The organism is Demequina sp., assembly GCF_016278775.1.
Classification (GTDB): Bacteria; Actinomycetota; Actinomycetes; order Actinomycetales; family Demequinaceae; genus Demequina.
Window position 1 is genome coordinate 55685 of the sequence record NZ_JADQBF010000004.1, and the last position, 56496, is coordinate 112180.

Consider the following 56496-nt stretch of genomic DNA (forward strand, 5'->3'; position numbering starts at 1 on the left):
GAACTGCGTGGCCATGTAGGTGTTCTGCGACAGGAACTGCTGGATCTTGCGGGCCCTCGCCACGATGACCTTGTCCTCTTCCGACAACTCATCGACACCAAGGATCGCGATGATGTCCTGCAGCTCCTTGTTGCGCTGAAGGATCGACTTCACCGAGTTCGCCACGTCGTAGTGTTCCTGTCCTACGTAGCGCGGGTCCAGGATGCGCGACGTCGACGCCAACGGATCCACGGCAGGGTACAGCCCTCGCGAGGCGATCTCGCGGCTGAGTTCCGTGGTCGCGTCGAGGTGCGCAAACGTGGTGGCGGGAGCAGGGTCCGTGTAGTCGTCGGCCGGCACATAGATGGCCTGCAGCGAGGTAATCGAGTGGCCGCGCGTCGAGGTGATGCGCTCCTGCAATTGACCCATCTCGTCGGCCAGGTTGGGCTGATAGCCCACTGCGGAAGGCATGCGGCCCAGCAGGGTCGAGACCTCGGAACCCGCCTGCGTGAAGCGGAAGATGTTGTCGATGAACAGCAGCACGTCCTGCTTCTGGACGTCGCGGAAGTACTCCGCCATCGTCAGCGCGGAGAGGGCGACGCGCAGGCGGGTGCCCGGCGGCTCGTCCATTTGCCCGAACACGAGCGCCGTCTGCTTGATGACGCCAGACTCCGTCATCTCCTCGATGAGGTCGTTGCCCTCTCGGGTACGCTCCCCCACGCCTGCGAACACGGACACGCCGTTGTGGTTGTTGGCAACGCGGTAGATCATCTCTTGGATCAGCACCGTCTTGCCAACTCCGGCGCCGCCGAACAGGCCGATCTTTCCACCCATGACGTACGGAGTGAGCAGGTCGATGACCTTGATTCCAGTCTCGAACATCTGAGTCTTGGACTCGAGCTGGTCGAAGGCCGGGGGGTTGCGGTGGATGGGCCAGCGCTCGGTGATCTCGACCTTCTCGCCCTCCTTGCCGTTCAGCAACTCGCCCGTGACGTTCCACACGTGGCCGGTGGTGACATCGCCCACCGGTACGGAGATCGGTTCGCCGGTGTCGACTACCTTGGCGCCACGGACGAGGCCGTCGGTGGGCTTGAGCGCGATGGCGCGCACCATGTTGTCGCCGAGGTACTGGGCCACCTCCAGTGTCATGTGCAGGATGCCATCACCCTCGCTCTGACCCTGCGCGGACAAGTCGATCTCGGTGGTGAGCGCGTTGTACATGCCCGGCAAGGCGTCGGCCGGGAACTCGATGTCCACAACAGGGCCGATGACGCGCGCGACTCGGCCGATCACGCCACCCTCGGCTGCAGGCGTGTTCTTGGCCGGGGTCTTCTTGGCGGTCGTCTTCTTCGCCGGGGCCTTCGACGCGGTCTTGGCGGTGGGAGTCATGGTTACTCTCTTCCGGTCACGAGGCGGCGAGCGCGTCAGCGCCCGACACAATCTCGCTGATTTCCTGGGTGATCTCGGACTGGCGCGCCGAGTTGGCGAGCCTCGTGTATTGACGAACGATGTCTTCCGCATTCGACACGGCCGTGTTCATAGCGGACTGACGGTTGGCAAGTTCGGACGCCGCCGCCTGGAGCAGGCAGTTGTAGATGCGGGACTCGATGTAGCGCGGGAGCAAGGAATCGAGTACCTCCTCTGCGTTGGGCTCGAACTCGTACAGTGGCTCTGTCTCATCCCCAGCCTCTGCCACTCCCTCGACGATCTCGAGGGGAAGCATCCGCACCACGTGCGGCTCTTGGCTCACCATGGAGGTGAAGTGGGTGTACACCACGTGCAGCTCGGAGACCCCGCCCTCGTCAGCCGGCGCAAGGAAGGCCCTCAACAATTCCTGAGCAATCTCATTGGCCACGGCGTGCGTCGGCCCGTCGGAGTCTCCTGTCCAGCTCCCGGCTAGCTCACGGTGACGGAAGGTGTAGTACGAGACACCGCGCCGCCCGGCCGCGTACTGGACGACCTCTTTGCCTGCGGCCTCAAGGCGTTCGCGAGAGCGCTCCGCGGCTCTCAGGGCGTTTGCTGAGTATGCGCCAGCCATCCCCCTGTCGGACGTGATGACCAGCAAGGCGACGCGCTCGGTGTCGTCTCGCTCGCTCGTAAGCGGATGCTCGACGTCTGAATGGTTTGCGACGGCGGAGATGGCACGCGTGATGGCGCGCGAATAGGGCGCAGCGGCTGTCACCCGGTCGCGTGCCTTTCCAATGCGCGACGCAGCAATCAACTCCATAGCGCGGAAGATCTTCTTCAGCGACTGAGTCGACTTGATGCGCGCCTTGTAAACGCGTTGCTGGCCTGCCACGGGCTACTTCTTCTTCCTTGTGACGATCTGCTCCTGCTCGACCTCTGTCTCGCTACCGCCCTCGATGCTCGCGTCTGTGGTGAGCTCCGCGTTGGCGGACTCCAAGAACGTCTCGACAAAACTGTCGACGGCCGTGTGCAACTCGGCCTCGTCCTCCTCAGACAGCTTGCCCGTGCCAGCGATGTGGTCCATGACCTTGCTGGATTGGCGCAAGTGGTCGATCAGTTCGCGCTCGAAGCGCATCACGTCGCTCAACGCGACCTTGTCGAGCTTGCCCTTGGTGCCTGCCCAAATGGACACCACCTGCTCCTCGATGGGGTACGGCGAGTATTGGGGCTGCTTGAGCAACTCCATGAGGCGCGCGCCACGGGTCAACTGCTGACGCGAGGCCGCATCAAGGTCGGAGGCAAACATGGCGAACGCCTCGAGCGAGCGGTACTGCGCGAGGTCGATCTTGAGCGTTCCAGACACGCCCTTCATGGCCTTGATCTGCGCCGCGCCGCCGACGCGAGACACCGAGATACCCACGTCGATGGCCGGGCGCTGGTTGGCGTTGAAGAGGTCCGACTGCAAGAAGATCTGGCCGTCAGTGATCGAGATGACGTTGGTGGGGATGTAGGCCGAGACGTCGTTCGCCTTGGTCTCGATAATGGGAAGTCCCGTCATCGAGCCCGCGCCCATGTCATCCGACAACTTCGCGCAACGCTCCAGCAGGCGGGAGTGCAGGTAGAAGACGTCGCCAGGGTAGGCCTCGCGGCCCGGCGGGCGGCGCAGCAGGAGCGACACGGCGCGGTACGCCTCCGCCTGCTTCGACAGGTCATCGAAGATGATCAGCACGTGCTTGCCGCCGTACATCCAGTGCTGGCCGATCGCAGACCCGGTGTAGGGGGCCAGGTACTTGAAGCCCGCAGGGTCGGATGCGGGAGACGCGATGATCGTCGTGTACTGCATGGCGCCAGCGTCCTCAAGCGCGCCGCGCACCGCGGCAATCGTCGAGCCCTTCTGCCCGATGGCGACGTAGATGCACCGCACCTGCTTGGCAGGGTCGCCCGAGTCCCAGTTGGCCTTCTGGTTGATGATCGTGTCGATGGCGATCGCGGTCTTGCCCGTCTGCCGGTCGCCGATGATGAGCTGGCGCTGACCGCGACCGATAGGAATCATGGCGTCAATGGCCTTGAGGCCGGTCTGCAACGGCTCGTGGACGGACTTGCGGGCCATCACGCCTGGGGCCTGGAGTTCGAGCGCGCGGCGGCCCTCCGTCTTGAGTTCGCCCAGGCCGTCGATGGCGTTGCCAAGCGGGTCCACCACGCGGCCGAGGTAGCCGTCGCCGACCTCAACGGACAGCACCTCGCCGGTGCGCTGCACGCTTTGACCCTCTTCGATCCCCGTGAACTCCCCCAGCACCACCACGCCGATCGAGCGCACGTCCAGGTTGAGGGCGAGGCCCAGGGTGCCGTCCTCGAAGCGCAACAGCTCGTTGGCCATCACGCCTGGCAGGCCTTCTACCTGTGCAATGCCGTCGGCCGCGAGGGTCACGGTGCCGACCTCTTCTGTCTTCGTGCCCTGAGGCTCAAATGAGTTCACGTGAGCGTCGAGCGCGGCCCTGATCTCGTCGGGGCTGATCGTCAACTCGGCCATGTATTTCTCTCCTGTCGATACCGCTGGGAAGGCGGAAGTCTTGGCGTCAGCTGTTAGCCGACAAGTCGTCGTCGTGCGTCGGCCAGGCGGGCAACGATCGTGCCATCGACCACCTCGGAACCGACCTGGACCTTGATGCCGCCCAACACCTCTGGGTCGACTGCCACGTTCACCTGAATCTCGTGACCGTACGCCTCCTTGAGGAGTCCGGCCAGGCGGGTGCGTTGTGCTGCGCTCAGTTCGACGGCTGCCGTCACGCGAGCCACCAACCGCTCGCGACGCTCGGCCGCTGCCTGCACAAGTTCACGCACAGCACTCAACACGCGGGTCTCGCGCGGCGCGGCAACCTTGCGCTCAAGCAGGGCAAGAGTGGTGGGGACCACCTTGGAGCCCATCACGTCCCTGAGGAGCGCGACACGGTGGGCGGCGTCTGTGGAGCGGTCCCCGAGCGCGGTGAGGAGGCTCCTGTGTGCCATCAGCTCACGCTCGACTCGGAACAGCTCTTCCTCCACCTGGTGAAGGGTGCCCTCCGCCTCTGCATGCGCCAAGAGGGCGAGCGACCCGGCATCCTCGATCGATTGAGTGAGGTCGCCCTCTTCTGACCACCGCGCCCTGACAAGGTCGGCCACCACGGTGCGCACGCGCTCGTCGTAGGACGCGAAGAGCGTGCCCACCAGCGTGGCCTTGTCATCGGCGGCACGCGAGGGATCGGTGAGCGCGCGTCGCAGTGAGCCAGAACCGTCGAGAGTGTCGACAACGGCGAACAGCTCACGCGCGAGCAGTGCGCCGTCCTTGCCCGCGGCAGATGCCACCGGGTCAAAGGCGCGCAGCGCCGTGTCGCGTGCGTTCTGGCTGGTTCCCTTCATTGTCAGCTCTTCTCCGTGACGGAGTTCTCGAGTTCGTCCAGGAAGCCGTCGATGAGGCGTTGCTGACGCGCGTCGTCCGCAAGAGACTCGCCCACAATGCGCGAAGCAAGCTCGGTCGCAAGCGACCCAATGTCGGCGCGCAACGATACGACAGCCTGTTGGCGCTCCGCATCGATCTGCTTGCCAGCAGTCTCGGAAATCCGCTCGGCGTCGAGGGCCGCCTTCTCACGGCCATCGGCGACGATCTGTGCCGCCTCGTGCCTGGCGTCCTCACGAATCCTCGCGGCCTCTGTGCGGGCGTCACGCAGTTGCGCCGTGTACTCCTCGAGGGCCGCTGCGGCATCGGCCTGTGCCTGCTCGGCCTTCGAGATGCCTCCCTGGATCAACTCGGCGCGCTCATCCAGCACCTTCTGAAGCTTGGGCAACAGATAACGCATGAACATCACGGCGATGATCACAAAGATGATGGTCGACCACAGGATGTCGTAGTTGGTCGGGAAGATCGGAACGAACTCCGACCCCGACTCGCCTGGCTCGGCCGCGAAGATGATGAGGCGGTTCATTACGTGAAGAGGTATCCGGTGATCAGGCCGAGGAGCGCGAGCACCTCAACGAACGCGACACCGATGAACATGGTGGTGCGCAGCTGGCCAGAGGCCTCTGGCTGGCGCGCCATGCCCTCGACGGTCTTGCCGATGAGGATGCCGAGGCCGATGCCGGGGCCAAGCGTCGCAATGCCGTAGCCGATGGTGGCGATGTTGCCAGTAACCTCGGCGAGAGTGGTGGTTTCCACTGGTGTTCCTTCCGTTGTCACGAGGCCGATCCGACCCCGCAGGTCTTGGGTGATGGTCTAGTGGGCTTCTTCTAGGGACATATTGAGGTACACGGTGGCGAGCATGACGAACACATACGCCTGGAGCAGTGCCACGAAGATTTCAAACAGCGTAAACGCGAGCGCGGCGGCAAGAGAAACTGCACCTGCTGCTTTGAGAGCGCCTGTCGCCTCCAGCAAGAAGTAGTGGGTGGCGGAAAAGGTCAGTACGAGCATCAGGTGACCGGCGATCATGTTGGCCGCGAGTCGCAGTGCCAGCGTCGCTGGTCGCAAGAAGAAGACCTGCAGTGCCTCGATGGGCGTGAGCAGGAAGTAGATGGGCCACGGAACGCCGGGAGGGAACAGGCTCGATCTGAGGTAGCCACCTAGACCGTGCTTGCGCACCCCTGCCCCGAGGTACATGACGTACACCCATAGCGCCATGATGATGGGCAAGCCGATGAGCGAGGTTCCCGCGATGTTGAGCAGCGGCACCACACCGGTGATGTTGAAGAAGACGATCGCAATGAACAAGGTGGTCAAGAACGGCACGTACTTGCGGGCCCGCTCCGCACCCATCACCTCCTCTGCGATCTGCACCCTCACAAAGTCGAGTGCCATCTCCACAGCGGCCTGACCGCGCCCTGGCACTACCTTGGCGCGAGCAGCCACAAGCCACACGATCCCGATCATCACGACAGCCGCGATGACACGCACCATCGTGATGCGGTTGAACTCGAGAATCGTGCCGCCGAATAGCAGGGCTTCAGGGTTGAGGTCCCCGACAGACGGCGGGTGAAAACCCGTCGAGGTGAAGAGCCACTCGAAGAAGTTCTGCGACGTGCCTTCGGCGGTGCCGTCGTCGACAGCCGTCAGCGCGGTGGCGGCCAGGTTCAGCACTCGCATCTCTCCCTGGGGTGGGCGGCAGGGCGCGCGTTCACGTGGCGCCCGTGACTGTGTGGAACTGGACGCAAGCCTAACCTATGACCGCTCGCCGTTAGAACTCGATCCGGTGTACGAAACTCGAGATCTCCTCACCGCAAACAGGTCTATCGCCAACGTTGCACTGACGCCAATCAGCACGACAATCCCGAAGGTCGAACGGTCGATGCCGTCGACGCGGCTCAGCAGCAATACTCCGACGACGATCACCGACATCTTGGCAAGCCACGCACCGCCGACGATGCTGGCGAAGACCGCGGGGTCGCGCCGATGACCCACGATCATCGCGCCCTGAGTCACCATCCCTGACAAGGCGGCGAGGGCGACCCCCGCGAGGGCGGCCCAGACACCATCAGGTCCGCGCAGGGCCGCCGCCGCCGCTGCGCTCACCACCGCGATGGCGGCGAGCGAGATGCCCGTCGCGGTCAAGGCCCACCGGTACGCCCTGGCCTCCGCGTCGTCGTTCGTGTCACCCGCCACGTTGGGCCTCCCGCTCCGTGTCCTGTTCCTGGTGGCGCCCTTCCGGCGTGATCTTACGCACCGGGGCCGCTGCCGCACCCATCCTGCGCCACGCGCGTCCAAAGAACCGACGCAGCCCAGGTGAGAAGGTAATCGCCGCCGCCGTGACCAGCCCGATTGCGAGCATCAGGGCCGCGTACCGCAAACGCACCACCACCACCGACGCCGCGGAGAAGGAGAAGACAAACGTCCACAGCCACAGCACCGCGACGGCCCACCGATGGGAGTGGCCGAAACGTAGCAGCCGGTGATGCAGGTGGTGGGTGTCCGGCTGGAAGGGAGACTGGCCCTTGCCCAGGCGGCGGAGGAACGCCAGCCCCATGTCGAGCAGCGGGATAGCGACCACCGCGAGCGGCAACAGGATCGGCAGGAATGCTGGGATCTGGGCGCGCTGACTGACCACCTCTGGGTCGATCTGGCCGGTCACGGTGATGGAGGCGGCCGCAAAGGCGAGACCCAGCACCATCGATCCTGAGTCGCCCATGAAGATGCGGGCGGGGTGCACGTTGTGCGGGAGGAACCCCAGGCACGCTCCCACCATGACCGCCGCAAGCAACGTCGCGAGCGAGGAGTAGTCGCCTGGGGACGCGTCCCGAGCGAGGGCGTACGTATAGACCATGAACGCCACGCCCCCAATGGCCACCAGGCCGGCCGCGAGGCCGTCAAGACCGTCCACAAAGTTCACGGCGTTGATGGCGACCACCACGATCACCACGGTCGCGATCAAGGACAGGTAGCTATCGCCGATCGTGCGTCCACCGATCGGCAGCGCGACGAGTTGGACACCTCCCCACGCCATCAGCAATGCGGCGAGGATCTGCCCTGCGAGCTTCGCCATCCAGTCGAGGTCCCAGACATCATCGACGACGCCGACGGCACACACCAGCCCCGCCCCTGCCATCACGGCCCAGGCGCTGTTCGACACCTCGAAGACTCCGGATAGGAACGGGATGGTCGAGGCGAGTAGCAGACCAGCGGCCAGTCCCAAAAAGATCGCGACTCCGCCGAGACGGGCCGTGGGCACCACGTGCACGTCGCGAGCGCGGACGGCCGTGACGGCACCCAGGCGGATCGCCAAGTGGCGCATCGCGGGAGTCGCGACGTACGTGACGAGCGCGGACACCACGAGCAGCGTCAGGTAGACCTTCATTTACGCGCCTGCCTCCTCGTCGAAGGCCTGCACACCGACGATCTCGACGAGTTGGTCCCAACTCACGCCGCCTTCTCGCACCACCCGCAGTGCGGTACCGCTGGCATCCACGATCGTCGACGCCAAGCCCAGCGCGCTGTCTCCTGCATCGAGATAGACGGACACGGCATCGCCCAACTGAACCTTGGCGTCGTCCGCCGTGGTGGCCGCCGGTTGGCCAGTCCGGTTGGCGCTGGTGACGGCGAGCGGCCCGGTCCGCGCGAGTAGCGCGAGAGCAGCGGCGTGGTCAGGGACCCTCAATGCGACGGTGCCGCGGGTCTCCCCCAGGTCCCACGCAAGGCTCGGCTGGGCCGCGACGATGACAGTGAGGGGGCCGGGCCAGCATGCCTCCATGAGCGCACGCGCCGGCGCTGGCACGTCGCGGGCGAGGCCGTCCACCGTGCGTACTGAGGGGATCAGCACGGGGGGCGGCATCTGCCGGTCGCGACCCTTCGCCGCGAGCACCCTGGCCACGGCCTCTGGCTGGAACGCATCGGCGCCCACTCCATAGACCGTGTCGGTCGGTAGCACCACAACTTCGCCACGCGACAACGCATGGACGGCGGCGTCAAGCGACGGACCCCACGTGGCCGGGTCGAAGCAGGGCAGAATCACGCCCCCAGTGTGGCATGACGGGGGCACCGGGCGGACGTGTCAGCGCCGCCGCGCCACGAGCATTCGATCGCGGCCCGTGAGGTCTTGGCGTGTCTCGATGTGGTGGAAGTCTCCGGCGGCGAGGGCGGCGTCGCGCGCCTGCGCGCCCTGCACCTCCGCATGCTCCATGACCAGCAGGCCGCCCGGCCGCAGCAAGCGCGCGGCGGTGGCGATCACCGCGCGGGGAACGTCCAGCCCATCCTCCCCGCCTCCGTACAGCGCCAATGCGGGGTCGTAGTCGCGTACCTCTGGGTCACGCGGGACGGCTCCCGGCGGGATGTAAGGCGGGTTGGAGGCGACGACGTCGACGCTTCCGTTGAGATCTTCGAGCAGCGCTGCATCCGTGACATCGCCTGTCTCCACACGCGGTCCAAGATCTCCGGCGGGGCCGACGCGGCCGACGTTGGCGCGCGTCATCCGGGCCGCGTCCGGCGAGGCGTCTACGGCTACCACGATGGCTCGCCGGACTTCCGCGTGTACAGAGGCCGCGATCGCGCCCGATCCGCAGCACAGGTCCACCACCAGCGGTGTGCCGCCTTCGTCTGCCAGCCGGGCAGCCTCGTCAATGGCGACTTCCGCGACCACCTCTGTCTCCGGCCGGGGCACAAAGACGGTCGGGTCGATCGTGAGCCTCACGTGACGGAACACCGTGTAGCCAAGGATGTGTTGCAGCGGCTCGCGGGCGGCGCGGCGAGACACCACCAGGGCGTAGTCGTCGTCAAAGCTCGCCGGAACGTCGTCCGGCTCAAGGACCGGGTACCGGGGCTCCCCCAACACGTGAGCGGCGAGTTCTCGGGCGTCGTGGTCGGGCGAGGGGACCCCAGCCGCGGCGAGCGTTCGGGCCGCCTCGCGCACCCGCTCGCCGAGCCGCGCCATTACTCCTCGTACGCGTCGAGCCGCGCGGCCTCGTCGGCGTCGATCGCCGACTGGATCACCGGGCCAAGTTCGCCCGCGAGCACGTGATCGAGGTTGTACGACTTGTAGCCGGTGCGGTGATCCGCGATGCGGTTCTCCGGGTAGTTGTAGGTGCGGATGCGCTCGGAACGGTCAACCGTGCGCACTTGCGACTTGCGGATGTCGTGGGCCTCGGCATCGGCTGCCTCCTTTTGGGCGGCCAAGAGGCGGGCGCGCAGAATGCGCAGCGCCGACTCCTTGTTCTGGAGTTGGCTCTTCTCGTTCTGACAGCTCACCACGATGCCCGTGGGAACGTGCGTGAGGCGCACGGCAGAGTCGGTGGTGTTGACGGACTGTCCGCCGGGGCCGGAGGAACGGAACACGTCGACGCGCACGTCGTTCATGTCGATCTCGATCTCGGAGACCTCTTCGACCTCTGGGTAGACGAGCACTCCAGCGGCAGAGGTGTGGATGCGGCCCTGGGACTCGGTGGCTGGCACGCGCTGCACGCGGTGCACCCCACCCTCGTACTTGAGGTGGGCCCACACGCCGTCTTGGGGCTCGGGATTGCCCTTGGACTTGAGGGCGACCGAGATGTCCTTGAAGCCGCCCATGTCCGTCTCTGTCGCCTCGAGCACCTCGGCCTTCCAACCCTTGGCCTCGGCGAACTTGAGATACATCTTCAGCAAGTCGCCAGCGAACAGAGCCGATTCCTCGCCGCCCTCTCCCGACTTGATCTCGAGGATCACGTCGCGGGCGTCGTCAGGATCGCGCGGGATCAGAATGCGGCGCAGGGTCTCCGTCGCCTGTTCGGCAGCGGCCTCGAGGTCGGGAATCTCCGCCGCGAACTCGGGGTCGGTCTCCGCCATGTCCCTCGCGGCGGCGAGGTCGTCTTGCGCGGCCTCCCATGCGTGGTGCGCCGCGACAACGCGGCCCAACTCAGCAAACCGCCGCCCGAGCGTGCGCGCCCTCCCCCCGTCGGCGTGAACCGCGGGGTCGGAGAGCTGATGCTCGATCTCGTCGTACTCGTCAAGCAACGGCTGGACGGCTGCGAATGCTTCTGCCACGTTGTCGCGACGCCCGGTCGCTTAGTCCTTGGCGCCGTAGCGCTTCTGGAACCTTGCCACGCGGCCTCCGGTGTCCATGATCTTCTGCTTGCCCGTGTAGAACGGGTGGCAGGCCGAGCAGACCTCGACGTTGATCTTGCCGGACGTGACGGTGCTGCGGGTCTCAAACACGTTGCCGCAGGTGCACGTGACAGTGGTGGCCACGTACTCGGGGTGAATGTCCTTCTTCATGATCTCCCTTTAGGATGCTGCCGGGTCCGTGTGCATACCTTGCGACGGTGAACCGGCCAGCCAGCGTTCCATTCTGCCAGAACGGAGCGCCCCCGACTAATCGATGCTCCCGCGGACGCACGGACAGCCTGACTGAGCAGTTGCGCGGGCCACAGCCCGTGCACATCTCTAGCAGTGCAACAGCGCACGCGGTGAGGCGAGACCGTGCTGCGGTGCACTTGTAGCGAACGGAAGTTCTCCACAGATCAGCCTCACGGGTTCCGCGAGCACTGTCGGCGACGGTTCGATGACATCATGCGCATCATCGCCGGGCTGTCCCCTGCACGAGGGACTCTCGATGAATACCTCGAGGTGAACCGCCATAGCTTCTCACGCGCCGAACTCCTGGACGTCTGGTCGCATCGACGCCTCACCGCAGCGGTTCGTCATGGATCCGTGGTGCGGATACTGCCCGGCATCTACTGTGGCGCGGCACACGCCCTCGACCCCATCGTCATGGGCGAGGCGCTCAATCTCTGGTATCCACGGGGCCTCGTGACCGGCGAACTGGCGCTTCACTTGTACGCTCAGGCGCTCCCGGTTCCGGCGCGAGTGGACCTTCTCGTGGAAGACGGTCAACACCTGCGCGCGCCCGACTGGGTGAGGCTTCATCAGACTGGCCCGTTGCGCGCGCAAGGGAGCCCTCAGGGTGTGGCCTCCGTCGTTCCCGAGCGCGCACTGTTGGACGCGTGGAGATACGCGGCGCCGCGCGACCGGCGCAGTGTGCTGTACGAGGCGCTCTGGGCGCGGGTCTGCACGTGGCGGCAGCTGCCGCGAGAGGCTGCGCGCACGCCACGGGTGGCGGGGCGACGCGAACTGGAGCAGGTGCTCGCATGGTTCGCTGAAGGCGCGACCTCACCGCTCGAGGTGCGGGCACAACACGAGACGTTCGCCGACGAGCGGTTCCACGAGTTCGAGTGGCAGGTCCACCTGAGGGTCGGGGCACGCAACGCGACTGTGGACATGCTGCACAGACGCGCGATGCTGGTAGTGGAACTCGACGGCGAGCGCTACCACTCGACGCCCAAGGCGCTGCGCTCGGATCGTGCTCGGGATGCGGACTTCCTCGCTGAAGGTTATGTGACCGTGCGGTTCGGTTGGGACGACGTGGTGCGGCGACCAGCGTGGTGTCGGGACCGGCTCCTGGCAATCATGACTACCCGGCTCGCGCCTCCTGGAAGTGCATGAACGCACGGTTGCGGCAATTGGCGTGCGCTCATGCACTTCCAGCGCGGGGGCCCGACGCCAAACCTGGCATCGGGCCCCCGTCGCGGAAGCGGAGACTATTCCTTGTCTTCCGGCCCTGCAGGCGTGGTCTTGGCCACGGTCATCAGGAATTCGGCGTTGGTCTTGTTCTCCTTGAGACGCCCGAGGAGCAGCTCAATCGCCTGCTGCTGCTCGAGTCCCGTGAGGACGCGACGCAGCTTCCAGTTGACCTTGAGCTCTTCCGGGCTGATGAGGATCTCTTCGCGGCGCGTTCCGGACGCGTTGACGTCCACTGCCGGGAAGATGCGGCGGTCGGCCAGTTGGCGCGACAGCTTGAGCTCCATGTTGCCGGTGCCCTTGAACTCCTCGAAGATGACCTCGTCCATCTTGGAACCGGTCTCGACGAGCGCGGTGGCGAGGATGGTGAGCGAGCCGCCGTGTTCGATGTTGCGGGCGGCGCCAAAGAAGCGCTTGGGCGGGTAGAGGGCCGACGAGTCGACACCACCGGACAAGATCCGGCCCGACGCTGGGGCGGCCAAGTTGTAGGCGCGGCCGAGGCGGGTGATCGAGTCGAGGAGCACGACGACGTCTTGGCCCATCTCCACGAGCCGCTTGGCGCGCTCGATGGCGAGTTCCGCGATCGTGGTGTGATCGTCGGCAGGGCGGTCAAACGTCGAAGCGATGACCTCGCCCTTGACGGTGCGCTGCATGTCCGTGACCTCTTCAGGCCGCTCGTCCACGAGCACCACCATGAGGTGAACCTCGGGGTTGTTGACCGAGATCGCATTGGCAATCGACTGCAACACGAGCGTCTTGCCAGCCTTGGGCGGCGAGACGATGAGGCCGCGCTGACCCTTGCCGATCGGCGCGACCAGGTCGATCACGCGGTTGGTGAGGTTGCGCGAATCCGTCTCGAGGTGCAGGCGCGCCTGCGGGTACAGGGGCGTCAGGTCGCCGAAAGCCGGGCGGGCCTTGGCCTCTTCCACCGTCATGCCATTCACGGCGTCGATGCGAGCCAGTGCGTTGAACTTCTGGCGCTGGCCGCGCTCGCCTGCACGCGGCAGGCGGGCAGCGCCGGTCACGGCGTCGCCCTTGCGCATGCCGTACTTGCGCACCTGGTTCATCGACACGTAGACGTCAGTCTTGCCGGGCAGGTATCCCGTGGTGCGGATGAAGCCGTAGTTGTCGAGGACATCGAGGATGCCACCTACCGGGGTCAGCTCCTCGTCATCCCTGACGTCGTCCTCGTCGTAGGAGTCGATAGGCGCGCTACCGCCTTGTTGGTTGTCGCGGCCACGGCCGCGGCTGCGGCCGCGTCCCCTGCGCCTGCGTCCAGAACGATCGTCGTCGTCTTGGTTGGCGTTGTCGTTGCCGCCCTGGTTGCGGTCATTGCCGCCCTGGTTACGGTCATTGCCGCCCTGGTTGCGGTCGTTGCCGCCCTGGTTGCGGTCGTTGCCGCCCCGGTCACCGCCACCTCGGTTGCGGTTGCCGCGCTGGCCCCTGTCGTTGCCGCCTTCGCCGCGCTCGTTCCCATCTTGCGTCGACTCGCCGGTGGCGGCGATGGCTACTGCCTCCTTGGCGCGGCGGGCGCGCTCGGCGGCGTCAGCTGACTCGGTTTCACGGTCGGTCTGACGCGCCGAAGTGTCGCCCTGCTCGCCATCACGACGCTCGGTGACGGGAACCTGACCCGCGGCGTCGTTCGCGTTGTCCGTAGGCTTGTACGCATCGTCACCAAACTGGCGTGATGCGCCGTCGGCCGTCTCGGCCGGCTTCGAGGCCTGTTCGGTGCGCGAGGGTGTCGCTCCGCCGTTGCTGATGGCGGCGACAAGGTCGCTCTTCTTCATCTTGCTCACGCCAGCGACGCCGAGCTCGGAGGCAAGGGCCTGCAGCTGAGGAAGCTTCATAGCGGAAAGGGCCGCGTTGGTGTTGCCGGCCACGCTTGTGTCTGTCACTTGATTCCTTTCCTCGCACGAGCCACGGTGGCTCCAGAGGTGCGAGTTGCCCACGTGCGCGCCATAGTGCGGAAACGTCGTCGTACACGACGCGCAATTCGTGGAATGGTGCTCGCCGGGGCACTTGGGTCCATCCGGGGAGCGCCTCAAGAGTAGCACCGGCGTGAGTGAGAGCGCAAAGACCCCTTGCCCACGGCACGGCGTTGCCGGCCGAGTCGCGTCGGGCGCAACTGCCTCAGGAGTCGATCGGAGCAGCAAACTGCGCGTCGTACAGCCGCGCGTAGGCTCCGTGGGCCGCGAGCAGTTCGGAGTGGGTGCCCTGTTCCACAATCGCCCCATGCTCCATCACCAGGATGACGTCGGCATCGCGAATGGTGGACAGTCGATGCGCGATCACAAAGCTGGTGCGATCCTTGCGCAGCTGCTCCATCGCGTGCTGGACCAGTAGTTCTGTGCGGGTGTCGACGGAGCTGGTGGCCTCATCGAGGATGAGCACGCTGGGCCGGGCCACGAACGCCCGCGCGATCGTGATGAGTTGTCTCTCACCGGCCGACAGGGTGCCGGAGTCGTCGTCGACCACCGTGTCGTAGCCCTCTGGCAGCGAGTGGACGAACCTGTCCACGTACGCCATGCGTGCCGCATCGAGGATCTCCTCTTCCGTGGCAGACGGGCGTCCGTACGCGATGTTGTCCCTGATGGTGCCGCCGAACAGCCACGCATCCTGGAGCACCATGCCCGTGCGGGAGCGCAAGTCGTCGCGAGTCATGTGCGCCGTGTCGACGCCGTCAAGGAGGATGCGGCCGCCGTCCAACTCGTAGAACCGCATCACCAGGTTGACGAGCGTCGTCTTCCCCGCGCCGGTGGGGCCGACGATCGCGACCGTCTTGCCCGGCTCGACCGTGAGCGACAGGCCGTCGATGAGCGGCTCGTCGTCCTTGTACCGGAAGGACACCTCGTCGAACTCGAGCTTGCCGTGGAACTCCTCAGGGGTGACCGGGTCCGCCGCGTCAGGCGTCTGGTCCTCGGCGTCGAGGAGTTGAAACACCCGCTCGGCGCTCGCCACGCCTGATTGCAGCAGGTTGGCCATCGACCCCAGTTGGCTCAGCGGTTGCTGGAATTGTCGGGAGTACTGGATGAAGGCCTGGACGTCGCCCAGGGCAAGGTTTCCGCTCGCGACCTTGAGGCCACCGACCACGGCGATGCCGACGTACACCAGGTTCCCCACGAACATCGCCGACGGCATGATGATGCCGGAAATGAACTGGGCTCCAAAGCTGGCCTCGTAGAGCTCCTCATTCTTCTGGGCGAACGTTGCCTCGACCTCGCGCTGGCGGCCAAACACCTTGACCAGCGCGTGCCCCGTGTACCCCTCCTCGATCTGTCCGTTGAGTTCGCCGGTGTGCTTCCACTGGTCGATGAACTTGGGTTGCGAGCGCTTGGCCACCGCGGTGACGATGCCCACCGTGAGCGGGATCGAGACGATCGCCACGAGCGCCAGTTGCCAGTCGATCGTGAGCATCATGATCAGCACGCCCACCACGGTCAAGACCGAGTTGAACAACTGGCTTAGGGTCTGTTGGAGGGTCTGGGAGACGTTGTCGATGTCATTGGTGACGCGGCTGAGCAGTTCGCCGCGCTGGTGGCGGTCAAAGTAGTTCAGGGGCAATCGGTTGACCTTGACCTCGACCCGTTCGCGCAGTCGATACACGGTGCGCTGCGTGACGCCGTTCAGGATGTACCCCTGCAGGTAGCTGAGCAGCGAGGACGCGATGTAGATGACGGCCACCGCCATCAGGATGCGATGCAACCTGGAGAAGTCGATGCCGTCGCCAGTGAGGAAGCCCTCGAAGATGATGGTGGTTGCCTCGCCCAAGATCTTGGGGCCGATCACCGCGAGCCCCACCGCCACGGTGCCGATCACCAATACCGCGATGACGACGACGGCCTCCCGCCTGAGGAGCGTGCTGAGCCTCGCGACGGAGCCGCGGAAGTCTTGAGGCTTCTCCACCGGCATGCCAGCCATGCCGCCGCCGGGGCCGTGAGCCGGTCGCCCCATGGGGCGCGCCACGGGCTTCTCTTCGTCGCTCATGCCACTCCCTCCCCGCTCACGCTGCCTCCTCCGCGCGCAACTGGGTCGACACGATCTCCCGATACGTCTCGGACGTCTCCAGCAACGCGGCGTGGGTACCCCTGGCGATGATGCGGCCGTCCTCCATCACCAGTATCTGATCGGCGTCCATGATGGACGAGACGCGTTGGGCCACGACGATGACGGTGGCGCCTGCGACCGCCTTGCGCAGTGCCGCCCTCAGGCGTGCATCGGTCGCGGTGTCAAGCGCGGAGAAGGAGTCGTCAAATAACAGGATCTGCGGCGAACGCACCAGGGCCCTGGCGATCGACAGTCGCTGTCGCTGCCCGCCGGAAACAGTAGTGCCCCCTTGGGAAACGGGAGTCTCGAGTTGGGCGGGCATCGCCTCGACGAAGCCGCGTGCCTGAGCCACGGTGAGCGCCTCCCAGAGTTCCTCCTCTGTGGCGTCGGCCTTGCCGTAGCGCAGCGTCGAGGCAACGGTGCCCGCGAACAGGTAGGGCTTCTGCGGCACCAGGCCGATCGAGGACCACAGCGCATCCATGTGGAGCTCGCGCACATCAACGCCGCCGACGCGCACCTGGCCGCCCGTCGCGTCGTACAGGCGGGGAATGAGGTTGAGCAGCGTCGTCTTCCCGGAGCCTGTCGACCCGATGATGGCGGTGGTGGTTCCGGGGGTCGCGGTGAATGAGACGTCCGCGAGCACCGGTTGCTCCGCGCCAGGGTAGGCGAACGAGACGCCGCGCAGCTCAACAGTGCCGGGAGTGGGCATGTCGGTGACGGGGTCTGCGGGCGGCACCACGGTGGATTCGGTCTCGAGTACCTCGCCGATGCGGTCGGCGGAGACGGCCGCGCGCGGCACCAACACAAACAGGAACGTCGCCATCATGACCGACATCAGAATCTGAATGAGATAGGTGAGGAACGCGAACAGCGCGCCCACGCCGATCTCACCCGACTGGACCCTGCTGGCGCCAAACCACAGCACGGCCACGGAGCCGAGGTTCATCACCACCATGACCAACGGGAACATGAGGGCCATGAGCCGTCCAGCGAGCAGCGCGGACTCCGTGACGTCGGCATTGGCCTTGGCAAACCGTGCGGTCTCTTCCGGCTCCCTCACAAAGGCCCTCACCACGCGCACGCCGGTGAGCTGTTCCCTGAGCACCTTGTTGACCTGATCGATGCGCTTTTGCATGCGCCTGAAGTGCGGCACCATCCGCGAAATGACCGCACCGACCCCCGCGAGCAGTACGGGGATGGCGACCACCATGATCCACGCCAGCCCGATGTCTTGGTGGAGCGCCATGATGACGCCGCCGATCGCCATGAAGGGCGCGCTGACCAGCAGGGTCGCGCTCATGAGCACGAGCATCTGCACTTGCTGCACGTCGTTGGTGGAGCGCGTGATGAGCGAGGGTGCACCGAAGTGCTGCACCTCGTTTTCAGAGAAGGTCCCGACGCGTCCAAAGACTTGGGCGCGCAGATCCCGGCCGACGCGCATGGAGAGCTTGGCGCCGAAGTACACGCCGGTGATGGCGCACCCCGCCTGCAGAAACGACAGTCCCAACATGATGGTGCCGACGCGCCAGATGTAGCCGGTGTCCCCCGTGGCGACGCCGTTGTCGATGATGTCCGCGTTGAGGCCCGGCAGGTAGAGGTTGGCGATCGATTGGGCGAGCTGGAACACGAGGACGCCCCACAACAGTCCCTTGTAGGGCGCCACCGATTTCACCAGCAATGTCCACAGCATCGGTTTAGCGCCCTTCCTTGACGATGCCGCGCAGGATGAAGTCCACGAGCTCGTCAGTTTCTACGTCGCGATCGGCGGTGAACATCGGCATCGAGGAGCCGAAGGCGAGCAGCCTGATGAAGAACACCGCGAGCGACTGGTCGACGCGAAGAGAATCGCTGTCTGGCGCGAACAGCGTGGCGAAAATTGCCGCCGCGCGAGCCTCGCCGCGCGGGTCGTTGCCGTGATCGTGAGCCGGCTTGCGGTGGCCAAGCGCCGAGATGATTCCGACGATGCCAGCGGACCTCTCCCTGAAGATGTCGACAACGGCCCTCACCTTGGACTTGAGCGCGAGCGAGGGGTCGATCTGCTCGAGCGCACGGAAGGTCGGCTCTGGGTCCATGAAGCGCGCGACCGCCTGCTGGATCAGCTCCTCCTTGTCGGCGAAGGCGCGGAAGATGGTGCCCTCTGCGATGCAGGCGGCGTCGGCGATGTCCTTGGTGGTGACGTCGGCTCCTTGACTCAGCAACAAGGGCACCACCGCGTCGAGAATCGACTCGCGCCTGTCCTCGACCGACATGCGGGGGGCGCGGCTCGGTGTCTGCGGGTTCACCAGGACACTGTAAGTGAGTGAGCACTCACTCCGCAACTCGCGGTGACGCATGCGAGGTCGCCAACACGGGCCTACCCTGGGCACGTGCCCCTTCCCGATGTCCTCGAACTCCCGCTCGTGATCAACCTGATCGCGGTGTTCTTTGGCGCGCTCGGCGGCACCTTGCGGGCGGGCGAGGAGGAGCACACCGACCTTGTCGGAGTCTTCACCTTGGCCGCGGCCATGGGCTTCGGCGGCGGTCTGGTGCGCGACATCTTGCTGGGCAACCTGCCGCCCGCGGCCTTTCGCGATCCCTGGTACCTGGCCGTCGCCGCTGGTGCGGCAGGGCTCGGCATGCTGTTCCTGTACTACCTGCGCAAGCTCGGCCCAGTGCTGTGGCCGATCGACACGATCGTCATCGGCCTGTTTGCATGCGTGGGAACCAACGCCGCGCTCATCGCCAACCTCGACCTGCTACCTGCCATCATCGTCGGCACCCTCGCCTCCGTTGGCGGCCTGATTCTGACGGACCTGTTGCAAGGCAGGCCCTCGTCCATCATGTACGTCGGCCCTCCCAACGCCGTGGCTGGCATGGCCGGCGCGGTCGCGTACGCGCTGCTCTACACGGGAACTCGGCCGCTCGTGTCCATGGGAGTCGCCGTAGTCGCCACCGTGCTGGTGCGCCTGACGGGCCCCGTGTTCCACGTGACCGTCCCCCAGCCGCGCAAGCGGGCCTACGACCTCAGGGTCAAGCGCCGCGAGAGCAGCCGCCTCATGGCGCGCCGTCGGAGGTCAGGCAAGGGCGGCACGGAAGCCGTCGAGTAGGCGCGGCAGAGGCAGCCGCGGCGTCGCACTAGCCGCGCGTGACGGCCACTCCGGGAACGGGGCCCATGGTGTGCACGCAGCGCCAGTGGTCATCGCCGATGCCCTCGGCCCAGTCGAGCGGCCCCGTCTCGAAGCCCGCGGCGCCCAGGTTCTGCCCGAGCACCAGCACTGAGGGACCCGCTCCGGAGACGACGGCCGCGACGCCCTTGCCGCGCAAATGCCTGACCATCGCGTCTGCCGCAGGGAGCATCGTGGCCCGATACCCCTGGTGCAGACGGTCCTCCGTGGCGGCGAACAGTCGCTCGGGGTTGCCAGCCAAGGCGGCCACCAACAGCGCGGCGCGGCCCACGTTGAACGCGGCATCCGCGTGCGGCACCAACTCTGGAAGCACCGCGCGGGCCTGCTTGGTGGGCAGTACCGACTGAGGGATGAGCACTGCCGTCTCGATGCCTGGCGCCACGGTGAGCGGCACCGCGTGCGCGCCGTCCGCGTCTTGCCACGCAGCCGCCGCTCCCCCGTAGATCGCGGGCGCGGCGTTGTCGGGATGGCCCTCGAACTGAGTGGCCAAGCGCAGCATCTGCTCCGGGCCCAGCAACTCCGGCTCGGCAATCAGGCCGCGCACCGCGGCAATCCCCGCCACCACAGCGGCTGCGGACGACCCGAGGCCCTTGCCGTGCGGAATCGAGTTATGCGCGACGATGCGCAGGCCGGTATGGGAGGCGCCCACGGCGTCGGCCGCCTCCCTGATGGCTCTGACGATCAGGTGGGTCTCATCGCGAGGAAGGCTGTCTGCGCCCTCTCCCTCGATCTCGATCTCGACGGCGCGGGCGCCCAACGCCCACACCTCCACCTCGTCGGTGACGCCCAGCGCCATGCCGAGCGCGTCGAAGCCCGGGCCAAGGTTGCCAGCGGTCGCGGGAACGCTCACGCGGACGTGATCGGCGGCGTAACGCATGTGCTCTACAGTCCCAGCACCGAGGCCGCGGCCTCAACATCGACGGGGATGACGGTGGGGTCCAGGGTGCGGTCGCCCAGCGCGGTCGCCGTGTCCTTGAGTCCGTTGCCCGTCACGGTGCACGTGATGGTGGCGCCGCGCGGCACTTCGCCTGCCGCGGCGGCCGCCAGCAATCCAGCGATGGGCGCGGCCGACGCTGGCTCCACAAAGACCCCCACCTCGGCTGCCAGCCGGGCCTGGGCGGACAGGATCGCCTCGTCTGTGACGGCGCGAATCCACCCGCCGGACTCGTCCCTGGCGGCGACGGCCAGGTCCCACGACGCGGGCTTGCCGATGCGGATGGCGGTCGCGACGGTCTCTGGGTCCTTGATCGGGTGACCGAGCACGAACGGCGCGGCGCCAGCGGCCTGCACTCCCCAAATCTTGGGTGTGCGCGAGGCACGACCGGCCTCGGCGTACTCCTTGAAGCCCATCCAGTACGCGGAGATGTTCCCGGCGTTGCCCACGGGCAACATGTGGATGTCGGGGGCCTCGCCCAGCTGGTCGACAATCTCAAACGCTGCGGTCTTCTGACCCTGCAGGCGGTAGGGGTTGACCGAATTCACCAGCGCGATCGGATAGCTTTCGCTGAGTTCCCGCACAATGTCGAGGCATTCGTCGAAGTTGCCGTCCACTTGCACCAGGTCAGCGCCATGAACGATCGCCTGCGCCATCTTGCCCGCCGCGATCTTGCCTTGGGGAATCATCACGACGCACCGCAGGCCCGCGTGGGCGGCGTAGGCGGCGGCCGATGCGGAGGTGTTGCCGGTCGACGCACACACGACGGTGTGGTCGCCGTCCTTCACCACTTGGGTGATCGCGGACGTCATGCCGCGGTCCTTGAACGACCCGGTGGGGTTCATGCCCTCGTACTTGACGAGCACCTCGGCGCCCACCTCCGACGAGATCTTCTCGGCGTAGATGAGCGGCGTGCCGCCCTCGCCGAGCGACACGATGCGATCGCTCTCGTCAAAGGGAAGGTGGTCCAAGTACTCCCTGACGATGCCCCGCCACACTTCAGCCACGATTACTCCCCTTCGATTCGGAGAACGGAGCGAATCTCGGCCACGGCGTCGGAGCCCCTCAAGGCATCCAGCACCCTCGTGACCTGTGACTCTGGGGCACGATGCGTGGAGATCACCACGGTCGCGAGGCCGGTATCGGCCCCTGCCACCTTCTGACGCACCTCTTCGATCGACACCCCGTGCTGCGCGAGGGTGGACGCAATCCCTGCCAGCACGCCCGGCTCGTCGTGCACGGTCATGCGCAACTGGAACCGCGAGGACGTGGCCTCGATGGGAAGCACGGGATGGTCAGCGTAGTGAGACTCGCGTGGCCCGCGGCCGCCCTGCGCGATGTGCCGCGCGGCCGAGACGATATCCCCCAACACGGCCGACGCCGTGGGTACGCCACCGGCGCCCTGGCCGTAGAACATGAGTTCGCCTGCCGCCTCTGCCTCGACAAAGACGGCGTTGAAGGCGCCGTGCACCCCAGCGAGCGGGTGGCTCAACGCCACGAGCGCGGGATGCACCTTGGCGGACACGCCTCCGGCGGTGCGCTCCACGATGGCAAGCAACTTGATGACGTGACCGGACTCGGTAGCCGCCGCGACGTCGGCCGCGGTGATGGCGGAGATGCCCTCGCAGTACACGTCGCTCAGGTGCACGCGCTGGTGGAAGGCGAGCGACGCAAGGATGGCGGCCTTCGCGGCGGCATCGTGACCCTCGACGTCTGCGGTCGGGTCCGCCTCCGCGTAGCCGAGATCCTGAGCCTGCTTCACCGCGACGTCGTAGTCGAGCGCCCTGGTGGTCATCTCATCGAGCACGTAGTTGGTGGTGCCATTGACGATGCCGAGGATGCGCTTCACGTGGTCGCCTGCGAGGGACTCGCGCACGGGGCGGATGATGGGGATCGCCCCAGCCACCGCGGCCTCGAAGTAGAGATCGACATTGGCCGAGTCGGCGGCCTCGAACAACTCCGGGCCGTGGGCCGCCAGTAGCGCCTTGTTGGCAGTGACCACCGCTGCGCCAGCGCCTATCGACTCGAGCATGTAGCTCTTCGCTGGCTCGATGCCGCCCATGAGTTCCACCACCAGGTCCGCGCGCTCGATGAGGCCGTGCGCGTCTGACGTGAGCAGCGAGGGGTCGATCACGGCGTCGCGCGGGGCGGAGGTGTCGCGCACAAAGATGCCTGCAATCTCGATGGGTGCGCCGACGCGTTGCTCTAGATCGACCGCGTTTTCCGTGAGCAGTCGCACCACTTGGGTGCCGACGGTTCCGGGGCCGAAGAGGGCAATCTTGACGGGGTTCGCTGGCTCAGACACGGGCCCAGCCTAGCCGAGGCACGCCTCGCGGCAGGGCGTCACGCCACCGCGTCGTACAGGGCGTTGGTCCACTCCGCGCCCTCAGAAACAGGGAACACGTCCGTCGTGTCAATGTTGAAGAAGTGCAGCTGCACCGTGAGCCCGTCGGCCGACTTCTGGCACATGGCCAGAGAGTAATCCTGCGGGCCAGCCTCACCGTCGAGGGTGACTGTCACGTCCGGGTTCAGGCGGCAATCGACGCCGTCGACCGTACTGACCGGATGCATCTCGTGCACCCCCGCACGCTCCTCCCACGCCTCGCCCTGGTCCTTCGACCACAGGCCGGGAGTGTCGCCCCTGACGACCACAGCGTCGACGCCGGCCCCCAGCCCCTCCGTCGTGTAGTAGCCCGCGCCAGCGTCGGCGCCGCCGTAAGCGGCCGAGATGCGCTGGGCCCAATCCTGGTAGGTAGGCGCCATGCCAGCGGCCGACTCGAGGCACGAGCTCAACTGATCCGGACTGTCGTCATACGTCTTCTCGCACGCCTCGGAATAGACCCACAGGTCGCCCACCTGGTCAGGCAACTCGATCACGCTTCCGCCAACTGCCTGCGGCCCAGAGTCAGAGCCCGCGTCCGACGAACATCCCGCCAAGGTCACCACGGCAAGCACACTTGCGCCGGCCATCCATCTGCGCGAGTGCGCCCACCACGTGTGCGAAGTCACTGTCGCCCCCTAGAAACTGTGTCTCGGTACGCATCCCCGGCGCTTCCGACGGCGTCATGCTAGCGCACCGGTAGGCGCGGCGGCATGGGACGCGCGCCAGGGTTTCCCGCCGGGAGCCGATCATCCCGCACAATGGGCCCATGGCCGAGCGGAGGGTGTTCGCGCGCGAGCGGTGGACCCCTCGCCGGATTGCGGGCTTTGCCGTGCGCTTCGCCGCGCTCCAACTGCGCTCCCTGGTGTTCGCGGCCGTCATCTTTGCCGCCATCGCCGTCACGAGCGTCGTCTCCCTGCCCCTTGCCAGGTACGACGCCCTGCTGATCATCGGCGTGGCACTGACGCTTGGACTGTGGTGGGCTGGCTGGGAATCCGGCCGCGAGGTGGCGGTGATCTGCGCCTTTCACCTGCTGGGCCTCACGATGGAGGTCTTCAAGGTGCACGCCGGGTCGTGGGACTACCCGGAGAGCGCATTCACCAAGGTCGCTGGCGTGCCGCTGTACGCGGGCTTCATGTACGCGGCGGTGGGCTCGTACATCGTCCAGGCGTGGCGGCGGCTCGAGTTGCGCGTCACCCACTACCGCCCGTTGCCGCTGACCCTGTTGGCGGTCGCGGCGTACCTCAACTTCTTCACGCACCACTGGATCTGGGACGTGCGGTGGCTCATCGCCGCCCTGTTCGTAGTGGAGATGCGCCGCACGATGGTGCACTTCACGGTGGGCAGGCGTCGCTACTTCATGCCGCTCGCTGCGGCGTTCGTGGCGATCGGCTTTGCGCTGTGGATCGCGGAGAATGCCGCGACGTTCTTGGGCGCGTGGCAATACCCCAACCAGGCAGAGATCTGGGAGGCGGTGCACGTGGGCAAGTTCGGATCGTGGTCCCTGCTCGTGTCTCTCAGCTTTGTGCTGGTGGCGACCGTCAAGCGCTACGAGGGCGAGTTGTACGGCGTGCGCGGGCAGCGTCCCGCCGTTCAGGTCGAGCCCCCGGCGCCACACGGCCTGCTACAACCGGGCGCGGCCGACGCAGATCCGGCCTAACGTCACACGTGCGTTTTCACGCCTCGCGGTAGATCCACCACCCGACCGCCTAGGCCACGTCGCTCAAGCCCCGCCACGGCGTCGGCGCGCAACTCGGTGAAGTGCGCCCAGCCATCGACGTGGACGGGCACGACGGTGGCGTCAGGCCACATCGCAGCCACCCGTGAGGCGCGGGAGGCGTCGAGCGTGAGTGGCGCGGTGCCCCGGTTGATGACTTTGGCCGACCCCATGCAGAGCAGGGCCAAGCCCACGTCAGGATGGTCGGCGGCGATGCGACCCGCCACGGCCACCGAGGAGTTGTCGCCCGAGAAGTAGACGGTGGGCCACCCCTGGGCGCGCAGGATGAAGCCGATGACGGGGCCAAGTACGGGGGCGAGGGCGCGCGGACCGTGTTGAGCGTGGACCGCCGTCACCGTCACATCTGCTTCGCCAACGACCACGCGAGTGTCGCCAGGCTTCATCCCCACCAGACCAGGCACGCGCTTGGCGCCCTTCGCCGTGGTGAGCGCGAGCGCCGCGTCCAGGGCGACCGCTCGTCCGGCGTCGTCAAGGTTGTCGGGGTGGTGGTCGTGAGAGACCAGCGCGAGGTCCACGGGCCCCAACTCCGCGGCGCTCACCGCTGGCCCTTCCGTCTTGGTCAGGCCGCTGCCATGGCGACCAGGGGGATCGAACGTCGGATCGGTGACGATGGTGAGTCCCGCGTAGCGCATCGCCACCGTCGGGCCGCCAACCAGGGTGAGTGTCACTGGAGAGGTCATGCGTCGATCCTGGCACAACGCTCGCTGGCTGGCGGGTGCGCGCTGGCTGGCACGTGCTGGCCGGCATTTAGGGTGGACGCATGACTGAGCGCGCGAAGGTCCTGATGGTCTGCACCGGCAACATCTGCCGCTCCCCCGCCATGCATTACTTGGCTGCACGCGAGTGGGCCGAGGCGGCCGACGTCACGTCGGCTGGCATTTCCGCAGAGGTCGGGATGGACGCCACCCCGGAGATCCGCCGGTCGGCTACATCGCATGGAGTCACCTTCCCCCGTCACCGGCCAACCCAACTGACCGCGCAACTCGTGGAGCGCGCGGACCTCGTGCTGGTCGCCACCGAGCAGCATGCCCGCTGGATCGAAAGGGAGGTCGGCTACTGGCCCAAGCACATGTTCGGCCTGAAACAGGCGGCGGAACTAGCCACCAGGGCGCGGCCCCCGGAAGGCGACACCCCCGCCGAACGGCTGCGGGCCGCAGCAGGGGCGCTGCTCGTTGCCGGGCAACAGGAGCGCACCCCGCTACGCAGCCTCGATGACCCGTGGAGCCTTGACCAGGGCACCTACGACAGGGTGATGACCGAGATCGCAGACGCCGTGTCAACCCTCACCGAATGGGCCTCGCTGCGCTAGCTCACTCCCCGAGCGTTCGGGGGAATGCGGAGGATGCCGTCGGCCCCACGTTCGGCCCGTCCCTCAAGCTCATCCGAACCGGTCGTGTGATCCTCGCGGCTTTCGGCGTCGATGTCGGGGTTGTCCTCTGACATAGCCGCTGCGTCGGACATCAACTGCTCGTCCGGCTTGGCGGGCTCTTCGAACTCGCTGCGGCCGCGCTCCTCGCGCTCGCGCTCTACTTCTTCCGCGATGTCTTCAAGGGTCTGCGTGCCCTCCGTGACGTCCTTGTCGCTGTGCGTGGACTCGTTCATGGGTGTCACTCCCTTTCCGTATGTCCCTCGCTGGCGGAATGCCCGCCTACTAGGTGCAACAGGGGTGCGCCTGCGCGTGTTCCAATTCCCGTCCCGAACGGCCCTTACCAGGGATGACGCCGCAATGGGCGCGGTACTAGATCTCTGCGCCGGAGTTGCGCAGCGTGACCGTCAAGTCGTGCGGACGCGACGCGATCGCAATCGCGTCCTCGTACGTCACGTGGCCCCCCGTGACCAGCTGGAACAGGTGCTGGTCGAAGCTCTGCATCTTGTAGTACTCGCCCTCGGTGATCAGGTCCACGATGGGCGGCTGCGTCGACGGGTCGACAATCGCCTCGGCGATGCGCCCGTTGTTGATCATGACTTCAGCCACGAGCGCCCGGCCGGTGCCGTCCGCGCGCCGCACCAGTCGCTGCGAGATGATGCCGCGCAAGGTCTGGGAGAGCGTCGCACGCACCTGACCCTGCTCGTGCGGAGTGAAGAAGTCGACGATGCGGTTGATGGTGTCCTGAGCGTCCACGGTGTGCAGCGTGGCAAGCACGAGGTGACCGGTCTCGGCTGCGGAGAGCGCCGCGCGCACCGTCTCGATGTCACGCATCTCGCCCACGAGGATCACGTCGGGGTCCTGACGCATGGCGCCGCGCAGGGCGTTCATGAAGTCCAGGGTGTCCGAGCGCACCTCGCGCTGGCTGATGATCGCCTTCTTGTCGTTGTGCAGCACCTCGATCGGGTCCTCGATCGTGATGATGTTGACCTCGCGGTAGGTGTTGATGAGGTCGACCATCGACGCGAGCGTGGTGGTCTTGCCGGAGCCCGTTGGGCCCGTGACCAGCACCAAGCCGCGCGGCTCAAGCGCGAGGTCAGAGACCACCGGCGGAATCCCCAGCTCTTCCATCGGCTGGGCGCCAACGGCGACCCGGCGGAACACCAGGCAGTCAGTGCCGCGCGCTACGTACGCGTTGACACGGAAGCGGCCCACTCCCGACAGGGAGAACGCGAAGTCGGCCTCGTGGATGTCGCGGAACTGCGCCACCAGGTCCTCTGGAAGCACCTGGGCCACCATGTTGCGGGTGTCCTCGGGCTTCAGCGGCGGAACCTGCAGCTTGCGCAGGCGGCCGTCGACACGAATGCGCGGCGCAGACCCGACCTTGCAGTGGAGGTCGGAACCCCCTGTGGACGCGAGCGCGTGCAGGAGGGGTATGACGGAAACGGGCTGGTCGCTCACGGTTGCTCCATCGGCATCACGGCACCTTGACTTGAGAAGGCTAACGCGTCGGGCACGCGGGTGGCGCCCCAGGCTCCTACAAGGCGGGCGACATGCGTGGGCCAGCGATGTGGAATGATGGAGGGTCGCTCGAACGAACCCCAAGGAGTCACCATGAGCAAGCGCGGTCGCAAGCGCAAGACGCGCGCCAAGTCCGGCGCCAACCACGGCAAGCGTCCCAACGCTTAATTCGTGCAGGGTCATAGGGCCCTGAGACAACAAGGCCCGCGTCCGTTGACGCGGGCTTTGTTCGTGGGCGTGCGCTCCCTTGCGCCGCCGCGAGACTCCTGCTAAACGCTCTCTTCCCGAGCCATCCTGAGGGTGCTCAGCACGCGTTCGCGCAGTTGGTGGGGTGCCTTCTCGCCGTGGGCTTGCGACACCAGCAACCGGATCTTCTCGTTGATGCGGAGTTCGGCCTCGCACGGCGGGCATTCCTTGAGGTGCGCGCCAATGCGCAACAACTCCTCATCAGTCAACTCGCCGTCGATGAACTCGAACAACCGATCCACGGCCTCTTGGCATTGCCGCTTAGTCACGTGTCACCTCCCCAACCGACGCACCGTACGCGCTCCATTGCGCTGCGGACATCCTCTGAATTGCCTTCACCACTAGGACCCCGCCCTGTGGTCATAGATGCCGTGCTCTGCCGCGTACTCGCGCAGCTTCTCGCGCAGCAGCCGACGCCCGCGGTGCAGGCGAGACATCACGGTTCCCACTGGGGTGTCCATGATCTCGGCGATCTCTTTGTAGGCGAAGCCTTCGACGTCGCTCAAGTACACGGCCATGCGGAAGTCTTCGGACAGTTCGGCGAGCGCGTTGCGCACCTGGTCGTCTCCGATGCTGTCGAGCGCGGTCTGCTCGGCCGATGCGAGCCCGGAGGACTGGTGGGTGGCGGCGGAGGCCAACTGCCAATCCTCGACGTTGTCTGCATCGGTGCGCTTCGGTTCGCGCTGCTTCTTGCGATACGTGTTGATGAAGGCGTTGGTCTGGATGCGGTACAGCCACGCCTTGAGGTTGGTGCCGGGGGTGAACTTGTCTTGAGCGGCGAAGGCCTTGGCGTAGGTTTCCTGCACCAGATCCTCAGCGTCGGCGCCGTTGCGCGTCATTCTGAGCGCGGCGGCATACAACTGGTCCATGAAGGCCAGTGCATCGGTTTCGAAGTCGAATTCTTCGGTGTTGGTGGTCATCGCCGCTGAGCCTACCGGTCGACGGTGATGGGCAGGGAATGCTCGCCGGTTCAGGCCCGTGGCCCGGCGCCGCGTCGACCTTTCCGCCAGCATCGTCATGCCTCACAGAACACCTGATGACGCGTCCCCATTCCCCACCGTGTGCGATTGCGCGGGCATGGGTAGTCTGGGAGGCATGATGCGTTCACTAGCCCGTCCACTGTTGGCCTCTTGGTTTATCTATGGAGGCATTCGCGATGCCCTCGAACCTCAAGAACGTGCGGTCGCGGCCGAACCCGTCGTGGGGCCGCTCCTCAAAGAAGCCGGCGTCGAGGTTCCCGTCGAGACCCTGGTGAGGGTCCACAGCGCCGCCACCGCCGCGACGGCCGCCGTCCTGGCGTTGTCAAGAACCCCCCGCACCGCAGGCGTGGCACTGACCGGACTTGCGGCCGTCACGGTCGCCACCGGCGCGCCGTTCTGGCGCCTGCCAGAGGGAGACGAGAGGGACGCGGCCCTCGACCAGTTCATGAAGAACGTCTCCTTGCTCGGCGGGGCCATGCTCGCCGCCACCGCCGGACACAGCGCGGGGCACATGAAGCGCAAGAAGGCGAGCAAGGCCAAGGCGAAGGCAAAGGCGGAGAAGGCTAAGGCCGAGGCGGCCAAGGCCGGACGCAAGCGCAAGTGACGGTTCCGCTCCGCCAGGGCACCGGTCCCGGCGAGGTGTGGGATGCCCCGGCGCATGCGGTGCGGCACGGCGACACGGCGCTGGACGCGACCGTGGAGGTCCCCGGTTCCAAGTCGCTGACCAATCGCTTTCTGGTGCTCGCGGCCCTCGCCGATGCCCCGGTGACGATGCGCGGCGGTCTGGTGTCGCGCGATTCGGCTCTGATGATCGAGGCGCTGCGTGCGCTGGGCGTGTCCGTGGACGTGGGCGCCGACGCGTGGACCATCACCCCAGCACCGATGCACGGGGGCGTGCACATCGACTGCGGGCTCGCTGGGACGGTCATGAGGTTTGTGCCCCCTCTCGCCTTGTTGGCTGGCCTCGCTGGCGACATCAGGCCCATCACCTTTGACGGGGATCCCGGCGCGCGCGTGCGGCCCATGTTGGCGCTCATCGATGCGCTGCGCGGCTTGGGCGCCGTCGTGGACGACGACGGGCAGGGCACCTTGCCCTTCTCCGTCACCCCGCCCACCACCGTCCCGGACGCGGTGGACGTGGACGCCTCGGCGTCGTCCCAGTTTGTGACGGCGTTGCTGCTGGTCGCCCCCAGGCTTCCCGGCGGCCTCACCGTGCGCCACGTGGGCGAGGTGTTGCCGAGCCTTCCGCACATCGACATGACGTGCGAGACGCTGCGCTCCGCTGGCGTGCGCGTGGACCAGCCTGACGAGCGCACCTGGGTGGTTCACCCAGGCGCGCTGAGACTGGGCGACGTGCGGGTGGAGCCGGACCTCTCCAATGCGGGGCCCTTCATGGCCGCGGCGCTGGCCGCTGGCGGCACGGTGCGCATCCCTGGCTGGCCCGCCGTCACCACGCAGCCGGGCGCGCTGTACCCGGAGCTCTTGGAACGCATGGGAGCCACCTGCGAGCTCGAGGGCGACGTGATGACCGTGACGGGCACCGGCGAGGTGCGTGGCATCGAGGCCGACCTCTCCCCCGCCGGCGAGATCACGCCCACCATCGCTGCGCTGTGCGCTCTCGCCACGGGTCCGTCGGTGCTCACGGGCATCGGGCACCTGCGTGGCCACGAGACGGACAGGCTTGCCGCCATCGCCACGGAGGTGGCGCGCATGGGCGGCACGTGCGAGGCGGGTGCCGATGCGCTTGAGTTCGCCGGTGCCCCCACGCCCGACGCTCCTGGCGGGGGCCTCTCAGGCGCCGACCTGGAGACGTATCACGACCACCGCATGGCGACCTTCGCTGCCATCGTGGGGCTGGTGGTGCCTGGCACGCGCGTCATCAACGTGGGAACCACGGCCAAGACCATGCCCGACTTCCCGCGCCTGTGGGCGCGGATGCTCAGCGACTCCTAGCCAGCCTTTGCCCACCGTCGGCGCCGCTACACCTCGACCCGCACGCCCTCCTCGAAGGACCGGATGATGGCCGTCGCCAACTCGAGCGCGCGTCGTCCCTCCCTGGCGTGCACAGGCGGCTGCTCGCCTGCCCGGAAGGCCGCGACCACTGCGTCGAAGTGCCTGTCAAACGTGTACTCGAACGTGCGGGCCTCGTCGTTGAAGTAGCCGGGCTCCCACACCTGCCGCGTCTCGTCGCCGGCCGTCGACACCGTGAGCCGCTTGACGGTGTCCTCGATGATGAGCCTGCCGGCGGTGCCGTTGACCTCCACCACGTGGGCGTCTGGGTAGGCGTAGGACGAGTCGTAGGACCCGACCAGGGAGCCCACCGCGCCGGAGGCGAACTGCAGCGCCACCGCGAGCGTCGTGTACACGCCGGGGCGCGTCATGTCGGTCATCTGCGCGGCGACGGAACTGATGGGGCCGCACAACTGCTCGAGCATGTCGAGGCCGTGCACCTGGGTCTCGATGAGGTTGGCGTGGGGGCTGGTGCCAAAGTTCGGCTCGCCGCCAAAGCGCCACGTGGCGAACACGACGTCTCCCAACTCGCCAGCGTCGATCGCCGCCTTGGCGCGCTTGACCGGTTCCGCGTAGCGGTGGTTGAGGTTGATCGCGAAGAACAGGCTCTGCTTCTCGGCCTCGGCGAGCAGCGCGTCGGCCTCGTCAAGGTCGAAGACGAGGGGCTTCTCTACCAGCAGCGGGATGCCGCGTTGGAGGAGGTGCAGCGTCGGCTCGTAGTGCGCCTCGTTGGGCAGGCAGACGGTGACCAGGTCTGGCCGTGCCTCATCCAGCATCGTGTCCAGGTCGGTGAACGGCGTCGTGTCGAAGTCCGCCGCGCGAGCGGCCGTGCGGTCCGGGTCACGCCCCACGATGCCCACCAGTTCGGTGTCGCGACGCCGCGACACGATTCGGGCGTGCTGGGCGCCCCAGCCTCCGGCCCCCACCACGGCGATCCTGAGAACCTCGTTCGTCGTCACGTCGTTCATCGTCGAATCCTCCGTTGCACTCGCTCGGACCATCTCCACACTAGCCGCCGGGGATCGCTAGTCTCTGAGCATGACGGAATCACCGGCGGGCGCGTGACTGACTGGAGCCACTACGACGAATCGGACGCCAAAGTGCGCCCCTCGCGTAGTTCGCGCCCCCGGTCCAAGCTTCGGCCCGCCCATGACGACGCCGTGGACGGCTTTGTGGTGGTGGTGGACCGCGGCCGTTACACCGTGCGCACCGATGCTGGCCCGATCGTCATGGCCGTTAAGGCGCGCGAACTGGGCCGCCGCGGGCTGGTGGTGGGCGACCGCATCGGGTTGGTGGGGGACGCCTCGGGCACGCCCGACACCTTGGCCCGCATTGTGCGTCGCTACGAGCGCGTCAACTCCTTGCGCCGCACAGCCGACGACACGGACACCGCCGAGCGCGTGGTGGTCGCGAACGCGGACCAGCTCGCCATCATCGCGGCCGTCGCCGACCCGGAGCCCAATCCGCGCATCATCGACCGCTGCCTGGTGGCCGCCTTCGACGCTGGGATGGGCGCGCTGCTGGTGCTGACCAAGGCGGATCTCACCACGGCCGACGCGATGCGGGCTTTGTACGAGCCGTTGGGTGTCACTGTGGTCGAGACGTCCGTGATGCGCGAGGGCGGGCCGGAGGCTGACCCCGGCTTCCGGTTGCTGCGCGCGGCCCTGGTCGACTCCAAGACGGTGTTTGTGGGGCCGTCTGGGGTGGGCAAGTCGACGCTGGTGAACGCGTTGGCGCCCGCCGCTGACCGCGCCGTGGGGCGGGTCAACGACGTGACGGGGCGAGGGCGGCACACGTCTACTTCGTCCCTGATGCTTGAGGTTCCCAGCGGGGGGTGGATCATCGACACCCCTGGTATTCGATCTTTTGGGCTTGCCCACGTGGACCCAGAACACATGATGAGCGCCTTCCCCGACGTGGCCGACTACGAGGCGGAGCACTGCCCGCGTGGCTGCACCCACCTGAGCGCCGCCGACGGTTGCGCGCTGGACGAGTGGGTGGGCGACAACCCCGACAGGGCCGTGAAGCTGGACTCGATCAGGCGGCTGCTGGTCTCGCGGGCGTCGGGCGATTCGTACTAGCGCTGTGTGCCCCGGGACTCGGCCGCGGCCGCACCCCCGGAGTCACGCGGCGTTTGGGGCAGAGTTCTCCCGAGTGGTCAGTTCAGGCGGCTTCGCGGGCAGAGTTCTCCCGTGTGTCCGTGGTGGAGACGGAGTTCTCGCGAGGGGGTTTGGCGGGCGCGTCGTCGCGCCCGTTGCCTGCGCCGTCGCTGGGTCCTGTTCCACTGTTGCCGAGGGTGACTGTGGCGAGTCCGCCGAGTCGTGGCGTCTGGGTGGGGTCGATGTGGGGTGGTGGGATGAACCAGACTCGGTCACCCTTGATTTTGATGCCCCAGTGTTGTCGGTGGACGTCGTGGTGACATCTGGTGCACAACATGACGCCGTTGTTCAGGTCTGATCTCCCGCCGTGTTCCCACCACACGATGTGGTGGGCTTCGCAGTGTTCTGGTGGTGCGTGACACTTCGCACAACCCCCGTCCCGTTCCAACAACGCCAGGCGTTGGGCCTTCGTGAACATGCGGACGTTGCGTCCTTGGTCGAGGACCTCACTGGGCCCACCGAGGACGTGGGGTATCACTTCTGCGTCACCTGCGAGGCGGCGTAGTTCACTCACGGAAACGGGCTTTGATGTGCCGTCGATGCTGCCCAGCCCCACGCCACTGTTCAGGTCTGACAGGTTCATGCGCACCACAATGGTGGTGCGCACCCCCGAGCTGGTGGTTTCCTTGCAGCCCAACGCATGGCGGGCCAAGTCATGCAGGGCGTCTGCACGCATCTGAGCGGGCGTGCGGTGATCCTGCTCTTGAGGGTCGCGGTCACGTCGGGCTCGGAGCTGGTGGGTGACCAACTGTTCCAACACTGTGCGAATCGGTGCCGCCGTGACCGCGTCCAAGCGACCGTTCAGGGTCACCATCCCTGTGTGGTCTTCGGTCCAGGACAGATACCTCTCAGCGTGTTGATGCTTCTCACGTTCCGTGTGACCGGCCAGATCGGCCTTCGCGACCTCCCGGGCAACTAACTGTCGCACCTCCTTCACCGTGAGGCGCACCGCCTTGGCTACGAGGCGTTGCTCCAGTGCATGCAGTTGTTCACCGGGAACACGGTCTGTGAGTTGTTCAAGTCCCGCAGTGATGATCGCGGCCACATCCGTGGACAAGTCGCCCGCTATCGAGGCCGCAGTGATGGCCGGGTAACGGGGCGCCGGTGGCGTTAGCGCCTGATCACCTTCGGAGGGATCGGGCGGAGTGGAATCGGGCGGAGTGGAATCGGACTCGGAAAGCAGCGTGGGTTCGGCAATGAACGCCCTGCCCGCTTCGATGGACCTCCACGCACCAGCTTGGGAGCCACCCGTGACGGACGCGACCATCGCCCCGGCGTTGCCAAAACCCTGCCGCCGCGCGAGCCCACCGCCGGGCAGCTCTGGGGTCGAGCGTCGTGCGGCATCACCAGCGAAACGTGCCCGCAGGGCGTCGGTCAACCTGCCCAACCTGGCCACGGCGTCGTACGCCCCCAGGAAGTCTTCCTCGGACAAACCCGCCACGTCCACACGCGCGACAGCACCGACGAGGCTACTGGCCTGGTCGATCTGTGCCACGTCTAACGACGCACCCTGGTTTGTCATGAAACCAGTCAACCACCACCCCCTGACATGCGCTTACCAGGCACGATGACCTGTGGACAGCCCTACCAAACCCCGCCTGGGCACGACGCCGCGCCCCACGCCCAACCGCACACCCCGCCGTCGACGTCGCCCTCGACGAACACCGCTGCGGCAAGGTTGGTGGGCGCCCGGGGGTTCCTGGCCCGGTCCCGTGCGCGGACGCCGTGTTGGATTCTCATCGCTCCGCGCGACAAGGGCCTCGATCAGTCGCCGGGCGATTGTTGACCGCTCGTCGCCGAATGGTCGCCGCCTATGAACTCAACCCACATGCCCTTTGCGGTCCCATGGCCACAAGGCCCAGCAAAGAACGCCTCCCAGTCGGCGATCCCAAACCTTTGCGACGGGATCAGGACGATCTCTCCCTCCGGCACGCTCACTACGACAAAGTTGTGATCGTCAACGAACCACTCGCCAGAGGCGGTCACTCGTTCAAGTCTCGCCGGGTCGCAATCGCCTGCGGGCGCGATTTCTACGTCCGCGACCGTAGCCGTTCCGTTGGGGTCCAACGAGATTCGGGCACCAGTGCGCTTCAGGTCAATCCAGTCGCCGAAGAGTTCTGGTGCGCCGGTGCCAGTGCCAGCGCCCGAAGAACTCGCGCACGATGCCAGCAACGGCAAGGCGCACGCCAAACCGACCCAGGCGAGTCGGGCACGCACCTGGATACTGCGCGGTTGTGTGGACGCCATTGACGCTCCTTCCGGCGGACCCAATACGAGACCATCATGAACCCATCGGTCGCCCTCACGGCCCAAGCTCGCGAGTCACCGATACCCTCGGCAGCCCCGCACGCCCCCGCAACGAGCCCGGAGTGGCGGATCACCGCAGGCTGCCTATAGGCCTGTCGGATCTCCCCACGCAACCGCTACCCACGCGGTGAGTTCAACGCCAGCGTAGTCGCTGAGCGAGAGTTCACCTTTGGCGTTGTGCCGTTCGAGCAAAGATGCGATCACCTCTGGTGTTGCCTCCACGTACGCCAGCACCTTCAGCCGAGAGGTGGACTCACGGTCCAACGTAAACTCGGCTGAGCACGTCCGCAGGGCGTACTCAAGTTGCAACGAGTTGGTGCCACAGGACTGGTCGACGAGAACGGCGGTGGGGTACGCGGCGACGACAGCGGACTCCAACTCCTCCATCAGCGCGGACGTGCCGCCGATCGCGTCAACGGGGGCGTACTTGGCACAAGATGCAGCAAGCACCCCCGGCTCGTTCTCTATGCCGATCCATACCGGAGTCTCGGAGCAGTCCACGCTTGTACCACTCCATGGACCGTTCAAGGCCGCGAGTTCCGGCTCAACGTAGTCGCCACCGCCTGCACTGCAAGCCGACAAACCGACGAGGAGGACTCCAAGCCACATTGCGACGGGACTTTTCCGCCTAGACATGCTTCCCAACCCTCTCCAGTCTTTCGCGGGTCCCTGTAGTCGCGGGGAGCCGACCCCAAAGCCGTCGTGTTGTTGGTCCGGTCCCCCGCATCAATGAACAACGACACTTCCAACGACGACGCAGGCAACAAGGCCGCCTGGCGTACCCCGTCGCACATCTTCGCTAGTTGAGGTCCGCACCGTCCAGGGTCACGGCAACACATCGACCGGTCATGCTCGAGTCGTCTGACCAGAGAAGTAACGCGAAGGTCCACGAGTCTGACGAGGGGTCCCTCTCGAAATGAAGTTCTGTGAGCTCCACGTACTCCCATGGACCGGGGATCGAGTTCACGAAGTGGAAATCGGTCACGCCACTCAGGTTCAGCTCATGGCGAGTCGACACGGCTCCGCGGGTCACGTGCACGAAGATGGCAAGACTCTGCGTGCAGACATCAAAAGCGATGCGGTCTAGAGTGCTCCCCCACAACGGATCGGTGAGCATTAACCAACCTCCTGGATCTTCCGGATAGTCTCGAGGATGTCGTCCAGAGACGAAGGGCCAATATCAACGTGCGTGAGCGCAGGATCCGTCGCCACCTGGCACGGCATCAATCGCAACCACCCACACGAGCGCAGGCCCCCCAAGGAACAACAGGGCGACTTCTGAACCCCGTCGGATCGCCCGCGAGAGCGGTTCCCGCCGGGGTAGACGCTTCAATCGCATGATCAATCACCCCCCCAAGGTCAGCGGTGGTCCTGGTCAAGGGTAGTCCACGTCCACCGCCACGACGGAGAGCTTCGCCGACGCCAAGGCGCCACCATCGACGACGGTAGCGTGCGTCATCGCTGACGATGCGGTGCTCGGGTCTTGGCCGCTTGCCTCCACATGAGCGCGACGGGACGTCTTACCCCGATTCGCACCCATGGTGGCATCAACGCGAACTACTCGACGGGACGCCGAAGGCTCCATCGCATCGTTACTGTGCTCATCAGAAGGTCATCAATCACGTCGTGAGTTCGAGCCAAGAGTCGGCCAACTCCCGATACTCATCCGGATCCAACGCCCCCTCGCCCAACGCGAGTTCCAGGCGAGAACCGTTCTCGGGCTCGCGCAAGTCGAGCGGAACAAAGCTTGCGATCACAAATCGAGGCGTGCCGTCAAGAGCATCGCCGAAGAATGTGCATGACAGGCGGGAGTCGAGCGTTATTCCGCACACAGCGTCGTCAACGGATATATCGGCCAATTCTACTCGGCTCAGTATCCACTCCTGTGATTGATTCATCTCGACATCCGGATAGGCGACTGCGCAAGTAGTGAATGACGTGAATTCTACGGAGTTGGAAAGCAGCTCTCCGCATGCGGCGGGTGACACTTCGAACACCTTGGGATCCAGCACAAGATCCTCGATGCTTGGCTTGGTCGGTTTGTCCGTTGAACTGCACGCCGCAACGGCAACCAAGAGAGATACCAGGGCCATTCGAGACAAGAGTGCCGACGTGGGGCGCTTGTTTCGCTGTGTGTTCGTCCGACATCCACTCATGTCAAGCTGCCCTTCCCTCGAACTTTCGTTGCCTTGTCCATTGCCAGATCGAACAACTTGCTTGACCCGAAGACTAGTAATCCCTCCGACGTTAGCGCATCGAGCCGGTAACTCTCGTGGACCCAGAGTTCCCATTGTGTGGAAATCTCTGGTTCCATAAGCATATCGAGGCTCCCATTGAGTTCGAGAAAGTCATCCGAGCCTGCGTACGCCCCAAAGCCCGCATCGTATACCCGCAGTATGAAGTCCACCTCGGCCAATTCCGGGACAGTTTGCACATTGCTGCGAATCTGGGTCGAGGGATAGCGAACCGAACCATCGCTTGCCACAGCAGGTTCCCCAAGCAAGTCAGCCAGCAGAAGCTCACGGTGGTAGAGATACCTATCCACGTAACTGTTCCAGACCTGAAGCCATGGGCGATCAGGGTCGGTCGCCACCTTGTGTACCGATGGAGGCTTCAAGCCGAGATCGTCAGCAGTCGGCGCGCTCTCGATGATCTGCTGCGCCCCGTCGTCAGAGTCACGGGATTCCGACGCGCCCGGGAGAACCCTCGTGGGACGCTTCGGCACCGCCGGCTTTTGCCTCCCTGTGCCGGGGTTGAGGTCCTTGTGCGTGTTCCAGAACTTGTCCTCGTTGTTGACCGCGCTGCCCCTCGTACGGTCCGTCGCAGTGATCCGCAACCCACTCGCGTCCGTGTAGGTCACGGGGTTGTTCTCCGCGTACCGGTACGCGTCCAACGTGCGCGGGTCGCCCGGGTCCATCAACGGGTCCGGGCTGGCCAGCGGGAATGCTCCCGCCTCTGTGTCCAGACCTAGGGCAGACCGCCCCCGACGCCCCGAAGTAGCGGCGAGAACTTGCTGTCTATGTGATCCAGTACCTCCAGTATCGCCTGTCTTTCGGCCTCTTCTTCGGTCCGACGAGCTTCGACCGCAAGCATCCATGCTCCTCGCATTGCGGCGGCTTTGCACCGTCCAGCAAGTTCGGGATCGTCTTCCGATGCGCCCGTGAGGATGAAGCGAAGTACTTCCAGAATCCAGACTCTTAGGTGCCCAGGGGGCTGGTCGGCAAGTGCCGCCATCATCACGTCAACGGTCGGTTCGGCAGCGCCGTACAACGTGTTCTGGGCGAAGGCAGACCCTTCGAGCCCCCACCAGAGTTCCGCCGCCTGCTCGGACGTCCCCGCCTCAAGAAACGTCGCGATTGCATTCTTCAGGTCCGTGCCGCTACCTTGCATCACTTCTGTCGCAGTCCAATCGATTGCATCGAGGACCATTCGAGAGAAACTCATGATGCCCCCCATGGGCCATCGTCGGCGGGAACACCTGGCGGGAACAGAGACTGCGGGAGCTGCGCCTGGCATCGTGGACAGATGGGAATATTCTGCCAGACGGGCGCACTCGTGGGGCCTCTCCAGCCCCAAACCTCACTCATTTGGGCACCTGGTACGGCGCGTTGGGCGGCGATCTCCGCGTGAACCCCCGGAGACGATGAATGTGTGACTACATTCCCCGACTTATCCCTGGTGTTGACCCATGCCGCAGGCCCACGGTTCGGGCTTCCGTTCGGAAGGTGCTGTGGCTCCGGGTTCGGGACACGCTCGACCGACGTGGTGGCGGCGCGACTCTTTCCGAGGGAGTAGGAACCGCCCGCGACTCCTGCGACTGCGATTGTTGCGGTGATCGCATCACTGTGGTCGCCATACCAGGCTAGAGAGCGGTTGAACCAGCCGTCGCGTTCACGCAGGTCCCGGATGGCCCTTTGCTTGAGCAGACCGACACAGTAGTCGTTGACTTGGCCAAAGCCCGCGTGCACATCCGAGCCACAGTCAACGGTGGACGTGACGAGCGTCGTACCGGTTGACGCCTCGTGATCGAAACTGAAGGTGTCGTCGTAGGACACCACGCCCGTACTCACGAACAAGGGGCCTGACGCCGGATCCCATCGACTCGCGGACCCATCACCTGGGCCGGTGTTGCCGCCGTAGCGTCCGCTCCTCACCTTCGCCCGTGAGTTCACCACCTTGGTGCTGCCGGTGTGGTAGTCCACCCCCGCGTTGGACTCCCTGCCCATGCAGTCCATCTCGGCGCGCCCGCCCGACGTCGTACACATCGACCTGAGCCCACTCGCGTCCGTGTAGGCCACGGGGTTGTTCTCCGCGTACCGGTACGCGTCCAACGTGCGCGGGTCTCCCGGATCCATCAACGGATCCGGGCTGAGGAACCTGGACAACACCGGGTCGTAGTAGCGGGCATTCAGATACGTGAGCCCCGTGTCGGTGTCTTCCACCTGACCCAACCAGCCACGGTCAATGTCGAGGTCCTCAGTGCCACGGCGTGCCCCATACGGGGTATGCGCCGTGCGCTGGATGCTTTCCGTGACCGATGCGGCCCCAAACCCTGTCGCCGACGCCGGGTCCACGTTCAACCCCATCACGACTTGGGCGCTTCCTTGCACGTCACCGAACAGCAACGCCCAGTCAGGCTCACCCCCATTGGTGACCGTCACCGTCGCCACCGTCGCACCACCAAACGTGACAAACCTCGTGCCCGTCACCCCACCAGGCACGGCCGCATCGGCATCGTCGACCTGCACATCCCCCACATACACACTCGCCGCCACCGGTGACGCCTCCGTGGTCAACTCACTGACCTGCACCTGCGCCACCCGTTGACCCGACGCGTCATACACATACACCCGCGCCCCACCAACCGTGGCTGGCCCGTCCGGCACACTCACGCTGAGTCCCACGACCGCCCCGACCGCTGCATGCGGACGTGGCTGCAGATGCTCGGGCGTCTGGAGCCCCACTCGCGACGTCAGCGGGGCGAGGCGTCGCACTCCGCGGACTGCACCAGCAGGTCCCTTTCCCTGTCGATGTCTACGTCGACGACGGTCTCAAAGCCCGCGCCTTCGAAGAGCCACGCCGAGCCAAGTTCGGGAAGATCTCCCTCGTAGAGCCTTGCGCTTGCGTACGTCCTCGACGTAGACACGTAGAACTCACCTACCCCTGCGAGGTCCTCCACCGGAAGCGCGTAACCGGTTGAGAAGTCAGAAAGGGGCACTGAGTCCGTCAGCGCGCCGGAGTTCACCGCCTGCGGAGACAGTGTGAACTCGACTACCCCCGGATTCGCACCAGCAAATCGTCCTTCGTGATCGATGATGGACACGTCCGAGTCGTCAACAAGGTCCTGGTCCGCACCAACACCAATGTTGATCTCGTCACCTGGACACGCTGGTACGAAGCCTGTCAACTCGTCTGCTCCGGTGCGAACCATGAGCACACGGACAGCGTCGACGTCATACGATTGAGGGTCGAACTGATCGACGAGTCCAGAACAGCCGACGGTTCCGATTGATGCGCTGGCACAGAGAATCCACAAACTCGGGTGATGCACGCGCCTAGCGTAACCACGCTTCATTCGGTCGCTGTGGCTCGCGATACCACCCCCGTCACATGGGGTTGCCATCTGGATCCTTCACGTTGTAGAGAGTTGGCTGCGGAGCTTCCACGCAATGCTCACCCCACTCAGCACACGCTAGTTGGTTCTGGTAGCCGGTGCTGGCCACATTCTCGAGAGCCCAGCCACCAAGAGCCTGGGCAGTGAGCGCAGATGGGCACAGGCTCAACAAACTGCCTGCACACACCGCCCTGACACCTTGATCGGTCGCGAGATCCCAACCCGCACCTTCGCCACCGACTCCGAGGCCGAGGTCACCGAGCGCGGCTTCCTCAGGTGCCGGTCCTAGTCCGGAATCGCCGCGGCAACAACTACCCTGGCCCCATGGCCTACGCCGATGACCTTGCCCTCGCCCTCAGCATCGCCGACGAGGTGGACGCCCTCACCATCGCTGGCTCCCAAGGCGACTTCGCCGTGGAGCTCAAGCCGGACGACACCCCCGTCACCGCGATCGACCGCGCCGCCGAGCAACTGGTCCGTGACCGCCTCGCCACAGCAAGGCCAGGCGACACCATCGTCGGCGAGGAATTTGGCGTCACGGCAGGGACGGACAAGAACTCCGCAGGCGGCCGACGCTGGGTGGTCGACCCGATCGACGGCACCAAGAATTTTGTGCGCGGCGTGCCTGCCTGGGCCACGCTCATCGGCCTCCTGGACGGGGACGACGCCGTGGTGGGCGTGGTCAGCGCCCCCGCCCTAGGCAGGCGGTGGTATGCGTCGCGCGGCGACGGAGCGTGGGGGGTCACGCGCCTCAATGGCTTTCCCACGGCGCCGCAGCGCCTTGCCGTCTCTTCCGTCACCGCCCTCGCCGACGCGTCGGTGTCCTTCAGTTCGCTCTCCGGCTGGGAGGCACGCGGCCTCCTCGAACCGTTCCTGGAGTTGACGCGCACGGCCAGGCGCACGCGCGCCTTCGGCGACTTCTGGAGCTACATGATGGTGGCGGAAGGCCTGGTAGACGTGGCCTGCGAACCGGAGTTGGCGCTGCACGACATGGTGGCCCTGGTGCCCATCGTCACCGAGGCCGGCGGGAGCTTCACCTCCCTTGCGGGCGTTCCTGGCCCCTTCGGGGCGGACGCCCTCGCCAGCAACGGCTCCCTTCACCACGCCGTCGTCGCGCTACTCGGCCAGAACTAGGACAAACTTCATACGGCGTGCCCCTCACTTGGGGGGCAGCGATGCCGATAGGACGGGCGTATCCCACTCGTAGGGAGGTCCGAGCACTCCAATGGCGCACATCGTGCTGATAGTTGCCTACGCGGCCTCCGCTGTGAGCGTCGTGTCGCTGGGCATCGCGATTGTGCGCCGTGGCCGCCTCACGCCTGCCAGCATGGCGCTGCTCGCTCTCATCCTTTCCATCCTTGCTTGGACCGCTCTGGCGGTGTGGGGCGTGATCGTCCAGCCAGAGGACCTCCAGAGAATGCTGGCGTGGACGATGCCGGCGGCCGCGTCCGTCGTCGCGTCTGTGCGGGTATTGGTGTGGGCCTTGAGCGACGCGTCGTGGCGGCCCAGCGTGCGCGCCATCGTCACCATGAGCGGACACCCCATGGCGACCGTGCTCGCCGCCACGATCCCCGAACTGCGCGCACTCGTGGCAATCGACAACGGCGACGGCCTTCAGTACGGGCCGGTGTTCTGGGTACACGTCGCCGTGAGCTACCTCCTGCTCATGAGCGCCTTGCTGGAGATGGTCCACGCCAGGGCCCACATCCCGCTGCTCGCGCGGGGGCGCCTGGCCATGCTGATTGTCGCCTGGGTGGTCCCGTTCATCATCAACCTAGGCAAGGTCGTGTTCATCGATCCTGGCGGCCCCGACATCACGCCGCTGGGCTTCGCGTTCACCGCGGCGGCGCTGTACGTCGCGGTGGTGCGCGGCGGCTTCGCCGACCTTGCGCCCATCGCCAGGCACGAGGTATTCGAGCAACTCGTCGATGCCGTGTTTGTCATCGACTCCCGCGGCAACGTGGTGGACACGAACGCGAAGGCTCGAGCCCTCGCCGGTCTCGACGAACACGTTGTCAATGCACCATCCCTGCCATTCCACGAGGTGTTCCCTGCGCTTTCTCGGGTGGCGGGCACTCCCGGCGAACACGACGTGGTCGTGCGGGGCACACCGTTGGTTCTGGACATCGCCACCAACGACCTCACGGACCCGGGCGGGAGGTACCTGGGGCGCACCGTCCGCGCCAGAGACGTCACGCAATCCACGATGCAGCGCCGTGAACTCGCGCGCATCCACAATCAACTTGCGCGCGAGGCAAGCGCGAATGAGGAGCTGAGGGCCGAGCTCGCCAACCAGGCGCTGCGCGATGAGGGAACCGGGCTCCACAACCGCAGATTCGTCATGGAACGCCTGCCGGAACTGGTCGAAGAATGCGAGAAGCACTCCACTCCGCTCAGCATCGCAATGGTGGACCTCGACCACTTCAAGGCCGTCAACGATACGTGGGGGCACTCCGTGGGCGACCGCGTGCTCGCCGCAGTGGCGAAGGCCATGGAGGCCGCCACGCCCCCTGGCCTGATCGCGCGATTCGGCGGCGAGGAGTTCATCGCCTTGTTGCCGGGACTCACGGCGGCGGAGGCCGCCGCGCGCGCCGACGCCATACGGGCTGCGTGTGCAGCCGTCGAGGTGCGCACGCGCGAGGGCGTCATCACTCTCACCGCGAGCGCGGGCGTCGCCTCGTGCGCGCCAGGCAACATCGACGCCTCCAAACTCATTGACGCGGCCGATGCAGCCTTGTACCGCGCCAAGGCCGCGGACCGCGACCGAACGTGGGTCGCCGAGAGCGCCTAGCGGAGGCTCAGTCCCCCAGCACCTCGGCGAGGTCATACCAGAGCAGGGTGCGGTCGGCGAGCCTCTCTGCAGCGTCGTCGTCGCCAGCCGCAGCGGCCTTGGCGTCGCTCGCCGCATCTTCCTCGTCCACGAATACGCACGCGATCGCGGCGGGATCAAGACGGCCAGCCACCAGCACCGCCGCAGGGTGCGTCACCGCGTCAGGGACGGCATCGGCTCTGGAGACGTCGGCGGCAATGACGGCGCGCAAACGCGACCCTCCGTCGAGCGCCGAGGCCATCGCGGCGGCGTCGATCGCGAACTCGACCAACTCGTCTTCGTCAAGTGCGGCTATGGCCTCTCGCAACAAGTCCGTCACGGCGAAGGCGCGTTGGGGCTCCCACTGGCCGGACGTCTGGAGTGCAAGTTCGTCCACCGTGGCGGGGATGTAGACCCTCATGTTCCCAGTGTGACCCTGCGCGACCAAGACTGCTTGGCGGCGCGCCCGTCACACCCTGCTGGGCGCCGGCACCGTGGCCAGACGAGCGGCCGACGCGACCGCCTGGATGCCCTTGCGGGCCGAGGATCGCGGCGCGCGTTCCCCGAGCGCCTGGCCAGCCAACGTCGCGGCGTCGCACGCACGCGGATCCCACCCGACGGTCCACACGTTCTCCACGGCGCTGTACCGGCGCAAGGCGTCGGCGACGGCCTCGCGCGGTCGCTGGCCGGCCACCGCCGCGCGCACCCGGTTGACCACGACGAGCCGCGGGGTGGTCTCGACGGGCACCACCGCGTCGAGTTCAGCGAGCGAGTGCACAAGTCTCTGAATGCCCAGCGGCTCCGCGCTGCCCACGGCGACCACCACGTCGGCCGCCGCGAGCGCGGACAGTGTCGCGCCGTTGCGTTGGGGAGCGTGGGTGTCGTATTGGAGTTCCTCGTCGCGCTCCAGGGAGAAGCCGCAGTCCACCACGGTGACGGCGGCCTGCGTGCGGAGCAACTCCCACACGGGCTCGAGCGCGGCAGTCGAGAGTTCCGTCCACCTCTCCGCGCGCGTCACCCCTGACAGGACCCGCAGCCCCTGGGAGGCATGCAACGCGTGCCGACGCACGGTGTCTGCGCTAAGGGTTCCCTGCAACGACGCACGGGCGAGGGCGGCGATGCCTGGCGCCTCATCCAGCAGCCCCAAGGCCTGCGCCACGGCGCCCCCGTACGTGTCCACGTCCACCAGCACAGTCGGCTCCGCCAACGCTAGGTCGTAGGCCATGGACACCGCGAGCGTGGTGCGGCCCGGCGCCCCTGTGGGGCCCCACACTGCGATGATGATGCCCCGTTCCAGCGCGTCCACGTCGGGAGCCTCCGGAGGGGCCTCAGCAACAGCGGGCTTGTTCGTCGCAGCGCCGACCGACGTCAGCAACGCGCCAGCATCGTCGTCTGCGGCGAGCAGGTGAGCGATGCCGAGCCCGCGCAAGTGATCCGCGCCATCAGGGCTCGACGGCACGCCCACCACGGCCACGCCCGCCGCCGCGAAGTCGGCCACCACTCCCCGGTGCAGGTGCGCCTGCTCCGACACCAACACCACGGAGCCGACGCCAGCGCGGGCCGCCGCCAGCGCCTCCGAGAGGTCGGCGCAACGACGCGCCACCGTCAGGCCCGGGGCCGCTCCCACCGCGGCCGCCACGGTGCTCTCGCGCGAGCCGCGGACCGCGATCAGCACCCCCACCGTCACGCGGCACCACCCGCGAGGCCCACCACGGAGATCTCTCCGCGGGACGCCAGAGCGTCAAGGAACTCCTCGATGTCGCGCCGTGGAACCACCACGTACACCGTCTCGACCGACCCTGCAGAGAACGACCCGGACTCATGGTCAACCGACTCCACTACCAGGCCGGACGCGACCAGCGTGGTCTGTGGCTCGTCGGAATCGGTCCGAGTCAGGTAGACGTCGACGAGCGAACCGCGCTCCACACCGTCGGCAAGGGGCAGGCTGGTGCGCACCGCGATGGGCCTGCCGGTGAAGTCGCCCTGGTCGGCAAGCGCCGCGCGCGGCAACAGCTCGCCGTCGCCCACCACCCGCGTCACGACCTGGCCCCACGGCTCCTCGCCAGGCTCCACGTACGTGCCGTCGGGGATCCGCACCTGGACCACCGTCACGTCGTCCCTTGCCAGCACTGTTCCCGGCGTCAACGCGTTCTTGGCGGCGTAGTAGGGCATGGTCGTGTCGGACGATCGCACGATGCCGGTCACCGCCGTCACGGAAATTGCGATCAACAGCAGTCCTACCAGCAGGCGCGGATCGCGCCATCCAGGCCGTCTCAGCCGACCGGCTACAGGTGTGTCACTCATGCGAGACCCCCCTCTCAAGGTGGGATTCATCTTGCCGGACGTGCGCGCCGCGCGCCACCGCGCTGTGGAAAACCGGGGCGGGCGCTCCGCGGGTGCCACAATGGGGGCATGACTTCCCGGTTCCTGACACTCGCCGACGTTCAAGAGGTGCTCAACATCTCCTCGCCTCAGGCGTACTCCCTGGTGAGGTCAGGCGAACTGCCCGCGATCCAGGTGGGCGGGCGCGGCCAATGGCGCGTCGAGTCGGTGGAACTGGAGAACTACATTGCCCGCCAGTACCAGGCCACGCGGGCCAAGGTAGAGGCCAGCGGCGCTGAGGGTTAGCCCCCCTGCTACACCGCCGAACGCACCCGCATGATCGCGTCGATCGGCACCGCCGACATGGCGCCCACCGAGGTTGACACCTCCACGTAGTCGGCGCCCACCACGGCGATGAGCCCCGTCACCTCTCCAGCGCCGTAGTCCATGATGACGCGCGCGCGATCACGAGCCAGCGCGCGCAAGGCGTGCCCGATCCCCAAGCGGCGCTCCACCTCACTCACGGTGGACGTGCGCGGCGGCAAGCCGGACACCAAGGCCACGGCCCGCATCGGCACCAGGGTCTGCGGCCCACTCGCGCCCAACAGCAGCCACTGCACGGCCGCGTCGACCACCACCCCGTGCACTGCCTCGCCGTCGCGAAGCGTCAACGCCACCGTTTGGCCCTTGGCGGTGAGCAGCCGTTCAGCCAGCTCGATCGACGCCCGCTCCGCACGGGTGAGGTCGGAGACGTCTGCCTGGAACTGCGCATCCTGAGCGGCGCTCAACTGTGTCTCAAGGTCCGCAAAGAGGTCATCCCATCGCATGCAGACACGGTAGCGAGGCCAGCTATCCACAGTCGCGGTCGACACGCCAAACGCATTCGTGTATACCTAACATCATCAAACTTCATCAAATGCAGTCAGACGACGTTGAGGAGGGGCTATGCGGATCATCGGCAGGTTGGCCGCGTGGGTGGCTGTGGTGGGAATGCCCGCAGTGGCGTGGGTACTGGCACAGATCGCATGGGCACTATGGGACGGCCGCGAGGCAGTCGTGCACGTGGACGACCTCATGGCCATGGGCGCCGCGGGCTTTGGGGCAGTCGTGGCCGGGTATCTCGCGGCGACCGGCTGGGCGATGGTGCTGGGTGCGCTGCTCAGGGGTGGCAGGTCAGTGCCCCGCTCCATTGCGACCCTCGCCCCTGCGTCGTGGCAACGCGTCACCGCGACCGCTCTGGGCGTGACCATGAGCGCCGGATTGGGTGCGCCAGCGCTCGCTACGCAGTCAGAGGCGCCGCAAGTGGGGTGGAGCGAGCCCTCCACGAGTCAACCGGCCCATCCGGCCCACGCCAGCACCACCCTCGCCAGCCCTGCCGGGTGGGTTGTGCCTCCAGCCTTCACCACGCCCAGCGCGGGTTCGCCGGACGGCGGCACTGTCACCGTCGGTTTCACTCCCGCACCGGCGGCGGCTCCGACCGCGCAACACGCTCCCGCAGTGCAGCAGGCAGAGCAGGTCACTCCCGCGGGTATGGTCGCCACCAGCGAGTCCCCCGATGCTGCCCAGACGTACACGGTGGTCCACGGCGACTCGCTGTGGCGCATCTCGGCCAAGATCCTGGGCCCAGAGGCGAGCGACGCCGCCATCAACAGGGCCTGGCCAGAGCTCTACGCCGCCAACGCCGACGCCGTGGGCCCCGACCCCGCTCTCATCCACCCCGGCCTCGTGCTCACCGTGCCAGCCGGGCTCGGCTCATGACCGCCGTCGCCTACGCGGTTCCGCAGCCCGGCTTCACCCCGGCACCGCAACCACGGCCAACTCCGGCGCCACCGTCGGTCGTTCCCTCCGCGTACCGCAAACGGCGCGCACTCGGCGACCCCACCCCCTTGGCATGCACGGTGGCTCGCACCGCCATGGAGGTCGCACTCGGGGCGGAAGGAATCCACACCCTCACGCGGTGGATCACCCCCACCCTGCGAACATCTCTGCTCAAACAACGCTCGCTCGCGCGGCGTGCGGCCTATGTGGCCAGAGGAGACATCGCGGTGGCACGCATTCGCGTGTGCCGCGTGAGCGCCACTGCGGCGGAGGCAGGTCTCGTCCTCATGGAGGGCAAGATCGCCCACCCCGTCGCGATGCGCTTGGAGGCGTGCGCCGGGCGCTGGCTCATCACCGTCCTGGATTTGGGCTAGTCCCGGCTACTCGTTCTTCCCGTGGCACATCTTGTACTTCTTGCCTGAGCCACAGGGGCACTGCGCGTTCTTTGCGGTTCCTGGGAACGTTCCGCCATCCGCCTCTGTCTTGGTGGCGGCCTTGGGCTTCGACGACGTCGCCTTGCCGGTACCGTCGTTCGACGGCCCCGAATAGGTGAGAGCCCCCATCGAAGACGTCACCGGACCGCCTCCGGTGGTAGTGCCGCCAGAGGCCTGCCGCCGCTGCTGCGTTCCGCCAGCCTTGGACCCAGTGGCGGCAGGCGCATCGCCTGCAGGCTTCGACTTGGATGCCGTGGCGGCGGCGCTCGTCGCATCGACAGACGCCGTCGGCTGCGGAGTCTGCTCGCGCTTCTCCACGCGATACAACACTTGCAGCGACTGCTCCTTGACCGCATCGGACATGGCACTGAACATCTGATGAGCCTCACGCTGGTACTCGATCAAGGGGTCGCGTTGACCCATCGCCCGCAGCCCGATGCCCTCCTTGAGGTAATCCATCTCATAGAGGTGCTCGCGCCACTTGAGGTCGATGACCTGCAGCAACACCTGGCGTTCCACCTGGCGCATGATGTCGGGGCCGATGCGCTCCTCGACGGCGTCGTACGCCACGCGGGCATCGGCCGTGATCTCGCGCTCAAGGAAGTTCTGCGTGAGGTAGCGCATGCCGCCCGCCTCTTCCACGACCTCGTCAATCGTGAGGGACACGGGGTAGATGGTGCGCAACTCGGTCCACAATGCGTCCAGGTCCCAATCGTCTGGCGCACCGGCCATCGTGGCCGCGCGCACGGCCGAGCCGGAGACGTCGTCCACAAAGCCACGCACCTCGTCACGAAGGTTCTCGCCGTTCAGAATGCGGCGGCGCTCGCCGTAGATGATGGTGCGCTGCGACGACGCGACATCGTCGTACTTGAGGATGTTCTTGCGGATCTCTGCGTTGCGACCCTCGATCTGGGCCTGGGCGCTGCGCACGCCGCGGGTGAGCATCTTCGACTCGATCGGCAGATCGTCAGGAAGCGCCCCAGAGTTCATCATGGTGGCCGCGAGTCCCGACTGGAACATGCGCATGAGGTCGTCCTCAAGCGACAAGTAGAAGCGGGACTCACCAGGGTCGCCTTGGCGACCGGAACGCCCACGCAGCTGGTTGTCGATGCGGCGCGACTCGTGGCGCTCGGTGCCCAGCACGTACAGTCCACCAGCGGCCAAGACCTCTTCGTGCTCCGCCGCCACGTCTGCGGTGGCCTGCGCGAACACGTCATCCCACACGCGCTCGTACTCGTCCGGCTGATCGTGCGGGTCGATGCCGCGTCGGTGCATCTCTTGGACCGCACGGAACTCAGGGTTGCCGCCCAGCATGATGTCGGTACCGCGGCCAGCCATGTTGGTGGCTACCGTCACGGCGCCCTTGCGGCCAGCCTCGGCCACGACAGCGGCCTCGGCGTCGTGCTGCTTAGCATTGAGCACCTTGTGCTTGATGCCGTTCTTGCGCAACTCCTTGCTGAGGCTCTCGGACTTCTCCACGGAGACGGTACCGATGAGCATCGGCTGGCCATTCTTGTGGCGCTCCAGCACGTCTTCGAGGATCGCGTTGTACTTCGCCTGCTCGGACTTGAACAGCAGGTCCGACTGATCGATACGGATCATCGGCATGTGCGTCGGGATGGAGATGACGTTCATGCCGTACGTCGCGTTGAGTTCCGAAGCCTCCGTCTGCGCTGTGCCCGTCATGCCGGCGAGCTTGTCGTACTGCCGGAAGTAGTTCTGCAACGTGATCGAGGCGTACGTCTGGTTCTCCGCCTTGATCTGCACGCCTTCCTTGGCCTCAATGGCCTGGTGGAGGCCCTCCGAGTAGCGTCGCCCGGCCAGCAAACGTCCGGTGTGCTCGTCGACAATGTGCACCTCGCCGTTCTGCACCACATACTCGCGGTCGCGGCGGAACAGTTCTTTGGCACGGATGGCGTTGTTGAGGAATCCGATCAGCGGCGTGTTGGCTGGGTCGTAGAGGTTGTCGATCGACAGCGCCTGTTCGATCTTGTCGATGCCAGGCTCGAGGATTCCGACGGCGCGCTTGTTCTCCTCGACCTCATAGTCCTCCTCGGCCTTCAGGTCGCGCACCAGTCGCGCAAACTGCACGTACCACTGCAGGTTGTCGCCTGCCGCGGGGCCGGAGATGATGAGCGGGGTGCGGGCCTCGTCGATGAGGATCGAGTCGACCTCATCGATGATCGCGTAGTGGTATCCCCTGTGCACCAGTTGCGACGGATCCATCGCCATGTTGTCGCGCAAGTGGTCAAAGCCGAACTCGTTGTTGGTGCCGTACGTGATGTCCGCCTGGTATTGACGCTTGCGCTCGGCAGGTTCCTGACCGGAGATGATGCAGCCGGTCTCCAAGCCCAAGAAGCGGAACACGCGTCCCATCAACTCTGACTGATAGCTGGCCAGGTAGTCGTTCACCGTCACCACGTGCACACCGTTGCCAGTAAGTGCATTGAGGTACGCGGGCAAGGTGGCCACCAGAGTCTTGCCTTCGCCGGTCTTCATCTCGGCGATGTTGCCAGCGTGCAGTGCGGCGCCGCCCATGATCTGGACGTCGAAGTGCCGAAGCCCGAGCGTGCGCTTGGAAGCCTCCCGCACAGCGGCGAAGGCCTCCGGCATCAGCGAGTCCAGGCTTTCGCCGTCGGCGAAACGGTTCCTGAAGTCGGCGGTGAGTCCGCGCAACTCCTCGTCCGTCAGGTCGAGGTAAGCGTCTTCTAGCGCATTCGTGAGGGTGACTGTCCTCTCGAGGCGGCGCAACTGGCGCCCCTCACCCATGCGGATGATTCGATCAATAACTGCCACGGTGCTATGTCCCGCCTTCCTGCGTGGGCCACCGTCCATCCTAGGTGGTTGCCAACTGAGGTTCTTGTCTGCGTGGGCGCAATAGCGTGACAGCCGCGCCCAGCGCTGCCGCTCCGACCATACCGCTTGGCCCGAGCCGTTCCGCCAACACGATCACGCCCAGCACTGTCGCCACGAGGGGTTCCAAGAGCGCCACAATCGTGGCAACGAATGGCGGCACCGTTGCGAGCCCAGTAAGAAAGGCCGCGTACGCCACGGCGGTCATGGCAACACCCAGGACCAGGATGAGGGCCCATCCGCTCAGGCCACTTGCCGCGCCGATACCAGACAAGGCGGCCACAGGGATCAGCAGCACACCGCCAAACGTGAAGCCGATGGCGGTGAGGGGGATGGGGTGGAGTCCCTCGACGGGCTTGCGGTTGAGTACCGCGATGCCAGCGAACGTCGCGCCGTTCGCCACGGCGAGCAACCCGCCGAGCAAGCCGTTGGCACCCAGTTGCAGGGACCCCGACAGCAGCAACCCGAGGCCGACGAGCGCCAGAACCAACGCGAAGACGGTGCGCCGCGTGGGGCGAACCCGGTGAAAGGCCCAGTCGAAGACGGCGGCGAAGAACGGGGACGAGCCGATCCCGATGAGGGTGGCGAGGCCGACGGACGACAGGCTGATGGCGGAGAAGTACAGCGCCTCGAACAGCGCCGTCAGTGCGCCGGTTGCCGCGATGCGACGCCACGCCTGGGCACTCAGAGACCGCGGTCGCAGGCGGGGCACCACGATGACCACCACGAGCAACGCCAGCCCGCCCACGAGCATCCGCCACATGGCAACGGAGAGCGGGCCAACACCCTCGTCGCGGGTGATGAGCGCGCCGACGACCCCTCCCGAACCCCACAGCACGGCAGCAAGAGTCACCGCCAAGAAGTCACGAGTGCGCACCTGCGAAGGGTATCCGGCGCACGCTCCTCACAGGCACCGGCGCCCGGCGCTCGCCTCGGGGGGGCCGAGTTCGCCGGGCGCGGTGCCCTGGTGCGGAGAAGTCGCTAGGCGCTCTTGCGCTCCGCAGCGTCGCGGGACTCTGGGTCGATGTGGATGACGCCGTACGTCCATCCGCGACGCCGATAGACCGCGCTGGGCAGTTGAGTCTCTGAGTCGAGGAACAGGTAGAAGTCGTGTCCCACCAGCTCCATCTGGTCAATCGCCTCTGAGACGGTCATGGGCTCCGCAGAGTGGGTCTTGGAGCGGATCACGATCGGGGTGCCGTCGAGTGGGATCTCGCGCACCGAGTCTCCTGGTGCGCCTTCCCAGGACTCCACGTTCCCCACGGGCGGGGTAGCCGCGGCAGCGTCCGCCTCCACCACCTCGCGCAGCGACGGCGCTCCGTTGTGACGGTTGGCGCGCCGTTCGTGCAGCTTGCGCAAGCGATCACCGATACGGGCTGCCGCGAGTTCAAGGGCTACGACGCGGTCGTCTGCCGACGCTTCGACACGGATCACTCCGCGATCGTGAAGCGTGATCTCGACCCTTTCCGCATCGGCCGCCAATCGGGGGTTTCGTTCATGGACCACATGAACCTCGACCCGCGTTGCCTTCGGAGCCAATGCCGCGATCTTCTCCATCTTGGACGTGATGCGCTCACGCATGTCGTCGTTGACTTTGGTGTGGCGACCCACAATGGCAATGTCCATGGCAACTGCTCCTTCGAGTGATGCCGCGCTCTGGCGCGGCGGGACGGGACGTGATGGGGGGCGCCGCTTCGCGCCTTTCGCATCACCCCCTTCGACTCAGAAGGTGCGACCAGTTGGTCGTCGTAGTCGTCACGATACTTGCCCGGCGGCACGCGCGCCATACGCCGGAGCAGCGGCCAGGCAGAACCCCGCGGCGACCGTGAGGAATGTCACCTGGAGTGCGCTGGTAGCGGCCGCAATGGTCGCTCCTGTGGTGATGACGTCGTCCACTAAAAGTGCCCGCCCTTGAGCCCGGCCGCGGCCCACGGCGCGCACGCTTGACGCTTGTCGCCACCGTTCCCGGGCGCTCGACCCGCGCTGTTCCCCTGCGCCGATGGCGAGGGCTTTCACCACCCGCGCATCCACACCAGCGTCGCGCAGGCCCGTCGCTGTTGAGTGGGCCAACAGCAGCGGCAGGTCGATGCCTCGGCGGCGGGTGCTGCGTCTGCGGGCAGGCACCGGCACCACCGAAATCGGGGAGCCCACGGCGTCGGCAATGTCACGGGCACCACGGCGCACTACCCCAGCAAAGAAGGCATCGAGGTCGCGCCTGCCAGCATCCTTCCAGGCCGACACCATGGCGTGGTTCGTGCCAGCGAGGCTGGCAATGGCCCACATGGGAAGTGGCGGTTGACCTGGCACGTCGAGCCGAGGAGCGGCCGACTCCGATCGCAGCGGCGGCTCCCACCAAGGTGCCTCGCACTCGTCGCACCAACGCACGTCACGTAGACCGCAGCCTGGGCACTGCACGGGCACCACCGCTCGCGCGACGTCGCGCGCGGCCTGGGCACACCACGCGGGCGGGCGGCGATGCCAGGCGGGCCAGCGGGAGCGCCACTCACTCAATGCTGCGGCTTGTGCCGTGCTGCTGCGAGACGTGACCACCGCGTCATCGTGGCCCCGGCACGGCGTGCGCGGCGCACCGCATCGCCCGGGTTGGGGATCAGCGCCGCGGCACGGACCTCGGCACGACACGGCTAGCCCGCGTAGGCGACGTCCCTCACCCCTGACAACTTGGGTGCCCAGCCGTTGCCGGACCTCGCCACCAACTCTCCGTCCGCTGACACGGCCTTGAGTGTGCGCACTCCGTTGCGCGCCGTCACGGAGACGGCGCCCGCATATGTCGTGAAGTCGGTGGTCCACCCACCGATACCCACGAGCGCCATTTCCCCAGATTCTTCGCCAAGCGCGACGACCGAGGTGCCATCGACCCATTCGAGGTCGATCGACGGCCTGACCGTTGACCCAAACGCCAACGGTTCGCCCACCGCGAGCGGGCGCCCGTCTTCGTGCCTGGCGATCGAGACCACCTCGAGGACCTGTTCCACCCCTGACCGGCTGAGGATCGCCAACCTGGCGCCGTCGCGGGACACCGCCACCGACTGGACGGAAGACCCGGCGAGCCACGGGGCAGCGATTTCTATCGTGTCTTGCTCAGGGGCCGCCACCGCAAGGACACCTTCAGACACGGCCTCAGTGCTCCACATCCATCCGTAGACATCAAAGGACGGGGCTACCATGCCGGTGCCCGGGATCACCTCGGTGGAGGGGATGATGGCACCCTCCACTGGCGGCTCCGCGTCGTCCGCCGCCACCAGGCCACCTTCGGCCGCGAGCGCGGTGCTCACGTGCACCGATCCGCCCCACTGGAACGCGACCGTGGTTCCATCGAAACCCAGCGCGAAGCCGTCCGCAGTCTCGGGGACAACACCGGCGGCTGACGGCGTCACCGACGTCGCCTCACCGTCCCACAGCGCGAGCCGCCCGTCGACCACGACGAGTGCCTGTTCCCCCGGCAGTGCGGCGGGCTCGAGCACCACGGAGGCGTCACCACCAAGGGCAACAGCTCCCACCGTCGTCACCACGTCCTGAACCAAGGGCAGCTGAGTGAGCGTCTGCAGCATCTGCTGTTGGGCGAGCGAACGCTGCGCGGGGTCGCCAGCGGACCCGAGCGCGAGCGCGACGTTTGCGACGCCGTCGGTCACCACCACCGAGTCGACGCCCAGGGCTGACCCAGGGGGGAACCCCGTCTGAACGCCGCCAGCCAACCATGCCGACGGCCCCTCGACGAGTTCGCGCGCGGCGGCGGTCGCAATCTGGTCGTTGTCGGCGAACCACCGCACTTCTGGCACCTGGGTGGCGCCGTTGGCGGCCGCGAAGTACAGGCTCACCGGCCGAAAGAACCGCTCAAAATTGGCTGCCGACATCACCATGCCGTCGTCGAGTGCCGTGATGCGGTATCTGCCGAACTCGTCAATCCCCACCTTGAACTCGAGGTCCTTGCGGACGTCGGCGGAGGCGGTCACCATCACTCCGGAAGCATCGACTTCCGCGGCCACCGGAACGGAGTACGTGAAGGTGCCGTTGTCCTCGTTGTACGACGGAACCACCTGCCGAGAGTCGAAGACCGTGACCTGCGCGAGCGGGTCCCACTCGAGGGCGGCCGGCCCCGTGAGAAACTCGCGCGCCACGTCGAAGCCGCTGACCGAACCTCCCGCGGCGGCGGTGAGGAACCCTTGCACGATGGAGCGTGGCGTCGCGTTGGGCCCAGGGCCCGTCAGGATGGGCGGGATTGCCCCAGGCTGGACCACATCGGTGTCCCCTGGCCTGACATCCCCGCTCGTGGGGATCGACGTGCACGCCGCGAGCGCGAGGCACGTTGCCAAGATCACGAGGGCTCGCCTCACAGTTCCACCTCCGTCGACAACGACACCCGCGGTCCTACGTCGGGGAAGTCCTGCTCGCCCATCTCAAGCGGCAACGGGTCGCGAAGACCGAGCCCCCGTGAGCCACACGGCAACATGAGCCGGAATGAGGCTCCTTCTCCCGGCCGCCCCGCCGCCTCGAGCACGCCATCGTGAAGCAAGGCGTCCTCCCTGGCGATCGACAGGCCAAGACCGGTGCCACCCATCGTGCGAGCGCGCGCTGGGTCTCCCCGCCAGAAGCGGTCAAAGACGCGCTGCGCCTGGGAGGGGGACAGGCCGACGCCGTAGTCACGCACCACGACGGCGATCGTGCGCGCGGTCGACGCGACGCCGATGTCGACCGGGCCGTCTTGGGCGTGTTCGATTGCATTGGACAACAGATTGCGCACGATGCGGCCCACGCGCGGCGCGTCCATAGACGCCATGTGCTGGCCCTCTTGCACCCACAGCCGCAGCGGCACCCCTTGATCAGCGGCGGCGGGAGCCAGCGTCTCGACCTGGTCCCTCACCACCTCCGCCACGTCGTGCGCCTCGAAGTCCAACTGCGCGGCACCAGCGTCGATGCGGGAAATCTCGAGCAGATCCGCGAGGAGCGCTTCGAACCGGTCGAGCTGCGTCGCCAGCAGTTCGGCGGAGCGTGCGACGGAAGGCGAGAAGTCGGCCCGCGCGTCGTGCAGAACGTCCGACGCCATGCGGACCGTGGTCAACGGCGTGCGCAACTCATGCGACACGTCTGACACGAAGCGGCGCTGGAGGCGGGACAGGTCCTCCATCCGGGTGATCTGGCGTTGAAGGGACGCAGCCATGTCGTTGAAGGTGGTGGCGAGGGTGGCCATCTCGTCGTTGCCCTTCACTCTCATCCGTTCCGACAGGTGGCCGTCGGCCAGCCGCGCGGCCACTCTCGCGGCGGCGCGCACAGGGCGCACGGCCTGCAGGGTTACCGTCCAGGTCATGAAGACCACGAGCAACACGAGGGCGGAGGCGCCGAGCGCGAGGACACGCTGGATGAGGGCGAGGGTGTCCTCCTCATCGGCGA

General features: G+C 66.5%; 58 protein-coding genes (2 of these 58 only partly in view). 12 read left to right on the plus strand and 46 right to left on the minus strand.

Annotated features, from left to right (window positions below):
• The 13 genes from atpD to rpmE form a co-directional block, all read right to left on the minus strand.
• Positions 1-1368, minus strand: the 5' portion of a protein-coding gene (gene atpD / locus QZZ33_RS00520; RefSeq protein WP_291377511.1) for a F0F1 ATP synthase subunit beta. The gene continues 165 nt to the left of window position 1, outside the view; only the first 1368 of its 1533 coding nucleotides appear in the window; its start codon is at positions 1366-1368; its stop codon lies off the left edge, out of view.
• A gap of 16 nt (positions 1369-1384) precedes the next feature.
• On the minus strand, positions 1385-2278 hold the full coding sequence (locus QZZ33_RS00525; RefSeq protein WP_291377512.1) for a F0F1 ATP synthase subunit gamma: 894 nt from the start codon (positions 2276-2278) through the stop codon (positions 1385-1387).
• 3 nt (positions 2279-2281) lie between these two features.
• Positions 2282-3916, minus strand: coding sequence for a F0F1 ATP synthase subunit alpha (atpA, locus tag QZZ33_RS00530; RefSeq protein ID WP_291377513.1), 1635 nt, complete (start codon positions 3914-3916; stop codon positions 2282-2284).
• A gap of 53 nt (positions 3917-3969) precedes the next feature.
• Positions 3970-4782: a F0F1 ATP synthase subunit delta gene (locus QZZ33_RS00535; RefSeq protein WP_291377514.1), complete on the minus strand. Its 813-nt coding sequence runs from the start codon at positions 4780-4782 to the stop codon at positions 3970-3972.
• A 2-nt stretch (positions 4783-4784) separates the two neighbouring features.
• The gene (locus tag QZZ33_RS00540; RefSeq protein ID WP_291377515.1) at positions 4785-5345 is read right to left on the minus strand and encodes a F0F1 ATP synthase subunit B; all 561 of its coding nucleotides are present in this window, start codon (positions 5343-5345) and stop codon (positions 4785-4787) included.
• Complete coding sequence (atpE, locus tag QZZ33_RS00545) at positions 5345-5575, minus strand: ATP synthase F0 subunit C (protein WP_291377516.1); 231 nt, start codon at positions 5573-5575, stop codon at positions 5345-5347. The genes QZZ33_RS00540 and atpE overlap by 1 nt, the downstream gene beginning before the upstream one ends.
• A gap of 57 nt (positions 5576-5632) precedes the next feature.
• Positions 5633-6499: a F0F1 ATP synthase subunit A gene (gene atpB, locus QZZ33_RS00550; RefSeq protein WP_291377517.1), complete on the minus strand. Its 867-nt coding sequence runs from the start codon at positions 6497-6499 to the stop codon at positions 5633-5635.
• A 75-nt stretch (positions 6500-6574) separates the two neighbouring features.
• Positions 6575-7015 (minus strand): hypothetical protein, encoded by a 441-nt coding sequence (locus QZZ33_RS00555; protein ID WP_291377518.1) that lies wholly within the window; start codon positions 7013-7015, stop codon positions 6575-6577.
• A complete protein-coding gene (locus QZZ33_RS00560; protein ID WP_291377519.1) occupies positions 7005-8204 on the minus strand; it encodes an MraY family glycosyltransferase in 1200 nt (399 codons plus the stop codon). The genes QZZ33_RS00555 and QZZ33_RS00560 overlap by 11 nt, the downstream gene beginning before the upstream one ends.
• Positions 8205-8858, minus strand: coding sequence for an L-threonylcarbamoyladenylate synthase (locus tag QZZ33_RS00565; RefSeq protein ID WP_291377520.1), 654 nt, complete (start codon positions 8856-8858; stop codon positions 8205-8207). It abuts the gene before it with no gap.
• Positions 8859-8897: 39 nt separating this feature from the next.
• Entirely contained in the window at positions 8898-9773 is an 876-nt protein-coding gene (gene prmC, locus QZZ33_RS00570; protein ID WP_291377521.1) for a peptide chain release factor N(5)-glutamine methyltransferase, read from the minus strand.
• The gene (prfA, locus tag QZZ33_RS00575; protein WP_291377522.1) at positions 9773-10858 is read right to left on the minus strand and encodes a peptide chain release factor 1; all 1086 of its coding nucleotides are present in this window, start codon (positions 10856-10858) and stop codon (positions 9773-9775) included. Before prfA ends, prmC begins: the two co-directional genes overlap by 1 nt.
• Positions 10859-10879: 21 nt before the next feature.
• Complete coding sequence (gene rpmE, locus QZZ33_RS00580) at positions 10880-11089, minus strand: 50S ribosomal protein L31 (RefSeq protein ID WP_291377523.1); 210 nt, start codon at positions 11087-11089, stop codon at positions 10880-10882.
• Between the two features lie 294 nt (positions 11090-11383).
• On the opposite strand from rpmE, the gene QZZ33_RS00585 reads away from it, so the two are divergent.
• Positions 11384-12316, plus strand: a complete 933-nt coding sequence (locus QZZ33_RS00585; protein ID WP_291377524.1) for a DUF559 domain-containing protein — start codon at positions 11384-11386, stop codon at positions 12314-12316.
• Positions 12317-12411: 95 nt separating this feature from the next.
• Here QZZ33_RS00585 and rho read toward each other — a convergent pair whose 3' ends face one another.
• From rho to QZZ33_RS00605, 4 genes are all read right to left on the minus strand, one after another.
• Complete coding sequence (gene rho / locus QZZ33_RS00590) at positions 12412-14286, minus strand: transcription termination factor Rho (protein WP_291377525.1); 1875 nt, start codon at positions 14284-14286, stop codon at positions 12412-12414.
• Between the two features lie 235 nt (positions 14287-14521).
• Positions 14522-16375, minus strand: coding sequence for an ABC transporter ATP-binding protein (locus QZZ33_RS00595; protein WP_291377526.1), 1854 nt, complete (start codon positions 16373-16375; stop codon positions 14522-14524).
• 16 nt (positions 16376-16391) lie between these two features.
• Positions 16392-18125: an ABC transporter ATP-binding protein gene (locus QZZ33_RS00600; RefSeq protein ID WP_291377527.1), complete on the minus strand. Its 1734-nt coding sequence runs from the start codon at positions 18123-18125 to the stop codon at positions 16392-16394.
• Between the two features lie 4 nt (positions 18126-18129).
• On the minus strand, positions 18130-18717 hold the full coding sequence (locus QZZ33_RS00605) for a TetR/AcrR family transcriptional regulator (RefSeq protein WP_291377528.1): 588 nt from the start codon (positions 18715-18717) through the stop codon (positions 18130-18132).
• An 84-nt stretch (positions 18718-18801) separates the two neighbouring features.
• Between QZZ33_RS00605 and QZZ33_RS00610 the strand changes: the two genes are divergently transcribed.
• Positions 18802-19521, plus strand: a complete 720-nt coding sequence (locus QZZ33_RS00610; RefSeq protein ID WP_291377529.1) for a TRIC cation channel family protein — start codon at positions 18802-18804, stop codon at positions 19519-19521.
• Between the two features lie 28 nt (positions 19522-19549).
• Here the strand turns inward: QZZ33_RS00610 and thrB are convergent, their stop codons facing one another.
• From thrB to QZZ33_RS00630, 4 genes are read right to left on the minus strand one after another with little or no spacing between them, the layout of a single operon-like run.
• Entirely contained in the window at positions 19550-20476 is a 927-nt protein-coding gene (thrB, locus tag QZZ33_RS00615; protein ID WP_291377530.1) for a homoserine kinase, read from the minus strand.
• 5 nt (positions 20477-20481) lie between these two features.
• Entirely contained in the window at positions 20482-21540 is a 1059-nt protein-coding gene (gene thrC, locus QZZ33_RS00620; protein WP_291377531.1) for a threonine synthase, read from the minus strand.
• Between the two features lie 2 nt (positions 21541-21542).
• A complete protein-coding gene (locus tag QZZ33_RS00625; RefSeq protein WP_291377532.1) occupies positions 21543-22838 on the minus strand; it encodes a homoserine dehydrogenase in 1296 nt (431 codons plus the stop codon).
• 38 nt (positions 22839-22876) lie between these two features.
• On the minus strand, positions 22877-23542 hold the full coding sequence (locus QZZ33_RS00630; protein ID WP_291377533.1) for a hypothetical protein: 666 nt from the start codon (positions 23540-23542) through the stop codon (positions 22877-22879).
• Positions 23543-23682: 140 nt separating this feature from the next.
• On the opposite strand from QZZ33_RS00630, the gene QZZ33_RS00635 reads away from it, so the two are divergent.
• A complete protein-coding gene (locus QZZ33_RS00635; RefSeq protein ID WP_291377534.1) occupies positions 23683-24573 on the plus strand; it encodes a DUF817 domain-containing protein in 891 nt (296 codons plus the stop codon).
• 2 nt (positions 24574-24575) lie between these two features.
• On the opposite strand, the gene QZZ33_RS00640 is transcribed toward QZZ33_RS00635, so the two are convergent.
• Positions 24576-25331: an MBL fold metallo-hydrolase gene (locus tag QZZ33_RS00640; protein WP_291377535.1), complete on the minus strand. Its 756-nt coding sequence runs from the start codon at positions 25329-25331 to the stop codon at positions 24576-24578.
• Positions 25332-25411: 80 nt separating this feature from the next.
• Between QZZ33_RS00640 and QZZ33_RS00645 the strand changes: the two genes are divergently transcribed.
• Entirely contained in the window at positions 25412-25960 is a 549-nt protein-coding gene (locus QZZ33_RS00645) for a hypothetical protein (RefSeq protein WP_291377536.1), read from the plus strand.
• On the opposite strand, the gene QZZ33_RS00650 is transcribed toward QZZ33_RS00645, so the two are convergent.
• The 4 genes from QZZ33_RS00650 to QZZ33_RS00665 all read right to left on the minus strand — a co-directional run bounded on the left by QZZ33_RS00650 (position 25957) and on the right by QZZ33_RS00665 (position 28704).
• A complete protein-coding gene (locus QZZ33_RS00650; protein ID WP_291377537.1) occupies positions 25957-26253 on the minus strand; it encodes a hypothetical protein in 297 nt (98 codons plus the stop codon). The two genes, QZZ33_RS00645 and QZZ33_RS00650, sit on opposite strands and share 4 nt — an antisense overlap.
• Positions 26254-26389: 136 nt before the next feature.
• The gene (locus QZZ33_RS00655) at positions 26390-27478 is read right to left on the minus strand and encodes a PilT/PilU family type 4a pilus ATPase (RefSeq protein WP_291377538.1); all 1089 of its coding nucleotides are present in this window, start codon (positions 27476-27478) and stop codon (positions 26390-26392) included.
• A gap of 329 nt (positions 27479-27807) precedes the next feature.
• Positions 27808-28053 (minus strand): mycothiol system anti-sigma-R factor, encoded by a 246-nt coding sequence (rsrA, locus tag QZZ33_RS00660; protein ID WP_291377539.1) that lies wholly within the window; start codon positions 28051-28053, stop codon positions 27808-27810.
• A 72-nt stretch (positions 28054-28125) separates the two neighbouring features.
• Positions 28126-28704: a sigma-70 family RNA polymerase sigma factor gene (locus QZZ33_RS00665; protein WP_291377540.1), complete on the minus strand. Its 579-nt coding sequence runs from the start codon at positions 28702-28704 to the stop codon at positions 28126-28128.
• Between the two features lie 175 nt (positions 28705-28879).
• Here QZZ33_RS00665 and QZZ33_RS00670 point away from each other — a divergent pair, with 175 nt between their 5' ends.
• Positions 28880-29368, plus strand: coding sequence for a hypothetical protein (locus tag QZZ33_RS00670; RefSeq protein WP_291377541.1), 489 nt, complete (start codon positions 28880-28882; stop codon positions 29366-29368).
• The gene (aroA, locus tag QZZ33_RS00675) at positions 29365-30717 is read left to right on the plus strand and encodes a 3-phosphoshikimate 1-carboxyvinyltransferase (RefSeq protein ID WP_366475305.1); all 1353 of its coding nucleotides are present in this window, start codon (positions 29365-29367) and stop codon (positions 30715-30717) included. The genes QZZ33_RS00670 and aroA overlap by 4 nt, the downstream gene beginning before the upstream one ends.
• 26 nt (positions 30718-30743) lie before the next feature.
• Here aroA and QZZ33_RS00680 read toward each other — a convergent pair whose 3' ends face one another.
• Positions 30744-31742, minus strand: coding sequence for a Gfo/Idh/MocA family oxidoreductase (locus QZZ33_RS00680; protein ID WP_291377542.1), 999 nt, complete (start codon positions 31740-31742; stop codon positions 30744-30746).
• A 93-nt stretch (positions 31743-31835) separates the two neighbouring features.
• Here QZZ33_RS00680 and rsgA point away from each other — a divergent pair, with 93 nt between their 5' ends.
• Entirely contained in the window at positions 31836-32855 is a 1020-nt protein-coding gene (gene rsgA, locus QZZ33_RS00685; RefSeq protein ID WP_291377543.1) for a ribosome small subunit-dependent GTPase A, read from the plus strand.
• Between the two features lie 82 nt (positions 32856-32937).
• On the opposite strand, the gene QZZ33_RS00690 is transcribed toward rsgA, so the two are convergent.
• The 9 genes from QZZ33_RS00690 to QZZ33_RS00730 all read right to left on the minus strand — a co-directional run bounded on the left by QZZ33_RS00690 (position 32938) and on the right by QZZ33_RS00730 (position 40671).
• The gene (locus tag QZZ33_RS00690) at positions 32938-34455 is read right to left on the minus strand and encodes an HNH endonuclease signature motif containing protein (protein ID WP_291377544.1); all 1518 of its coding nucleotides are present in this window, start codon (positions 34453-34455) and stop codon (positions 32938-32940) included.
• A gap of 242 nt (positions 34456-34697) precedes the next feature.
• Complete coding sequence (locus QZZ33_RS00695; protein ID WP_291377545.1) at positions 34698-35180, minus strand: hypothetical protein; 483 nt, start codon at positions 35178-35180, stop codon at positions 34698-34700.
• A gap of 144 nt (positions 35181-35324) precedes the next feature.
• Positions 35325-35741, minus strand: a complete 417-nt coding sequence (locus QZZ33_RS00700; RefSeq protein ID WP_291377546.1) for a hypothetical protein — start codon at positions 35739-35741, stop codon at positions 35325-35327.
• A gap of 298 nt (positions 35742-36039) precedes the next feature.
• Positions 36040-36225, minus strand: a complete 186-nt coding sequence (locus QZZ33_RS00705; protein ID WP_291377547.1) for a hypothetical protein — start codon at positions 36223-36225, stop codon at positions 36040-36042.
• A 634-nt stretch (positions 36226-36859) separates the two neighbouring features.
• Positions 36860-37333 (minus strand): hypothetical protein, encoded by a 474-nt coding sequence (locus QZZ33_RS00710; RefSeq protein ID WP_291377548.1) that lies wholly within the window; start codon positions 37331-37333, stop codon positions 36860-36862.
• 59 nt (positions 37334-37392) lie between these two features.
• The gene (locus tag QZZ33_RS00715; protein ID WP_291377549.1) at positions 37393-38157 is read right to left on the minus strand and encodes a hypothetical protein; all 765 of its coding nucleotides are present in this window, start codon (positions 38155-38157) and stop codon (positions 37393-37395) included.
• 50 nt (positions 38158-38207) lie between these two features.
• Positions 38208-38684, minus strand: a complete 477-nt coding sequence (locus tag QZZ33_RS00720; RefSeq protein ID WP_291377550.1) for a hypothetical protein — start codon at positions 38682-38684, stop codon at positions 38208-38210.
• Positions 38681-40132, minus strand: coding sequence for an RHS repeat-associated core domain-containing protein (locus tag QZZ33_RS00725; protein ID WP_291377551.1), 1452 nt, complete (start codon positions 40130-40132; stop codon positions 38681-38683). Before QZZ33_RS00725 ends, QZZ33_RS00720 begins: the two co-directional genes overlap by 4 nt.
• Positions 40133-40212: 80 nt before the next feature.
• The gene (locus QZZ33_RS00730) at positions 40213-40671 is read right to left on the minus strand and encodes a hypothetical protein (protein WP_291377552.1); all 459 of its coding nucleotides are present in this window, start codon (positions 40669-40671) and stop codon (positions 40213-40215) included.
• A gap of 507 nt (positions 40672-41178) precedes the next feature.
• Between QZZ33_RS00730 and QZZ33_RS00735 the strand changes: the two genes are divergently transcribed.
• On the plus strand, positions 41179-41988 hold the full coding sequence (locus QZZ33_RS00735; protein ID WP_291377553.1) for an inositol monophosphatase family protein: 810 nt from the start codon (positions 41179-41181) through the stop codon (positions 41986-41988).
• A 103-nt stretch (positions 41989-42091) separates the two neighbouring features.
• Positions 42092-43645, plus strand: coding sequence for a diguanylate cyclase (locus tag QZZ33_RS00740; RefSeq protein WP_291377554.1), 1554 nt, complete (start codon positions 42092-42094; stop codon positions 43643-43645).
• Positions 43646-43652: 7 nt separating this feature from the next.
• Here QZZ33_RS00740 and QZZ33_RS00745 read toward each other — a convergent pair whose 3' ends face one another.
• Genes QZZ33_RS00745 through QZZ33_RS00755 form a run of 3 tightly spaced genes read right to left on the minus strand, consistent with a single transcriptional unit; the run spans position 43653 to position 45967 of the window.
• Positions 43653-44084 carry a hypothetical protein gene (locus QZZ33_RS00745; RefSeq protein WP_291377555.1) on the minus strand — a complete coding sequence of 144 codons (432 nt, stop codon included), beginning with the start codon at positions 44082-44084 and terminating at the stop codon, positions 43653-43655.
• 48 nt (positions 44085-44132) lie between these two features.
• Positions 44133-45350: a hypothetical protein gene (locus QZZ33_RS00750; protein WP_291377556.1), complete on the minus strand. Its 1218-nt coding sequence runs from the start codon at positions 45348-45350 to the stop codon at positions 44133-44135.
• The gene (locus QZZ33_RS00755) at positions 45347-45967 is read right to left on the minus strand and encodes an SAF domain-containing protein (protein WP_291377557.1); all 621 of its coding nucleotides are present in this window, start codon (positions 45965-45967) and stop codon (positions 45347-45349) included. Before QZZ33_RS00755 ends, QZZ33_RS00750 begins: the two co-directional genes overlap by 4 nt.
• Before the next feature lie 108 nt (positions 45968-46075).
• Here QZZ33_RS00755 and QZZ33_RS00760 point away from each other — a divergent pair, with 108 nt between their 5' ends.
• Positions 46076-46291 carry a helix-turn-helix domain-containing protein gene (locus QZZ33_RS00760; RefSeq protein ID WP_291377558.1) on the plus strand — a complete coding sequence of 72 codons (216 nt, stop codon included), beginning with the start codon at positions 46076-46078 and terminating at the stop codon, positions 46289-46291.
• 8 nt (positions 46292-46299) lie between these two features.
• Here the strand turns inward: QZZ33_RS00760 and QZZ33_RS00765 are convergent, their stop codons facing one another.
• Positions 46300-46812, minus strand: coding sequence for a hypothetical protein (locus tag QZZ33_RS00765; RefSeq protein ID WP_291377559.1), 513 nt, complete (start codon positions 46810-46812; stop codon positions 46300-46302).
• Between the two features lie 118 nt (positions 46813-46930).
• Here QZZ33_RS00765 and QZZ33_RS00770 point away from each other — a divergent pair, with 118 nt between their 5' ends.
• Together QZZ33_RS00770 and QZZ33_RS00775 are read left to right on the plus strand one after the other, a co-directional pair.
• Entirely contained in the window at positions 46931-47743 is an 813-nt protein-coding gene (locus QZZ33_RS00770) for a LysM domain-containing protein (RefSeq protein WP_291377560.1), read from the plus strand.
• Positions 47740-48177 carry an Rv3235 family protein gene (locus QZZ33_RS00775; protein ID WP_291377561.1) on the plus strand — a complete coding sequence of 146 codons (438 nt, stop codon included), beginning with the start codon at positions 47740-47742 and terminating at the stop codon, positions 48175-48177. Before QZZ33_RS00770 ends, QZZ33_RS00775 begins: the two co-directional genes overlap by 4 nt.
• A gap of 6 nt (positions 48178-48183) precedes the next feature.
• On the opposite strand, the gene secA is transcribed toward QZZ33_RS00775, so the two are convergent.
• From secA to mtrB, 6 genes are all read right to left on the minus strand, one after another.
• Positions 48184-51072, minus strand: coding sequence for a preprotein translocase subunit SecA (gene secA / locus QZZ33_RS00780; protein ID WP_291377562.1), 2889 nt, complete (start codon positions 51070-51072; stop codon positions 48184-48186).
• A gap of 1 nt (position 51073) precedes the next feature.
• A complete protein-coding gene (locus tag QZZ33_RS00785; protein WP_291377563.1) occupies positions 51074-51967 on the minus strand; it encodes a DMT family transporter in 894 nt (297 codons plus the stop codon).
• A gap of 104 nt (positions 51968-52071) precedes the next feature.
• Positions 52072-52716, minus strand: a complete 645-nt coding sequence (gene raiA / locus QZZ33_RS00790) for a ribosome-associated translation inhibitor RaiA (RefSeq protein ID WP_291377564.1) — start codon at positions 52714-52716, stop codon at positions 52072-52074.
• A gap of 129 nt (positions 52717-52845) precedes the next feature.
• Positions 52846-53373, minus strand: coding sequence for a hypothetical protein (locus tag QZZ33_RS00795; RefSeq protein ID WP_291377565.1), 528 nt, complete (start codon positions 53371-53373; stop codon positions 52846-52848).
• Between the two features lie 359 nt (positions 53374-53732).
• Entirely contained in the window at positions 53733-55442 is a 1710-nt protein-coding gene (locus QZZ33_RS00800) for an LpqB family beta-propeller domain-containing protein (RefSeq protein WP_291377566.1), read from the minus strand.
• Positions 55439-56496, minus strand: the 3' portion of a protein-coding gene (gene mtrB / locus QZZ33_RS00805) for an MtrAB system histidine kinase MtrB (RefSeq protein WP_291377567.1). 565 nt of this gene lie beyond the right edge of the window; only the last 1058 of its 1623 coding nucleotides appear in the window; its start codon lies off the right edge, out of view — the gene reads right to left on this strand; the stop codon is at positions 55439-55441. Before mtrB ends, QZZ33_RS00800 begins: the two co-directional genes overlap by 4 nt.

Excerpts from the sequence above, each read along its gene's own strand:
- thrB (WP_291377530.1), bottom strand. The coding sequence starts at position 20,476 with ATGCGTTACGCCGCCGATCACGTCCGCGTGAGCGTTCCCGCGACCGCT.
- QZZ33_RS00745 (WP_291377555.1), bottom strand. The coding sequence starts at position 44,084 with ATGAGGGTCTACATCCCCGCCACGGTGGACGAACTTGCACTCCAGACG.
- QZZ33_RS00595 (WP_291377526.1), bottom strand. The coding sequence starts at position 16,375 with ATGAGCGACGAAGAGAAGCCCGTGGCGCGCCCCATGGGGCGACCGGCT.
- QZZ33_RS00715 (WP_291377549.1), bottom strand. The coding sequence starts at position 38,157 with ATGGACCCGGGCGACCCGCGCACGTTGGACGCGTACCGGTACGCGGAG.
- QZZ33_RS00690 (WP_291377544.1), bottom strand. The coding sequence starts at position 34,455 with ATGACAAACCAGGGTGCGTCGTTAGACGTGGCACAGATCGACCAGGCC.
- QZZ33_RS00710 (WP_291377548.1), bottom strand. The coding sequence starts at position 37,333 with ATGGCCCTGGTATCTCTCTTGGTTGCCGTTGCGGCGTGCAGTTCAACG.
- QZZ33_RS00730 (WP_291377552.1), bottom strand. The coding sequence starts at position 40,671 with ATGGTTCGCACCGGAGCAGACGAGTTGACAGGCTTCGTACCAGCGTGT.
- QZZ33_RS00735 (WP_291377553.1), top strand. The coding sequence starts at position 41,179 with ATGGCCTACGCCGATGACCTTGCCCTCGCCCTCAGCATCGCCGACGAG.
- atpB (WP_291377517.1), bottom strand. The coding sequence starts at position 6,499 with ATGCGAGTGCTGAACCTGGCCGCCACCGCGCTGACGGCTGTCGACGAC.
- atpA (WP_291377513.1), bottom strand. The coding sequence starts at position 3,916 with ATGGCCGAGTTGACGATCAGCCCCGACGAGATCAGGGCCGCGCTCGAC.
- raiA (WP_291377564.1), bottom strand. The coding sequence starts at position 52,716 with ATGGACATTGCCATTGTGGGTCGCCACACCAAAGTCAACGACGACATG.
- QZZ33_RS00695 (WP_291377545.1), bottom strand. The coding sequence starts at position 35,180 with ATGGCGTCCACACAACCGCGCAGTATCCAGGTGCGTGCCCGACTCGCC.
- QZZ33_RS00765 (WP_291377559.1), bottom strand. The coding sequence starts at position 46,812 with ATGCGATGGGATGACCTCTTTGCGGACCTTGAGACACAGTTGAGCGCC.
- prmC (WP_291377521.1), bottom strand. The coding sequence starts at position 9,773 with ATGGCGCGGCTCGGCGAGCGGGTGCGCGAGGCGGCCCGAACGCTCGCC.
- QZZ33_RS00795 (WP_291377565.1), bottom strand. The coding sequence starts at position 53,373 with ATGTGGGCCATTGCCAGCCTCGCTGGCACGAACCACGCCATGGTGTCG.
- QZZ33_RS00645 (WP_291377536.1), top strand. The coding sequence starts at position 25,412 with ATGACTGAGCGCGCGAAGGTCCTGATGGTCTGCACCGGCAACATCTGC.
- QZZ33_RS00635 (WP_291377534.1), top strand. The coding sequence starts at position 23,683 with ATGGCCGAGCGGAGGGTGTTCGCGCGCGAGCGGTGGACCCCTCGCCGG.
- secA (WP_291377562.1), bottom strand. The coding sequence starts at position 51,072 with ATGGACGGTGGCCCACGCAGGAAGGCGGGACATAGCACCGTGGCAGTT.
- QZZ33_RS00760 (WP_291377558.1), top strand. The coding sequence starts at position 46,076 with ATGACTTCCCGGTTCCTGACACTCGCCGACGTTCAAGAGGTGCTCAAC.
- QZZ33_RS00535 (WP_291377514.1), bottom strand. The coding sequence starts at position 4,782 with ATGAAGGGAACCAGCCAGAACGCACGCGACACGGCGCTGCGCGCCTTT.
- QZZ33_RS00650 (WP_291377537.1), bottom strand. The coding sequence starts at position 26,253 with ATGAACGAGTCCACGCACAGCGACAAGGACGTCACGGAGGGCACGCAG.
- QZZ33_RS00670 (WP_291377541.1), top strand. The coding sequence starts at position 28,880 with ATGATGCGTTCACTAGCCCGTCCACTGTTGGCCTCTTGGTTTATCTAT.
- QZZ33_RS00560 (WP_291377519.1), bottom strand. The coding sequence starts at position 8,204 with ATGAAGGTCTACCTGACGCTGCTCGTGGTGTCCGCGCTCGTCACGTAC.
- QZZ33_RS00770 (WP_291377560.1), top strand. The coding sequence starts at position 46,931 with ATGCGGATCATCGGCAGGTTGGCCGCGTGGGTGGCTGTGGTGGGAATG.
- QZZ33_RS00540 (WP_291377515.1), bottom strand. The coding sequence starts at position 5,345 with ATGAACCGCCTCATCATCTTCGCGGCCGAGCCAGGCGAGTCGGGGTCG.
- QZZ33_RS00600 (WP_291377527.1), bottom strand. The coding sequence starts at position 18,125 with ATGCTGTGGACATTGCTGGTGAAATCGGTGGCGCCCTACAAGGGACTG.
- QZZ33_RS00640 (WP_291377535.1), bottom strand. The coding sequence starts at position 25,331 with ATGACCTCTCCAGTGACACTCACCCTGGTTGGCGGCCCGACGGTGGCG.
- rpmE (WP_291377523.1), bottom strand. The coding sequence starts at position 11,089 with ATGAAGAAGGACATTCACCCCGAGTACGTGGCCACCACTGTCACGTGC.
- QZZ33_RS00720 (WP_291377550.1), bottom strand. The coding sequence starts at position 38,684 with ATGAGTTTCTCTCGAATGGTCCTCGATGCAATCGATTGGACTGCGACA.
- QZZ33_RS00680 (WP_291377542.1), bottom strand. The coding sequence starts at position 31,742 with ATGAACGACGTGACGACGAACGAGGTTCTCAGGATCGCCGTGGTGGGG.
- QZZ33_RS00755 (WP_291377557.1), bottom strand. The coding sequence starts at position 45,967 with ATGAGTGACACACCTGTAGCCGGTCGGCTGAGACGGCCTGGATGGCGC.
- QZZ33_RS00665 (WP_291377540.1), bottom strand. The coding sequence starts at position 28,704 with ATGACCACCAACACCGAAGAATTCGACTTCGAAACCGATGCACTGGCC.
- QZZ33_RS00585 (WP_291377524.1), top strand. The coding sequence starts at position 11,384 with ATGCGCATCATCGCCGGGCTGTCCCCTGCACGAGGGACTCTCGATGAA.
- QZZ33_RS00775 (WP_291377561.1), top strand. The coding sequence starts at position 47,740 with ATGACCGCCGTCGCCTACGCGGTTCCGCAGCCCGGCTTCACCCCGGCA.